The organism is Lactobacillus sp., from assembly GCF_014803895.1.
This window is the reverse complement of record NZ_JAAVAU010000002.1, coordinates 1-57,671: the sequence shown is the minus strand read 5'-3', so window position 1 is coordinate 57,671 and position 57,671 is coordinate 1. Positions and strand designations below refer to the sequence as shown.

At 33.2% G+C, this 57,671-nt stretch carries 52 protein-coding genes, 1 tRNA gene and 2 pseudogenes (1 of these 55 running past the window's edge); 37 read left to right on the top strand and 18 right to left on the bottom strand.

Annotated features, from left to right (window positions below):
- Together leuS and HDR40_RS00705 are read left to right on the top strand one after the other, a co-directional pair.
- On the top strand, window positions 1-609 hold the 3' portion of the coding sequence (gene leuS / locus HDR40_RS00710; protein ID WP_290625297.1) for a leucine--tRNA ligase. Its footprint begins 1,806 nt before the window's first position; 609 of the gene's 2,415 nt are visible here — the last part of the coding sequence; its start codon lies off the left edge, out of view; its stop codon occupies window positions 607-609.
- 107 nt (window positions 610-716) lie between these two features.
- Window positions 717-2,348 (top strand): polysaccharide biosynthesis protein, encoded by a 1,632-nt coding sequence (locus HDR40_RS00705; RefSeq protein WP_290625296.1) that lies wholly within the window; start codon window positions 717-719, stop codon window positions 2,346-2,348.
- Window positions 2,349-2,444: 96 nt separating this feature from the next.
- On the opposite strand, the gene HDR40_RS00700 is transcribed toward HDR40_RS00705, so the two are convergent.
- The gene (locus tag HDR40_RS00700; protein WP_290625295.1) at window positions 2,445-2,657 is read right to left on the bottom strand and encodes a YozE family protein; all 213 of its coding nucleotides are present in this window, start codon (window positions 2,655-2,657) and stop codon (window positions 2,445-2,447) included.
- A gap of 97 nt (window positions 2,658-2,754) precedes the next feature.
- Here HDR40_RS00700 and HDR40_RS00695 point away from each other — a divergent pair.
- Window positions 2,755-3,909: pseudogene (locus tag HDR40_RS00695) on the top strand (Mbeg1-like protein).
- A 61-nt stretch (window positions 3,910-3,970) separates the two neighbouring features.
- Window positions 3,971-4,717, top strand: coding sequence for a hypothetical protein (locus tag HDR40_RS00690; RefSeq protein ID WP_290625294.1), 747 nt, complete (start codon window positions 3,971-3,973; stop codon window positions 4,715-4,717).
- 39 nt (window positions 4,718-4,756) lie between these two features.
- Here the strand turns inward: HDR40_RS00690 and HDR40_RS00685 are convergent.
- Window positions 4,757-4,840 (bottom strand) — tRNA-Leu (locus HDR40_RS00685).
- A 70-nt stretch (window positions 4,841-4,910) separates the two neighbouring features.
- On the opposite strand from HDR40_RS00685, the gene HDR40_RS00680 reads away from it, so the two are divergent.
- The 5 genes from HDR40_RS00680 (at window position 4,911) to HDR40_RS00660 (ending at window position 10,917) form a co-directional block, all read left to right on the top strand.
- Window positions 4,911-5,762 carry an NAD(P)H-hydrate dehydratase gene (locus HDR40_RS00680; RefSeq protein WP_290625310.1) on the top strand — a complete coding sequence of 284 codons (852 nt, stop codon included), beginning with the start codon at window positions 4,911-4,913 and terminating at the stop codon, window positions 5,760-5,762.
- Window positions 5,763-5,901: 139 nt separating this feature from the next.
- Window positions 5,902-7,104, top strand: a complete 1,203-nt coding sequence (locus HDR40_RS00675; RefSeq protein ID WP_290625308.1) for a D-alanyl-D-alanine carboxypeptidase family protein — start codon at window positions 5,902-5,904, stop codon at window positions 7,102-7,104.
- Window positions 7,105-7,279: 175 nt separating this feature from the next.
- The gene (locus tag HDR40_RS00670) at window positions 7,280-7,966 is read left to right on the top strand and encodes a L,D-transpeptidase (RefSeq protein ID WP_290625293.1); all 687 of its coding nucleotides are present in this window, start codon (window positions 7,280-7,282) and stop codon (window positions 7,964-7,966) included.
- A 270-nt stretch (window positions 7,967-8,236) separates the two neighbouring features.
- Window positions 8,237-9,913, top strand: coding sequence for an arginine--tRNA ligase (argS, locus tag HDR40_RS00665; RefSeq protein ID WP_290625291.1), 1,677 nt, complete (start codon window positions 8,237-8,239; stop codon window positions 9,911-9,913).
- A 92-nt stretch (window positions 9,914-10,005) separates the two neighbouring features.
- Window positions 10,006-10,917: a ketose-bisphosphate aldolase gene (locus HDR40_RS00660; protein WP_290625289.1), complete on the top strand. Its 912-nt coding sequence runs from the start codon at window positions 10,006-10,008 to the stop codon at window positions 10,915-10,917.
- Between the two features lie 72 nt (window positions 10,918-10,989).
- On the opposite strand, the gene HDR40_RS00655 is transcribed toward HDR40_RS00660, so the two are convergent.
- Both HDR40_RS00655 and HDR40_RS00650 read right to left on the bottom strand, forming a co-directional pair.
- On the bottom strand, window positions 10,990-11,802 hold the full coding sequence (locus HDR40_RS00655) for a Cof-type HAD-IIB family hydrolase (RefSeq protein WP_290625287.1): 813 nt from the start codon (window positions 11,800-11,802) through the stop codon (window positions 10,990-10,992).
- A gap of 33 nt (window positions 11,803-11,835) precedes the next feature.
- On the bottom strand, window positions 11,836-12,678 hold the full coding sequence (locus HDR40_RS00650; RefSeq protein WP_290625285.1) for an RluA family pseudouridine synthase: 843 nt from the start codon (window positions 12,676-12,678) through the stop codon (window positions 11,836-11,838).
- A gap of 102 nt (window positions 12,679-12,780) precedes the next feature.
- Between HDR40_RS00650 and HDR40_RS00645 the strand changes: the two genes are divergently transcribed.
- From HDR40_RS00645 to HDR40_RS00625, 5 genes are all read left to right on the top strand, one after another.
- Window positions 12,781-14,838 (top strand): PBP1A family penicillin-binding protein, encoded by a 2,058-nt coding sequence (locus HDR40_RS00645; protein ID WP_290625283.1) that lies wholly within the window; start codon window positions 12,781-12,783, stop codon window positions 14,836-14,838.
- Between the two features lie 23 nt (window positions 14,839-14,861).
- Window positions 14,862-15,221, top strand: coding sequence for a YlbF family regulator (locus HDR40_RS00640; RefSeq protein WP_290625281.1), 360 nt, complete (start codon window positions 14,862-14,864; stop codon window positions 15,219-15,221).
- A gap of 2 nt (window positions 15,222-15,223) precedes the next feature.
- Entirely contained in the window at window positions 15,224-16,447 is a 1,224-nt protein-coding gene (locus tag HDR40_RS00635) for a DNA repair exonuclease (RefSeq protein ID WP_290625279.1), read from the top strand.
- On the top strand, window positions 16,428-18,863 hold the full coding sequence (locus HDR40_RS00630) for an AAA family ATPase (RefSeq protein WP_290625277.1): 2,436 nt from the start codon (window positions 16,428-16,430) through the stop codon (window positions 18,861-18,863). The genes HDR40_RS00635 and HDR40_RS00630 overlap by 20 nt, the downstream gene beginning before the upstream one ends.
- 5 nt (window positions 18,864-18,868) lie before the next feature.
- A complete protein-coding gene (locus tag HDR40_RS00625; protein ID WP_290625306.1) occupies window positions 18,869-19,846 on the top strand; it encodes an HD domain-containing protein in 978 nt (325 codons plus the stop codon).
- A 59-nt stretch (window positions 19,847-19,905) separates the two neighbouring features.
- Here the strand turns inward: HDR40_RS00625 and HDR40_RS00620 are convergent, their stop codons facing one another.
- The 4 genes from HDR40_RS00620 to HDR40_RS00605 all read right to left on the bottom strand — a co-directional run bounded on the left by HDR40_RS00620 (window position 19,906) and on the right by HDR40_RS00605 (window position 22,280).
- Window positions 19,906-20,823, bottom strand: a complete 918-nt coding sequence (locus tag HDR40_RS00620) for a peptidylprolyl isomerase PrsA (RefSeq protein WP_290625275.1) — start codon at window positions 20,821-20,823, stop codon at window positions 19,906-19,908.
- 101 nt (window positions 20,824-20,924) lie between these two features.
- On the bottom strand, window positions 20,925-21,266 hold the full coding sequence (locus HDR40_RS00615) for a hypothetical protein (RefSeq protein WP_290625273.1): 342 nt from the start codon (window positions 21,264-21,266) through the stop codon (window positions 20,925-20,927).
- 3 nt (window positions 21,267-21,269) lie between these two features.
- Complete coding sequence (locus tag HDR40_RS00610; RefSeq protein ID WP_290625270.1) at window positions 21,270-21,776, bottom strand: hypothetical protein; 507 nt, start codon at window positions 21,774-21,776, stop codon at window positions 21,270-21,272.
- Window positions 21,777-21,842: 66 nt separating this feature from the next.
- Window positions 21,843-22,280: an HIT family protein gene (locus tag HDR40_RS00605; RefSeq protein ID WP_290625268.1), complete on the bottom strand. Its 438-nt coding sequence runs from the start codon at window positions 22,278-22,280 to the stop codon at window positions 21,843-21,845.
- Between the two features lie 102 nt (window positions 22,281-22,382).
- On the opposite strand from HDR40_RS00605, the gene HDR40_RS00600 reads away from it, so the two are divergent.
- The 6 genes from HDR40_RS00600 (at window position 22,383) to murC (ending at window position 27,630) form a co-directional block, all read left to right on the top strand.
- Window positions 22,383-23,129, top strand: a complete 747-nt coding sequence (locus HDR40_RS00600; RefSeq protein ID WP_290625266.1) for an ABC transporter ATP-binding protein — start codon at window positions 22,383-22,385, stop codon at window positions 23,127-23,129.
- Window positions 23,122-24,324, top strand: coding sequence for an ABC transporter permease (locus tag HDR40_RS00595; RefSeq protein ID WP_290625264.1), 1,203 nt, complete (start codon window positions 23,122-23,124; stop codon window positions 24,322-24,324). Before HDR40_RS00600 ends, HDR40_RS00595 begins: the two co-directional genes overlap by 8 nt.
- Before the next feature lie 14 nt (window positions 24,325-24,338).
- Window positions 24,339-24,992 (top strand): tRNA (guanosine(46)-N7)-methyltransferase TrmB, encoded by a 654-nt coding sequence (trmB, locus tag HDR40_RS00590; RefSeq protein ID WP_290625262.1) that lies wholly within the window; start codon window positions 24,339-24,341, stop codon window positions 24,990-24,992.
- 178 nt (window positions 24,993-25,170) lie between these two features.
- Window positions 25,171-25,491: a thioredoxin family protein gene (locus HDR40_RS00585; protein WP_290625260.1), complete on the top strand. Its 321-nt coding sequence runs from the start codon at window positions 25,171-25,173 to the stop codon at window positions 25,489-25,491.
- 26 nt (window positions 25,492-25,517) lie between these two features.
- Window positions 25,518-26,165, top strand: coding sequence for a YtpR family tRNA-binding protein (ytpR, locus tag HDR40_RS00580; protein ID WP_290625258.1), 648 nt, complete (start codon window positions 25,518-25,520; stop codon window positions 26,163-26,165).
- Between the two features lie 148 nt (window positions 26,166-26,313).
- A complete protein-coding gene (murC, locus tag HDR40_RS00575; RefSeq protein WP_290625256.1) occupies window positions 26,314-27,630 on the top strand; it encodes a UDP-N-acetylmuramate--L-alanine ligase in 1,317 nt (438 codons plus the stop codon).
- 196 nt (window positions 27,631-27,826) lie between these two features.
- On the opposite strand, the gene HDR40_RS00570 is transcribed toward murC, so the two are convergent.
- Window positions 27,827-28,549: an SDR family oxidoreductase gene (locus HDR40_RS00570; RefSeq protein WP_290625254.1), complete on the bottom strand. Its 723-nt coding sequence runs from the start codon at window positions 28,547-28,549 to the stop codon at window positions 27,827-27,829.
- 90 nt (window positions 28,550-28,639) lie between these two features.
- On the opposite strand from HDR40_RS00570, the gene HDR40_RS00565 reads away from it, so the two are divergent.
- The 3 genes from HDR40_RS00565 (at window position 28,640) to HDR40_RS00555 (ending at window position 30,570) form a co-directional block, all read left to right on the top strand.
- On the top strand, window positions 28,640-29,065 hold the full coding sequence (locus tag HDR40_RS00565; RefSeq protein WP_290625252.1) for a MerR family transcriptional regulator: 426 nt from the start codon (window positions 28,640-28,642) through the stop codon (window positions 29,063-29,065).
- Between the two features lie 55 nt (window positions 29,066-29,120).
- A complete protein-coding gene (locus tag HDR40_RS00560) occupies window positions 29,121-29,639 on the top strand; it encodes a hypothetical protein (protein ID WP_290625251.1) in 519 nt (172 codons plus the stop codon).
- 82 nt (window positions 29,640-29,721) lie between these two features.
- A complete protein-coding gene (locus tag HDR40_RS00555; RefSeq protein WP_290625249.1) occupies window positions 29,722-30,570 on the top strand; it encodes an N-acyl homoserine lactonase family protein in 849 nt (282 codons plus the stop codon).
- A 122-nt stretch (window positions 30,571-30,692) separates the two neighbouring features.
- Here HDR40_RS00555 and HDR40_RS00550 read toward each other — a convergent pair whose 3' ends face one another.
- From HDR40_RS00550 to HDR40_RS00540, 3 genes are all read right to left on the bottom strand, one after another.
- Window positions 30,693-31,688 carry an alpha/beta hydrolase gene (locus HDR40_RS00550; RefSeq protein WP_290625247.1) on the bottom strand — a complete coding sequence of 332 codons (996 nt, stop codon included), beginning with the start codon at window positions 31,686-31,688 and terminating at the stop codon, window positions 30,693-30,695.
- A 309-nt stretch (window positions 31,689-31,997) separates the two neighbouring features.
- The gene (locus HDR40_RS00545) at window positions 31,998-32,474 is read right to left on the bottom strand and encodes an S-ribosylhomocysteine lyase (RefSeq protein ID WP_290625245.1); all 477 of its coding nucleotides are present in this window, start codon (window positions 32,472-32,474) and stop codon (window positions 31,998-32,000) included.
- A 19-nt stretch (window positions 32,475-32,493) separates the two neighbouring features.
- Window positions 32,494-33,606, bottom strand: coding sequence for a 5-methyltetrahydropteroyltriglutamate--homocysteine S-methyltransferase (locus HDR40_RS00540; protein WP_290625243.1), 1,113 nt, complete (start codon window positions 33,604-33,606; stop codon window positions 32,494-32,496).
- A 449-nt stretch (window positions 33,607-34,055) separates the two neighbouring features.
- Here HDR40_RS00540 and HDR40_RS00535 point away from each other — a divergent pair, with 449 nt between their 5' ends.
- Window positions 34,056-35,318, top strand: a complete 1,263-nt coding sequence (locus HDR40_RS00535) for a PTS sugar transporter subunit IIC (protein WP_290625242.1) — start codon at window positions 34,056-34,058, stop codon at window positions 35,316-35,318.
- Window positions 35,311-36,183, top strand: coding sequence for an alpha/beta hydrolase (locus HDR40_RS00530; RefSeq protein ID WP_290625239.1), 873 nt, complete (start codon window positions 35,311-35,313; stop codon window positions 36,181-36,183). Before HDR40_RS00535 ends, HDR40_RS00530 begins: the two co-directional genes overlap by 8 nt.
- Window positions 36,184-36,230: 47 nt before the next feature.
- Here HDR40_RS00530 and HDR40_RS00525 read toward each other — a convergent pair whose 3' ends face one another.
- From HDR40_RS00525 to HDR40_RS00515, 3 genes are all read right to left on the bottom strand, one after another.
- Window positions 36,231-36,596 carry a pyridoxamine 5'-phosphate oxidase family protein gene (locus HDR40_RS00525; protein ID WP_290625237.1) on the bottom strand — a complete coding sequence of 122 codons (366 nt, stop codon included), beginning with the start codon at window positions 36,594-36,596 and terminating at the stop codon, window positions 36,231-36,233.
- 238 nt (window positions 36,597-36,834) lie between these two features.
- The gene (locus HDR40_RS00520) at window positions 36,835-36,972 is read right to left on the bottom strand and encodes a hypothetical protein (protein WP_290625235.1); all 138 of its coding nucleotides are present in this window, start codon (window positions 36,970-36,972) and stop codon (window positions 36,835-36,837) included.
- Between the two features lie 74 nt (window positions 36,973-37,046).
- Window positions 37,047-37,451: an NUDIX domain-containing protein gene (locus HDR40_RS00515; RefSeq protein WP_290625233.1), complete on the bottom strand. Its 405-nt coding sequence runs from the start codon at window positions 37,449-37,451 to the stop codon at window positions 37,047-37,049.
- Window positions 37,452-37,568: 117 nt separating this feature from the next.
- Here HDR40_RS00515 and HDR40_RS00510 point away from each other — a divergent pair, with 117 nt between their 5' ends.
- The 3 genes from HDR40_RS00510 to HDR40_RS00500 all read left to right on the top strand — a co-directional run bounded on the left by HDR40_RS00510 (window position 37,569) and on the right by HDR40_RS00500 (window position 41,251).
- Window positions 37,569-38,000, top strand: coding sequence for a hypothetical protein (locus HDR40_RS00510; protein ID WP_290625231.1), 432 nt, complete (start codon window positions 37,569-37,571; stop codon window positions 37,998-38,000).
- Between the two features lie 369 nt (window positions 38,001-38,369).
- Complete coding sequence (locus HDR40_RS00505; RefSeq protein WP_290625229.1) at window positions 38,370-40,019, top strand: type I restriction-modification system subunit M; 1,650 nt, start codon at window positions 38,370-38,372, stop codon at window positions 40,017-40,019.
- The gene (locus HDR40_RS00500) at window positions 40,016-41,251 is read left to right on the top strand and encodes a restriction endonuclease subunit S (RefSeq protein WP_290625227.1); all 1,236 of its coding nucleotides are present in this window, start codon (window positions 40,016-40,018) and stop codon (window positions 41,249-41,251) included. The genes HDR40_RS00505 and HDR40_RS00500 overlap by 4 nt, the downstream gene beginning before the upstream one ends.
- A 33-nt stretch (window positions 41,252-41,284) precedes the next feature.
- Here the strand turns inward: HDR40_RS00500 and HDR40_RS00495 are convergent, their stop codons facing one another.
- Together HDR40_RS00495 and HDR40_RS00490 are read right to left on the bottom strand one after the other, a co-directional pair.
- Window positions 41,285-42,220 carry a site-specific integrase gene (locus HDR40_RS00495; protein WP_290625225.1) on the bottom strand — a complete coding sequence of 312 codons (936 nt, stop codon included), beginning with the start codon at window positions 42,218-42,220 and terminating at the stop codon, window positions 41,285-41,287.
- A 68-nt stretch (window positions 42,221-42,288) separates the two neighbouring features.
- A complete protein-coding gene (locus HDR40_RS00490; protein WP_290625222.1) occupies window positions 42,289-43,197 on the bottom strand; it encodes a restriction endonuclease subunit S in 909 nt (302 codons plus the stop codon).
- 272 nt (window positions 43,198-43,469) lie between these two features.
- Here HDR40_RS00490 and HDR40_RS00485 point away from each other — a divergent pair, with 272 nt between their 5' ends.
- The gene (locus tag HDR40_RS00485) at window positions 43,470-46,463 is read left to right on the top strand and encodes an HsdR family type I site-specific deoxyribonuclease (protein ID WP_290625221.1); all 2,994 of its coding nucleotides are present in this window, start codon (window positions 43,470-43,472) and stop codon (window positions 46,461-46,463) included.
- A gap of 62 nt (window positions 46,464-46,525) precedes the next feature.
- On the opposite strand, the pseudogene HDR40_RS09870 reads toward HDR40_RS00485, so the two are convergent.
- Window positions 46,526-46,788: pseudogene (locus HDR40_RS09870) on the bottom strand (pyridoxamine 5'-phosphate oxidase family protein).
- Window positions 46,789-46,983: 195 nt separating this feature from the next.
- Here HDR40_RS09870 and HDR40_RS00475 point away from each other — a divergent pair.
- The 8 genes from HDR40_RS00475 to thrS all read left to right on the top strand — a co-directional run bounded on the left by HDR40_RS00475 (window position 46,984) and on the right by thrS (window position 57,636).
- A complete protein-coding gene (locus HDR40_RS00475; RefSeq protein WP_290625217.1) occupies window positions 46,984-48,438 on the top strand; it encodes an amino acid permease in 1,455 nt (484 codons plus the stop codon).
- A gap of 99 nt (window positions 48,439-48,537) precedes the next feature.
- The gene (polA, locus tag HDR40_RS00470; RefSeq protein ID WP_290625215.1) at window positions 48,538-51,204 is read left to right on the top strand and encodes a DNA polymerase I; all 2,667 of its coding nucleotides are present in this window, start codon (window positions 48,538-48,540) and stop codon (window positions 51,202-51,204) included.
- Window positions 51,205-51,220: 16 nt separating this feature from the next.
- On the top strand, window positions 51,221-52,051 hold the full coding sequence (gene mutM / locus HDR40_RS00465) for a DNA-formamidopyrimidine glycosylase (protein ID WP_290625213.1): 831 nt from the start codon (window positions 51,221-51,223) through the stop codon (window positions 52,049-52,051).
- Window positions 52,048-52,644: a dephospho-CoA kinase gene (gene coaE, locus HDR40_RS00460; protein ID WP_290625211.1), complete on the top strand. Its 597-nt coding sequence runs from the start codon at window positions 52,048-52,050 to the stop codon at window positions 52,642-52,644. The genes mutM and coaE overlap by 4 nt, the downstream gene beginning before the upstream one ends.
- Window positions 52,645-52,649: 5 nt before the next feature.
- Window positions 52,650-53,117 (top strand): transcriptional regulator NrdR, encoded by a 468-nt coding sequence (gene nrdR, locus HDR40_RS00455; protein WP_290625209.1) that lies wholly within the window; start codon window positions 52,650-52,652, stop codon window positions 53,115-53,117.
- Window positions 53,118-53,121: 4 nt separating this feature from the next.
- The gene (locus tag HDR40_RS00450; RefSeq protein WP_290625207.1) at window positions 53,122-54,504 is read left to right on the top strand and encodes a DnaD domain protein; all 1,383 of its coding nucleotides are present in this window, start codon (window positions 53,122-53,124) and stop codon (window positions 54,502-54,504) included.
- A 12-nt stretch (window positions 54,505-54,516) separates the two neighbouring features.
- Window positions 54,517-55,419, top strand: coding sequence for a primosomal protein DnaI (dnaI, locus tag HDR40_RS00445; RefSeq protein WP_290625205.1), 903 nt, complete (start codon window positions 54,517-54,519; stop codon window positions 55,417-55,419).
- Between the two features lie 285 nt (window positions 55,420-55,704).
- The gene (gene thrS / locus HDR40_RS00440) at window positions 55,705-57,636 is read left to right on the top strand and encodes a threonine--tRNA ligase (RefSeq protein ID WP_290625203.1); all 1,932 of its coding nucleotides are present in this window, start codon (window positions 55,705-55,707) and stop codon (window positions 57,634-57,636) included.
- Window positions 57,637-57,671: the final 35 nt, after the last annotated feature.

Here is a 57,671-nt window from a genome sequence, read left to right as displayed (position 1 = left end):
ATGGGCCCATTGGATGCTTCAATTGACTGGGATGATAATGGCCCAGCTTCCACTAAGAAATTCTTAGATCGTGTATGGCGCTTAATGGTCAATGATCTTGATTTGGAGGCAATTCCAAGCGAGAATATTGTTGATGAAAATGATGGTACTTTGGATAAGGTTTACAACCAAACAGTTAAGAAAGTTACCGAAGACTTTGAAGCCCTTCACTTTAATACTGCTATCAGTCAAATGATGGTCTTTATGAATGAAGCTCAAAAGGCTAAAAAGATTCCACGTGAATATGCAGAAGGTTTTGTTCAATTGTTAGCTCCAGTTGCTCCACATATGATGGAAGAAATTTGGTCAATTTTAGGTCATGATGAATCTATTACTTATGCTCAATGGCCAACTTATGATGAAAGTAAGTTAGTTGAATCGACAGTTGAAATTATGGTTCAAGTAAATGGTAAACTACGTGGTAAGTTTGAAACTGCCAAAGATGCTGCTAAAGATGATTTAGAAAAGCAAGCTCTTGCATTACCGCATGTTCAAAAATTCTTAGAAGGAAAAGACGTTAAGAAGGTAATCGTAATTCCTAATAAGATCGTTAATATTGTTGCGAAGTAAGTTAAGTTTTTCCTAAAAAACAAAACAAATTTATAAATTTTGTTAAAAAGTGAGTAATATAAGTTTTGGACTCTTATATCTATCTAGAAATTAGGGAAAATTAATTTATGAAAAAAAATAATACGCAAGGGAGTAATTCACATGAGACCATGATTAAAGGGTCTGCGTGGATGACCTTTGGGTCAATCGTTTCACGTATTTTAGGAGCGATTTACATTATTCCGTGGTATGCCTGGATGGGCACTCATGGGAACTTAGCTAATGCACTAACTGCAAAAAGTTATACTATTTATAGTGTTTTTTTAATCGTATCAACCGCAGGTATTCCCGGAGCTGTAGCTAAGCAGGTAGCTAAGTATAATGCTTTAAATGAATATGGAATTGGACGAAAGCTATTTAGGCGTGGTCTGTTCTTGATGGTGATTTTTGGTATTATTTCCGCTGGAATTATGTATTTTACATCACCATTATTAGCTGGGGGAGATAGTCGGCAAATTCCAATTTTGCATAGTTTGTCCTACGCAGTTTTAATTATTCCTATTCTTAGCATTATGCGAGGTTATTTCCAAGGTTATGCAGATATGATGCCAAGTGCAATGTCTCAGTTTATTGAACAGCTTGCTCGTGTTGGTTGGATGCTTTTAACAGCTTATCTAATTATGCAAGTTGAACATGGTTCTTATTTGAAGGCTGTTATTCAATCTAACTTAGCAGCAGCGATTGGGGCTGTATTTGGTATCTTACTTTTAATGTGGTTCCTCTTTACACGTCGCAAAAAATTAAATGCTTTGGTAGAAAATTCTAATAATGAAGTCGATGTGTCAACTGGAAGTTTATTCAAAGAAATTATTGCTCAATCGATTCCATTTATTATTATTGATTCAGGCATTACTTTCTTTCAATTGATTGACCAATATACTTTTCACCCTATATTAGCAACTTTTGTTCATGCAAGTGGTGATCAAATTGAAAGTTGGTTCGCTTTATTTGCTTTAAATGCAAATAAACTTATTATGATCATTGTCTCAGTGGCAACTGCAATGGCTGTCACTGCAATTCCACTACTTTCAACTGCTCATGCACGGAAGGATTATAAAGATATTGCTAGTCAAATTGAGAATACGTTGGAATTATTCTTCTTTGTAATGATTCCCGCCTCATTAGGGATGGCTGCAATCAGTAAACCCGTATACACCATCTTTTATGGTTATGATCCTTTGGGATCTAGTGTACTTTATCTTTCGGCTTTTACAGCAATTAGTTTGGGTTCATTTACCGTTTTAATGGCAATTTTACAAGGTTTATCTGAAAATGGATTAGCTATTAAGTATTTGATTATTGGATTAATTATAAAATTAATTGTGCAATTACCAATGATTAGATTGTTTAAAGTCTATGGACCATTAATTGCAACAAATATTGGTTTAGCCTTTACAATTTGGCTTGCCATGGAACATTTAAGAGTAAAGTATAATTATGATAGCGGACGGACTGCTAGAAGATTTGTTGGGATTTCCTGCTTTTCAATTTTAATGTTTGTTATCGTAACTGGGGTGGTTTACTTTGGTGGAATGATTTTCAGTCCAGAAAATCGTTTCTCAGCAGCTATTTTGGTTGTACTTGGTGTTGCAGTTGGTGGTATCTTCTATGTTTTAGTAACTTTGAAGACGTCCTTAGCTCAAAAAGTACTCGGTAGCAAGGTTGAATCTATTGCCCGTAAATTACATATTAGAACTTAATAAAAAAGAAAAAGCCTTTCGATTAATTTCGAAAGACTTTTTTTATTCCTCAAATGTGAGAAATGCCCCTGCCAAGGAACTTTAGTATATCATATCTTAATGTTCTAAAGTTTCTTTCTTGTAGTAGTCTAAGGCGCGTTGGGCAGAACTGTACATAGGATTTGGCATTTCAGAAAGCATATAAGTGTCTAATTCTTTATAATCATCACTTTCCTTAGGGAAACTTTCATCATGTTTAACATGTTTAGCAACCTTACCAATTGGTAAATCAACATCTTCAAATTTTAGTAACCATTTGTAAAATGACATATTTAACAACCTTTCTAATTCTTTTTTATTAATTATGAGCTTTTTTAGTTTTAAAATAAAGGAGGAGAGTCCAAGAAAATTATTGTAGGTGAATAAAATGAAAAATATGATTGACTATGCTAGAAAATATCGTCTTAGTTTTGTCGAAGAACCTTTTAATGAAATTGATAGTATGATTTTAGCAGAATTAGTATATTGTCATTTTGATAGAGTTACTATTTCAAACAGACTGGGCGATGTTCCACTAGATGATGATTTTCTTGAAAAATTAACAGCTGGTGTTTGGGGTGCTGATGAGTTGAAGAAATTGTGGCGTGAGCTAGTTAAAAATCCTCGGTACCAAGATATTCGGTGGGAATCAGTAGTTAATAAAATTGATGCCAAAACTGAAATGCAATTTGGAGCAATTACTTTTGAATTTAAAACAAATCATTACTATATAGCGTATCGTGGTACAACAGCAACGACTATTGGCTGGAAAGAAAATTTTAATATGTCTTTTGAAGATATTGTGCCAGCCTAATTTTTTGCTAGAAAGTATTTTAGAAAACGATTAAATTATTGGTCAGGAAAATATTATCTTGGAGGACACTCCAAAGGTGGAAATTTAGCATTTTTTGTAGCTGTTACTGCTAATGAGCGGGAACGACAGTTTATTAAGCGAGTAGATAGTTTTGATGGGCCTGGTTTTCATCGACAACATCAGAGATATGATAAGAAAATCTTAGCCTTAAAAGGGATTTTACATAAATATATTCCCCAAGGTTCGATTGTAGGTACTTTGATGGATGATTTAGTAAGTAATAAAAATATTTGTCAGATTATTAATTCTCGAGGTCTAGGACCTCTCCAACATAACATGTTTAATTGGGAAGTAGTTGATAATCACTTCGTAGTAGTAGATAAACTGGTTTCTCCATCAGAAATGGCTAAAAAGACTGTTGATAAGCTTTTAGAGGAGACTGATGATGAAGAACGAAGAGAATTTATTACCACCTTATATAATGCAATTAATGTTTATGACGGTATCTATTTAAAGAGTATGTTTAAACCAAAAGCTTTTCGTGAAGTAGCTAATAGTCTGCTAAATTCTCGTAAAAATGATGCATCAGTTTGGCAACCGGTAATAAGTAAATTGGTTGATGCTTCCTTTATAAGTGGTAAAAGGATAATAAATTCTAGAAAAAATGACTATTTAACCTCACTCCATAATCTTTTGGATAATTTTTCAAATAAACATTTTTTTGAATAATATTTTTTCTTCTGAGAAAATAAGTGTAAAATAAATTTGAAATTTAGAGAGGATATAAAATATGAAAAAAGATACATATAAAACTTTGTTGGGTTTTCGTGATATTTGTTACAATGACTTCAATTTTGAAGTAGATGTTAAGAATCCATTTTTAGGAACTGATTCTTATAAAAAAATTGAAGCTATTCTAGAAAAAATCCAAGAAGATGATAGTCAATTGCTAACAGAATTTGAAGCTGGTTCTGATATTTATCAAGACTATACTCCAGAATTTTTAAGCAATACTACTAAGCATGAAATTCAACATGATATTAATAGTGCACGTGAATTTTTAGATAATTACTCAGGCGATAAAGATAAAAAGAAGGAAAATTATAAGGCCTTTTTAGATGATAAGTCATTAAGTTATTCCTTTGGTCCTGATGATAATTTAGCTCAAGTTCAAGAAAATTTAAATAATATTGAGACTGAGGAAGTTATTGTTTGGCAAAGAAGAGATAATGAATATATTTTGTTACCTCATACTGTCCAAAGTTTAAAGAAAATTAAGAGTAGAATTACTGAAGCACGTGATATTAAAGATACGCAATTACGTCATTCAATGGAAAGATTATTCAATAATTTGAATAATTTCTTGAAGCCATTTAGTGAACGGGAATTAGGCAAGTATGAAGATAATATTTCTGAAGAATTAAGAGATCAGTTGATGCATTTTGCTTTAGGCGTTCAAAATGATGCGCGTGAAGTTGGTGCAGAGAAAGTAGCTAATTTTGCTTTAGAAACTGCTAAAAAGGTAAATAATGACTAAAACAAAAAGAGCATCCCTCACAGGGATGCTCTTTAATTATGCCCCAAGCAAGATTCGAACTTGTACTCACTTGCGTGAACAGCGACCTGAACGCTGCGCGTCTGCCAATTCCGCCATTGGGGCAATTCAATAATAATTATACCTAAAAATTGTTAAAATGGAAATAATAATTAATTTAAGAAGGTGTTGAATGATGGAAGAAATTAAATTATCAATTTTACCTCAAGTAATTAAGCAGCGGCCCAGTAATTCTCATAAAGGAACGTTTGGACGAATTCTTTTAATTGGTGGAAGTAAAAATTATGGTGGAGCAATTATGATGGCTACCGAAGGGGCATTAAATAGTGGTGCAGGATTGCTTTTTGTGGCAACTGATCCATTTAATGCCACAGCTCTACATACTAGAAATCCTGAAGCAATGTTCATTGATTGGAATGATCAAAAAAAGCTGGCTGAAATTATATCAACTGTAGATATAATTATTTGTGGTATGGGATTGGATACTAATGATTTTGCTCGAAAAATTTTGGTAACCCTAAAAGATAATATTACAAATAAACAGACGGTAGTTTTAGATGCCAGTGCCTTAGATTTACTGAGTCAAGACCATAATTTATTACCCAAAAAAGCTAATAATATTATTTTTACACCTCATCAAATGGAATGGCAACGGTTGAGTGGAATTAAGATTGCTGAACAGAATGATGCTAATAACATTGAAGCTTTAAAGGAATTGGTTGCTAAAGAAAAGGCATATTTAGTCTTAAAGTCTAACCACACTAAAATTTATGATAGGGAAGGCAGTATCTTACTGAATCCTCTTGGAAATCCAGGAATGGCTACTGGGGGTATGGGAGATACACTTGCTGGAATAATCGGCAGTTTTTGTGGACAGTTTGGCATTAATTTAAAAATAATTGGGGCAGCCGTTTATTTGCATTCATTAGCAGGAGATGAAATTTATCAAAATAATTATTTTGTTCGTCCAACTAATCTTAGTGCACTTTTACCAAAATTAATGAAAAAATACGGTGAAAAAAACTAATCGCAATTACAAAATTTTGCTAGAATTGAGATGTTACTGATATTTGAAAGGAAAGTATTATCTAATGAATATTGCAAAAGATAGGTTGCAAAAATATATTGCGGTCTTTATGTTGTTACTCTCTTTCTTTATTTTAGGAATGAATAGTCAACAAGTTAGTGCTGCTACAGTTGATAATTATAATGCGAGTCAGGTAGATTTAGACGTTAAAAGTGCAATTGCGGTGGATGCAAAGAGTGGGCAGGTTCTCTATGCTAAAAATGCAGATAAAAAAATGCCTGTTGCTTCGATGTCCAAATTGATTACCATTTATTTAACCCTGCAAGCAATTAAAGATAAAAAGCTTTCTTGGAATCAAAAGGTTAAACCCACTAAACAAATTGTTAAAGTGAGTCAAAATCCTGATTACTCTGGCGTACCTTTGTACATGGGACATAGCTATACAATTCGTCAATTGTATCAATCTACTTTAATTCAATCTGCTAATGGTAGTGCAATGCTTTTAGCTCAAGCTGTAGCTGGTTCTCAACAAGGATTTGTTAGTCAAATGCGTGCCTTGGTTAAGAAGTGGGGAATTAAAGATGCTAAGCTTTATACTCCTGATGGCTTACCTAATTATACTCAGGGTAAAGATGCTTACACTAATGTAAGTAAAAATGCAGAAAATGAATTATCTGCGTCCGATATGGCGATTGTTGTTGATAAATTATTGAGTGACTTCCCAGAAGTAACACAGACTACTAAGATTGCTCATATGAATTTTAATGATCAGGGCAAGATTACTAAAATGGAAAATTGGAATTGGATGCTTAAAGGTTTATCTCAATATGATTCTAATTACCAATTAGATGGACTTAAGACTGGGACAACTGATGCAGCTGGTGCATGTTTTGCCGGTACAATGACAAAAAATGGTCGTCGAATTATCACGGTTGTAATGGGAGCCCAGCATAAAGATGGTACTGATCCCTCAAGATTTACTCAGACTAAAAAATTGCTAAAATATGTTTTTGATAACTATCAACTTTATATTATGAAAAAAAATCAAAAAGTTGATGGAGCTAAGACAGTAGCCGTTCCTGATGGTAAGAATGAAACTGCCGAGCTTGTGATGCAAAAAGATACTGGTATTTGGATTCAAAATGGTAAAAGTATTAGTGCTAAATTTTCTAAGAAAGAATTGAGCGCACCACTTACTGTAGGGCAAAAAGTTGGTAATTTTGAAGTCACAAAGATTCCATCTATCAAGTCTGATAAAGGGGTAGAATTACCAGCAACTGTTAAGCAAGATGTAGCAAAAGCCAATATTTTTGTTAGAATTTGGCGTGCAATCTTCCATTAAAAGATAAATAATAATTTAAGAATCAAATTTTTGAATTTGATTCTTTTTTTTGTTTAAAAAAAGACAGTATAATAAATATACATCGTAATTTTGATAATTGAGAAAATTAATAAACTCACATATAATAGTTTTATCTATGATAAAAAATACTAAATATTAAAAAGAAGAATTACCAGTGAAATCAACTAAAAGTAAAATATTAGCTATTATTGCAGTTGTGGCAATCGTTTGTGCCGGAGTTATTTTCTTTCCAAAAATAAATATTCCGGATAGTGCTGCGCAGGATAAATCCACAAAAGTTGCAACTAGTACTAAAAAAGTAGAAGAAAAAAAAGACACCACTAAAAAGTCAACTGATCCGAATGCTAAATATCGTCCCTATGCGGATCCAAAAGATTTAGCTAAGGAAGGCAGTTGGAAGGTAAAGAGTGAAAAAAAGGCTCATCCCAACTTGAAAAAAGTTAAAGATTTATGGATTCGAGTTTCTTTAAAGGGAAATAGAACTTACATAATGAGCGGTAATAAGCCAGTTTATACCATGCTATCGACTGGTGGAATATATAAAAATGGTAAGTCAGCTACACCAACGGGTACTTATTATGTTCAACCGGAACGGGGAGCAGAATTCTTTAATCAAGAATTAAATGAAGGTGCACGTTATTATGTTAGTTGGAAAGATCATGGGATTTATTTGTTCCATTCGGTGCCAACTAAAGCTAATAAAAAAATCAATGTTAAAGAAGCAAATAAGCTAGGTAAAACTCAGGGTTCACATGGATGTGTACGTTTAAGTTTACCTGATGCAAAGTGGCTTTGTTATAATCTTCCAATTGGAACTAAAGTTGTAATAAAAGATGAGTAATTTTTAGTTTGGCTAAACTGACCAGACCTGTTATAATCGTTATGCAACAAAGTCAAAAGTAGTAATAAAATAATTCTTTTCAGCGAACTTGTGATGGTGAAAGACAGGTAGTATTTTTTATGAAGGCGTGTTTGACTTAATAATCTAAAGTTAATCAATTAAAGCGGATACTATATTTGTATCAATTAGAGTGGTACCGCGGGTAAGTCCCGTCTCTTTCTAGCATTGACTAGGAAGAGACTTTTTTATTTCCGAAAATGAGGTGCAGACATGGATTTTAAACAAAAAGTAGTTGACTTGGTAGGTGAACAAGTTGATCTACCTAAAGAAAAAGTAGCAATGTTAATCGAACGTCCAAAGAATGCTAAAATGGGTGATTATGCTTTTCCAGCATTTGCTTTAGCAAAAATTGAACATAAAAATCCAGCAATTATTGCTCAAGAAATTGCTGAAAAGATTAGTGATGATAGCTTTTCTAGTATTCAAGCTGTAGGTCCTTATGTGAACTTTGCTATTAATCATGAAAAATTAGTTAAAGCAACTCTAAGCGATGTATTGACTGAAAAAGAACATTATGGTGATCAAGAATTAGGACATGGTAATGTGCCAATTGATATGTCAAGTCCTAATATTGCTAAGCCTATGTCCATGGGACACTTACGTTCAACTGTAATTGGTAATTCAATTGCTAAAACAATGAAAAAAGTTGGCTATACTCCAATTAAGATTAATTATTTAGGTGACTATGGTACTCAATTTGGTAAGTTAATTGCTGCTTATAAACATTGGGGTAGTGAAGAAGAAGTTAAAAATGATCCAATTATGAATCTCTTCCATTACTACGTCCGTTTCCATAAAGAAGCTGAAGAAAATCCGGAACTTGAAGAAGAGGGCCGCGGTTGGTTTAAGAAACTTGAAGAAGGAGACCCTGAAGCAACTAAGCTTTGGAAATGGTTCCGTGAAGTTTCATTAGCGGACTTTAACCGTATTTATAAAGAATTAGGTGTTGAATTTGATTCTTACAATGGGGAGGCTTTCTTCAATGATAAGATGCAACCTGTTATTGATGAATTAAAAGATAAGAATCTTTTACATGAATCCCAAGGTGCCCAAGTTGTTGATATGGGTGAAGATGAAAATCCAGCTATCATTGTTAAGTCTGACGGTACTTCAATTTATTTAACTCGTGATTTAGCTGCTGCTGAATGGAGAATGAAGGAATACGATTTCGTTAAAATGCTCTATGTAGTTGGTAACGAACAAGCCCAACACTTTGTTGAACTTAAGACTGTGCTTAATAAGATGGGATACGATTGGTCAGATGAAATTCACCATGTTCCGTTTGGTTTAATTACCCAAGGTGGTAAAAAACTTTCTACTAGAAAAGGGAATGTTGTTTTCCTTGATCAAGTATTGAAAGATGCAGTAAACCTTGCTCAACAACAAATTGAGGAAAAGAACCCAACTCTTGAAAATAAAGACCAAGTAGCTCATGATGTTGGTGTTGGAGCGGTTATCTTCCATGACTTAAAGAATGATCGTTTAGATAACTTTGACTTTGACTTACAAGAAGTTGTACGTTTTGAAGGTGATACCGGTCCTTACGTTCAATATACTAATGCTCGTGCTCAAAGTATCTTGCGTAAGGCTGGTAAAGAAATTTCGATGGATAATTTGGCTCTTGATGACGATTGGGCATTTGCCGTGGCTAAAGATTTAGCTGATTTTCCAGAAATTGTTGCTAAAGCTTCTGAAAAATTTGAACCATCTGTAATTGCTAAGTATGCTTTGAATTTGAGTAAGAAATTTAACAAGTATTATGCAAATGTACGTATTTTAGAGGATAACGATCAACTAAATGCACGTTTGGCTTTAGTACAAGCTACTTCAATTGTTTTGACTGAAGCTTTACGCTTATTAGGTGTTAACGCTCCAAAAGAAATGTAATAGAAAATAAAATTTTCTAAGCAGAAGTATGTTAACTTTTGAACAATTGAGTTACAATATGAATGTGTTAAAAATTTAGGAGGTATTTTTTAATGGCTTATTTTGACAATGGTAACCAAATCTTTAAAGATGCTCGTAAGAACCACTACGCTGTAGGTGCTTACAACACTAATAACTTGGAATGGACTCGTGCTATTTTAAGAGGTGCTGAAGAAACTAGAACTCCATTATTGATTCAAGTTTCTACTGGTGCTGCTAAGTACATGGGTGGTTACAAGTTCGTTAAGGACATGGTTGCTGACCAAGTTGACGCTATGGGTATCTCAGTTCCTGTTATCTTGAACTTAGACCACGGTGACTACGATTCAGCAATTGAATGTATTAAGCTTGGTTACTCATCAGTTATGTTTGATGGTCACGCACTTCCAGTTGAAGAAAACTTAGCTAAGACTAAGGAAATCATCAAGCTTGCTCACGAACGTGGTATTTCAGTTGAAGCTGAAATTGGTAAGATTGGTGAAAACCAAGGTGGTGGTGAATTAGCATCTGTTGAAGATGCTAAGGCATTCGTTGCTGCTGGTGTTGACAAGCTTGCTTGTGGTATCGGTAACATCCACGGTGTATACCCAGCTGACTGGAAGGGTCTTAACTTTGATCGTTTGAAGGAAATTGCTGAAGCTGTTCCTGATACTCCACTTGTTCTTCACGGTGGTTCAGGTATTCCTGAAGACCAAATTAAGAAGGCTATCCAACTTGGTATTGCTAAGATCAACATCAACACTGAATTCCAACTTGCATTCCAAGAAGCTACTCGTAAGTACATTGAAGAAGGTAAGGACGAAGATAAGGCTAACAAGGGTTACGATCCTCGTAAGTTGTTATTACCTGGTACTGAAGCAATCACTGCCAAGATGAAGGAAATGATTGCTTGGATGGGTACTGAAACTATTGATAATGAACTTAAGGATGCTTCATTCGATCGTTCATCATTAAACGAAGAATAATCTAAGCTTATTAAAAAATAAGTATTAAAAAAGACTCTAGGTTTTCCTAGAGTCTTTTTATTATGATGACTTTTAGTTATTTAAATACTCTTCAAGAACTTGTAATACTCCATTTTCATTATTAGTAGGAGCTTCATATTTAGCGATTTGTTTAAGCTCATCTTCTCCATTTTTCATTGCATAACTGTAGCCAGCAAGATTAAGCATTTCTAGATCATTCATTCCATCTCCAAAGGCAATTAGTTCATCTGGAGATATTTTAAAGTATTTTAGGAAATATTCTAAGCTACTTGCTTTGTTGACTCCCTCAGGAATAATATCGGTACAGTTAAAACCACTTGAAGTTGCATGAATTTTTTCAGTAGAGTTACTATTATAATTTTTTTCAATAATAGCAGGCTTAGTAGGATCCCAAATAGTTAATTTATCAAATTTTTCATCTTGGGGAATATCATCGATTTGACTAACATTAATAGCATCTGGATAGTAGAATTTCATAAAGTTTCTAAATTCAGGAGAAGCATTGTCAAAAATATAACTATTATTTAAACCACAGGCAATAATATTAGCGTGGGGATAGTTTTTTTGAATAAATTTCAATAGGTCTATGCTAGTTTTATGTGAAAAAGTAATGGTACGAATTATTTGGTTATCTTTGACCAAAATACCACCATTATCACAAATTAAATCGATCTCATCTAAAAATTCATTAAAATCTTTTTTTAGACGATCTAATGGACGTCCACTCGCAACAATAAAATGAATACCATTTTTATGTAGTTGAGTTAATACTTTTCTAAATCGTTTATGGTCATAAGTATTTTTTGAATTGACGAAAGTGCCGTCCATATCTACGGCAACTGCTTTAAACGGAATATTTTTCATATGTAATCCCTTTCATAAAATCAACTAAACCAATTATACTCTTAATTGAATTGTTTGTCTGGTAAATGAAAAAGGGGAAAGAAACGACATTTGATATGCTGTAAGATGAAGTTGTTCACCATTAAAATTTGGATTATATAGAGGATCACCAAGAATAGGAGATCCAATACTTGCTAAATGAACGCGAATTTGATGGGTGCGTCCGGTTTCTAAGGTCAATTTAACTAGGGCGGTTTTAGAATTTCGTTTTAAAAGTTGATAATGAGTAATGGATTTCAAACCAGTAGAACAAATCATTCGTTTTCTTTGATCGTTAGGATCTTGGCCTATAGGAGCAGATATTGTGCCACTCGCATGTAGATTTTCGGGATTGTTTACCGTTGCAAAGTAATTACGATGAAAAGTTTTAGTAGTTAATTGGCGATTTAAAATTGGTACTACCGCAGGATTTTTCGCTACTAAAAGTAACCCACTTGTAAGCATATCAAGGCGATGAACAATATAAGGACTAGTACCTAGATAAGTAGCGCAATCGTTAAGCGCTGTATCTTTTTCATTTAGATTAGGGTGAGTTTTTTGTCCGGCAGGTTTATTGATTACTAGAACATTATCGTCTTCATAAACAATATTGGGCAAATGACCACTAGGTTGATAAGTTTGTTGTAGGCTTTCTACGTGGGTAAGATTTATTTGAATTTTGTCCCCAGAATTAACTAAGAAGTTGAGTGGTAGATATTTTCCATTAATTAAAATTTGCTTTTCGCTACGTAAATAGTGTCGCCATTTACGAGGAATAAGCAATTGACGCATTACCTGGTCTACAGAAATAGGAGAGTTATTGTCTGGATATATTAATTCAAAACTATATTTAGTCATATTTACCTTTCTTATCTGAAACTTAAAATATTAAGAAGCTTATTTAGGTAGGGATGTGATAAAATTACTATCATGATGTTTATTTAGAAGGAAGTTTAACGAATGCATCCCCAAAATCAAGATTTTAGGCGGCGAGTAATTGCTGCTATTAAACACTTTAATCATCGTTTTCAAATTTGGCGCTGGTTAATTTTGGCTATTTTGAGTGTGTTTTTATTTGTTTGTACTTATTATACCGTGAAGGTAAAAACTTCAAATATCGGTAATTTAAAAGCGTCGCTAGCAACTACTACAGTAATCTATGATAACAAAGGTAAAAAGGCTGGAACGCTTTATTCTCAAAAAGGAAGTTTTGTAGAATTAAATAAAATTTCTCCCTATGTTCAAAATGCGGTTATTTCAACTGAAGACCGGACTTTCTATAAAAATCCTGGCTTTAGTATTAAAGGAATGGCACGAGCCGCTGTACTGGGAATTGTTCATCGTGGAATTGTCGGCGGTGGATCAACTCTAACTCAACAACTTGCCAAGAATGCTTTGCTCACACAACAACAAACTTTTTCTAGAAAATTAGAAGAACTATTTTTTGCCATTGAAATTAACCATGTTTATTCTAAAAAAGATATCTTAACTATGTATCTGAACAATGCCTATTTTGGTAATGGGGTTTGGGGCGTCCAAGATGCTTCCAAACGTTATTTTGGTAAAAATGCTTCAGATCTTAGTTTAGGAGAAGCTGCTACTCTAGCAGGTATGCTAAAAAATCCGAGTGCTTATAATCCGGCTGATCATCTTAAAAATGCTACAGCAAGAAGAAATGTAGTGTTAGGATTAATGGTTGAGAATAAAAAAATAACCCAATCACAGGCTAATGCAGCTAAAGCAACGCAATTAGTGGTTACTAACACTTATACGGCGACAGATGGCTATCGCTACCCATATTTCTTTGATGCTGTTGTTAACGAAGCAATTAATCGTTATGGCATTAAAGAAGAAGATGTGATGAACAAGGGGTTAAAGATTTACACTACCCTGGATCAAAATTATCAAACTGCTATGCAAAATAGTTTTAATGAAGATTGGAATTTCCCAGCTGATAGTTCAGATGGTACTAAAACTCAAGGGGCGAGTGTAGCGATGGATCCCAAAACAGGAGCTGTAACAGCGATAGTTGGTGGACGTGGTGAGCATGTCTTTAGAGGATATAATCGTGCTACACAGATGAAACGCCAACCAGGTTCTACTATGAAACCTTTAGCTGTGTATGCACCGGCTTTGCAAAATGGCTATACTTATGATTCTGAACTTTCTAATAAGTTACAAAAATTCGGTAAAAATAACTATGAGCCCCATAATGTTGATAACCAATATTCAAATAAAATTCGAATGTATACAGCCTTGGCCGAGAGTAAAAATGTTCCAGCTGTTTGGCTTTTAGATAAAATAGGGGTTAACAAAGGGGTTGAGTCCGTAGAAAATTTTGGTATCAAAGTTCCGAAAAGTGATCGCAATTTAGCTTTAGCTTTGGGTGGACTATCAAGTGGTGTTTCACCACTTCAAATGGCCCGTGCGTACTCAGCTTTTGCTAATGATGGTAATTTACCAAATCAATCTTATTTTATTACTAAAATTACCGATGCTAGTGGCAAGGTAATTGCTGAAAATAAAAATACTGGCAATCATAGGATTATTTCTTCTAACACAGCTAAGGAAATGACTTCAATGTTGTTAGGTGTCTTTACTAATGGTACAGCTACAAGTGCGCAACCATCAGGTTATAGCGTTGCTGGTAAAACAGGTTCAACTGAAGTACCGGATAGCTACGGCTTTGGTACTAAGGATCAATGGATTGTTGGGTATACACCTGATATTGTAGTCGCTACCTGGGTAGGATTCGACAAGACTGATAGTCAGCACTTTATGCCTGGTATTTCTGAAACAGGAATTACGCATTTATATAAGTCGGAAATGGAAGGTATTTTACCATATACATCGAAAACTCAATTTACCGTTAAAAGTGCACAGCAAATTTCAAGTGAAACCGGTGCTAACTCTAGTTGGCTAGATAATGTTGAAGAAAATGTTCAAAAAGGGTTCAGCAATGCCGGTAGTAAGATTAATGAATGGTATAATAGTATTAAAGGTCTTTTTGGACAATAATTTAATTTTTAAGGAGAATATTTATGGTAAATATTTATGACACTGCTAACCAATTAGCTGATGACTTAAAGCAAACTGATCAATTTAAGGCTCTTGAAAAGTCAATTGCAGACTTGAAACAAGATCCAGCAAGCTTAAAGCTTTACCATCGCATGGATGAATTACAAAAGAAGATTATGACTGCTCAACAAAGTGGCCAACCTCTTGCTCCAGAATTCCAAAAGGAATACCAAGAAATTAATAAAGAAGTCGAAGCTAACGATCATTTGAAAGATATGATTACTAAGGAACAAGCTGTTTTCCAAATGATCAATGAAGTACAACAAGCATTTACCAAACCACTTGGTGAATTATATGAAAGTTTAAGATCAGAAGATAAGTAACTATGAAATTTATTCATCTTTCTGATGCGCATTTAGATAGTCCTTTTTTAGGGCTATCTTTTTTGCCATCTAATCAATTTAATCAAATAAAACAAACAACTGAAGTTTCTTTTAAGCGTAGTGTTGATTTTGCAATTACTGATAATGTAGATCTATTTTTAATTGCTGGAGACACCTTTGATTCAATTCATCCTAGTCCAAAAAGCCAAGTCTTTTTAGCTGAACAAATTCGGCGGTTGGTTGATCATAAAATTCAAGTAGTAATGATTTTAGGAAATCACGATTATCTAAATCCTGAAGATATGATTTTAGTAGATAGTCCTTACTTTAAACTTTTAGGAAAAGACCAAAAAGTTGAATCAGCTAGTTTTAAGACTAAGGATAATTTTGAATATGTAATTCATGGCTTTTCTTACCGCGAAAACCATATTGAGGAAGATATGATATCAGAATTTCCTGTTAAGGTTCCTGGTAAGTATAACATTGGCTTAATGCATGCTAATGAAAAAATGCCATCTGGTAATAATGTTTACGCGCCGTTTTCGTTGAATGAATTAAAGAGTCTTAATTATGATTACTTTGCTCTTGGTCATATTCATCACCGTCAAGTGGTGAGTGAGCAACCTTTAGTTGCTTATAGTGGTAATCTTCAAGGTAGGCATATTAATGAACAAGGCCCTAAAGGAGTTAGTTTGATAGAGGTTGATGAAAATACCAAGCAAAGTAAAATTACCTTTATTGAAACAGCTCCTGTTCAGTGGCAGGCAGTAACTTTTAGTTTGAAGAAACGCTTATCGTTAGGTGAATTATTAGAAAAAATTGCTGAAAAGTTAAATTCTAACAATGATAGCCGGCAACTTTTTGGTATTAATGTTTTAGGTAGTAATTTTTTAACTGAAAAAGAAATTGATTTTTTACAAGAACCAGAAGCATTGGGGGAAATTTCGCGTAAATTAAAGCACCAATCGCTTTTAGTGAGAATAAAATTATATACTAATCAAAAATTATCGTTAAATGACAGTGATCAGATAGCTTTTGAAAAAGCAAAAGATAAAGTTTTAACTCGAGAAAAAATTTTATCTTTAGGCCAGAGTCTTGCTAAAAAAGATGATTGGATTGCAGAAATGATGCAAGATTCTAGTTTTATTGAAGATGTAAAGAATTTAACGCAGGTTAAAGTGGGACAAAAATTGAAGGATTTTGATAATGAAACTAACGAAGATTGAGATAGTTCATTTTGGGAAGTTAAGTAATGTTAGCTTTGATTTAAAGAATAATCTTGATGTTTTTCAAGGTGCTAATGAAGCGGGTAAAAGTACGGTTGTTGCCTTTATTAAGCAGGTAATATTTGGCTTTTATTTAAAAAATACTAAAACTGCACCATTTTTTGAAGACTACAGTCCATTAGCTCGGGTAAGTCCAGTAGGTGGTAGTCTAACTTTTGAAGATGGAGAAGATAAGTACATTTTGACACGTTTATATGTTAAAGGTGACCCAAAAAAAGGCGTGTTAGCTGTTACTTTAAATGGTGAGTCCATTTCAGGAGAAGTATTTTTTAAAAAGATTCAAAATATTAGTCCTCAATTTTATACGGACAGCTTTATTTTTAATCAAGATACTTTACGGACAGTTACAGGTTTGAGTCAAGCAGAACTAATGGAACGTATTTACTTTTTAGGGGCTGCAGAAAGTAATAAATTAATCGACGTGCGTGATGATTTTGAAAAACAAGCTGGAGACCTTTTTAAAAAAACTGGACGTAAACCAGAAATTAATGCCTTGTTGACAAAAATTAAAGCTCAAAATGAAAAAGTTAGTGCCACTAGTCAAGAATTTGCTCAGTATCGGAGTTTGGAGTTGGAGTTAAATAAACTAACTGAGCAAAAAAATAATGCCCAAGCTGAACTAAAGCAAGTTGAAAAGCAAGTTCAACAATTGAATGACTTGAAACGGCAGCTACTTAACTATAATGAATATCAAAAATTAAAGTCACAAGTTAAGCCTGTCAGTTTTTCTCAAAAAGACTTTGATAAGGCACAAAGCTTAGAAATTGAAATTAAAAGTTTAAATACCTCCCTTCAGAAATTAGAAGATCAGGCTAAGAAAATTTCTCAAGGATTAAGTGATCCTTCGAATAACCTACAAGATTTGGTTGATCAAAAAGCTCAAATTTTACAATGGGAGTCTGAATTAAAGCAAACAAAGCAAAAAATTGAAAGTCTTAAAAATGAATTGNACCAATTACAAACTTATCAGCCTAATGCTTTTAAATTGCTGAAGATGTCTGATAAGCAGCGACAAGAATTAAAAACAGATTATCAAAATGTACAAGAACAAGTAAAAAAGCACTCTTCTAATCAAGGTACGTATGTAAAAATTATTGGGATAGCCTTGATTGTAATTGGCTTGATTTTGTGCTTTATTGTAAATCCTATTTGTGTGTTGCTTAGTGCTATTGGAGCATTTTTAATTTGGAGGAGTGCGCATAATTCTAATTCAGAAACAAACCAGGCTGAAGTTTTTGAGAAAAAATATCAGATTAATCCTAATGACTTTGACTATAATACGACTATCAACCAAATGTTGCAGCTGCAAAGTAAAGAGCAGACTTTAGACAATGATCAAAAAAATGGATTGGAATTGAAAAGTAATTTACAAGGGTTTATTGAACAGTTGAAAGCAGTAGGTTATTCACTTTCTAATTTTGAGGAAATAATTCCAACTCTTAATCAAATTCAAAATAAAATTAATGAGGCTAGTCAAAATCAACGTCATTTGCAAGATCTTAGTCTCCAAGAAAAAGATATCCGGAATGAAATTAATACTTGCCAAAATGAATTAAATCAAATTTATGCTAAAAGTAAGATTACGTCATTAGCGGAATTCAAAAAAGTATCTCTGCAGGCTCATGAGCAAGAAAAGTTAAATTTACACTTGCAAGCCTTACAAAAGAGTATGAAGGATGATTTAAGTCAATTAGAAAAAATAGCTCCTGATGAGTCAGATTTCACCAAAAAATTAAACCAAGCAAATTCTGAATTAACTCATCTTCAAGAAAATTTCAATAATTTGCAAGAGCAAGTGGCTCAAGTTAAGGCCGAGATGTCTCAGTTAGCAGATTCAACTGCTATTTTTGATGAAAAACAAACTTTATCTAATTTAAAATCACAATTACGGGAGAAGAGTATACAATATCTTGCCGACTTGACCGCCGCTAAATGGATTGCTATAAGTCTTGATTTAGCTTCAAATGGTCGTTTTCCGAAGATGCTTAAGAGTGCCAAGGAATACTTTAAATTACTTACTGGCGGTCGATACGTCGATTTAGAAATTGGTAAAAAAATCAAAGTAGTTTCTAACAAAGGGAAAAAATATGATGTACAATATCTTTCTCGTGGAACTAGTGAGCAACTATATTTTGCTTTAAAATTGGCCTTTGTTGAGCAAATTTCTGATAAAATTGATTTACCAATTTTAATTGATGATGCGTTTGTTAACTTTGACAATCAACGTACAGGATATATTGTGCAATTATTAGAAAAATTAAGTCAAAAATCACAGGTTTTGATTTTTACTCAAAAATTGGAATTGGCTAAGCTATTAAAACTTGAACCTTTAAAATTAACTAGGGAAGAAGCATAGAGATGATAAATAAAAAACTACTTGATTATAATGATGGTGAAGAGATGGATATTGTGGTAATGCTAAAAGAATCACAATTGCGTCCAAGTAAGAATGGTAAACAATATTTGATGCTTAATTTTTCTGATAGTAGTGGCGTAATTCGAGGAAACTATTGGAATGCTAGTCAGAGGGATGCAGAATTATTTAGTCCCGGAACCTTAGTGGAGTTAAATGGTAAGCGGGAAGAGTATCAAGATCATCCCCAAATTAGAATATATAGTATGCGCGTTGTAGGGCCTGAAGAAGGTTATGATATGAGTGAATATGTCACTACTGCACCTGTGCCCCTGATGGAATTAAGACAAGAAATTATGGGTAAAGTGGCTCAAATTTCTAATCCAAATTGGAAAAAGATTATTGAATACTTACTAAAAAAGTTTGATAAACAATTTTTCTCATTTCCTGCAGGTAAATCAAATCACCATGCAGTAAGAAATGGCTTAGCATTTCATACCGCTACAATGTTAAAAGATGCGGAAGGGATTGCTAATAACTATCCGCAGGTTAATCGTGAGCTTCTTTATGCAGGTTGTATTTTACATGATATGGGAAAAGTTTATGAAATGACTGGTCCAGTCGCGACTAAGTATACTGTGGAAGGTAATTTGATTGGGCATTTAGTTTTAATTGATGAAGAAATTATCTTGGCAGCTAATGAATTAAATTTAGATGCTCATAGTGAGGATATTTTACTTTTACGTCATATGGTTATTTCTCATCATGGCTTACCAGAATATGGTGCTGCTCGACGACCAGCTATCCTTGAAGCAGAATTACTTCATAAAATTGATGATTTAGATGCAACTGTTTATGCGATTACAAATGCATTGCAACACACTGAACCAGGTAATTTTACTGATATGATTAGGTCACAAGATGATCGTCGTTTTTATCGTCCAAAGCATGATTCCTCTCTCACTAATGCCAAAAATCTTGAATGAAAATTTGTGAAAAAAAGCCCCAACATTGATAGTTGGAGCTTTTTTTCGTCTAAAAATTATTAGTTAGAACTAGATGATGAAGAGCTTGAGGAAGTTGATACGTATGATGACAATACGTTCTTCAAGTCATCGTCCTTAATTGAAACATCTGCACGCTTCAATACAGTAGCAATAACACTCTTCATAGTATTTTGATCTTGAGCCATTTCGTTGTAAATTTGGTTATCAATTTCTTTCTTGTGTTCCTTGAAAGTACCCTTAGCTGGGTGTTTAATCATCTTAATGATGTGGTAACCGTATTGAGTTTTAACTGGAGTAGTAGTGTATTCACCAGTCTTCAACTTGAAGGCTGCTTTCTTGAATGTTGAATCTAAACTAGTATCAGTTGAATCAAATGCTGGTAACTTACCGGCATTGTTCTTAGTAGCAGTATCAGTTGAATATTTCTTAGCTAATGACTTGAAGCTCTTACCAGCCTTTAATTCTTGGATAACTTTTTCAGCAGTACTCTTCTTAGAAACTAAGATTTGTTGTACTTCAACTTTAGGTTGGTAACTCTTCCAAGCTTTCTTTTCTTGAGCTGAGGTAATCTTCTTAATGTGCTTTAAGGCAGCTTCAGTTAAAAGATTAGTCTTCAAGTTTTTCTTAAAGCTAGAAGTAGTTAAACCATTTTGTTCAAGAATTGAGCTAAATGATGAACCGTATTGCTTCTTGTACTTGTTGTATTCTTTAGTAACTTCTTTATCAGAAACATATTTACCATATTGGTTCTCTAAAGCATCATAAATAATCATGTTAGCCAAAGTAGATTGACCAGCTTGAGATTTCTTCATTTCATCGTAATATTGTTGTTGAGTAATTTTACCACCCTTGTAGCTAACAACGGTCTTACCATTGCTTGAGCACGCAGTGGCACTAAGAGCGATACTTGCTAATGCTAATACAGCAGCAGCTTTTTTCCATACATTCTTTTTCATAAGAATAAATCTACCATCCTTTGCTTAAATACAGCTTCAAATATAACATAAAAACTCCTAATGCCCAAAGAAAGCACCAAGAGTTTTTTAATTTTTAAGAGTTACTTTAAATTTTCTGCTTCAGAACTCATTTTATTTACGGTATTTTTAATAGTCTTAAGATTAGGTTGAATAGAATATTGGAATTCTTTTACTGACCGTTGAAGACTCTTGATATCACGTTTCACTAAAGGGATTTCTTTATCTTTAATTAAAGAAATATCACTTTTAGCTCTTTGCGTACTAGTAGTGATATCTTTCACGTCTACTCCTGTAGCATCTACAAAATTTTTTACTTCTCTTTTGATAGGTTGACCAGTTTTTTGGTCAGTCATAAATGATGCGATTGTTCCAAGAACTGTACCTAATCCAAGTCCAGTTGCGAAAGATTTTATTTTAATCATAAATTAGTCCTTATCAGCATTATCGATGATAAAGTCATTTTGAGCAGCTAAATCAGATTCTTCCTTATCTTCATCTGCTAAATGCTTGTATTGGTCAACTTTATTTTTAAAATCAGTTACTTTGTCGGTAACTTTATCTTCAACTTCGTCTTTTGTAATTTCAGCAGTATCTTTTAAATCTTGAACACGATCTGCTAAATCATTTAATTCATCATTTTTGTGAGCAACACTCTTAACTGCAGTGACTAAGTCAGCAGCTTTATCTTTGATAGAACTTTGACTTAGTTGAACTTCATCAGTATTTTCAGGATTAGAGTTCTCTAAATCAGCTTTACGTTCTGCTTGAAGGGAAGAGTAAGTAGCTCTAACATCATCGCAAGAATCGCTTAAATTGTTTGCAGCATCTTGGATATCTTCTTTGATAGTTTTATCAGTTAATGGATTTTTAGCAAAAGCTGCTACACCACCAACGATAGCTCCAGAAAGAAATCCGAGTAAAAATTTATTCATAATATTACCTCCAATTTTTTATATTTAATAAAAAATAATTTTCCTAATTACATCTTCTATTATAAGCTATTGGAGGTTATTTTTGATAGCATCAGCTACTGCTTGGTAGTCTTTTTCTGAATATTTGCTAGAATTATCAACATGTGGAACTACCATATCATCGTCTTGACCATATCGAGGAATCAGGTGGATATGAGAGTGCATTACAGCTTGACCGGCAATTTCACCATTGTTAACTGCCAAATTCATCCCTTTAATTGTAGGGTCTGAGTCTTTGATAGCATTGGCGACAACTGGAATGTATTGTAAATATTTTGCGGCGTCTTCTTGGTTGTAATCAAAGATGTTTTCTAAGTGTTTTTTGGGAATTAAAAGAGTGTGGCCCTTAGTTACTTGAGAAATATCTAAAAAGGCCTTAACATCATCATTTTCGAAAACAGTGTAGGATGGAATTTCACCACGGATAATTTTACAAAATAAACAGTCTTTTTCTAATTCTGCCATAGAAAAACCTCTTTCTACATATAGTTAATATATAATTCAGTTTGAATTAATTTCATGCTAACATAAAGTAGCAGTCTTTTCAGTAATAGGGGGACACAAATTTTGAGTTTAAAAATAAATAAATTAACCGGTGGTTATACTGGTATCACCGTTATTAAAGACGTAAATTTAACTATTGAACCGGGTCAAGCCATTGGTTTGATTGGACTTAACGGTGCTGGTAAATCGACAACAATTAAGCACTTATTGGGTTTACTTAGAATGCAAAAGGGAACTATTGAGTTAAATGGTGTAAATTTAGCTCAACAACCTTCTAAATTTAAAAAAATGGTTGCCTATATTCCTGAAACGCCAATTCTTTACCCAGAGCTTACTTTAAAAGAGCATTTAGAGCTAACTATGCTTACTTATGGTTTAACTGATACTGATAAAGCTTGGAAAAGAGCACATGAGTTATGTAAAATGTTTAGACTAGATAATAAGCTTGATTGGTTGCCAATTAACTTTTCAAAGGGGATGCAACAAAAGGTCATGTTAGTAGCCGCTTTCTTAGCTAATCCTGACCTTTATGTGATTGATGAACCTTTTACTGGGCTAGATCCTTTGGCTGTAGCAAATTTTATTGATTTAATTAAGGAAGCTGTTAGCCAAAATAAGATGGTGCTAATGACGACGCATGTTTTGGCTGAAGCTCAAGAGGCGGTTCAGAAGTTTGCAGTGCTTAATAATGGAACCATTGAAATTGTCGGTAGTTTAGAAGAAATTAGAAACTTCTACGGTCTTAAACCAACTGATTCATTTGACCGCTTATACAAGATTTTGAACCAGGAGCAGACTAAGAATGAATAATATAGTAAAAAAAAGACTGCAAGCTAATTTAAAAAAGCAAATGCACTATTTGACTTTAGTGTTTAATGATTTCTTTATTTTGGCTTTGATTTTTATGTTTGGGGCGTTGATGTTCTGGTATGCTCAAAATATAAAGACTTGGCCAAATAATTTGTGGTTTTATAAACCAATAATTGCCTTGATTTTAACAGTGACCATGAGTGTTGGTCATCTAGCCACTTTATTTCAAAAGGCTGATATTCAATTTATGTTTAATCAAGATAATCAGATGGATTTATATTTGAAGCCAATGATTAGACATAGTATGTATTTGCCGATTCTATTAATTGCTCTTGTTGCTGGGATTTTATTTCCCTTTGCAGTAACGCGAGCCGGAATTCCTGGTCACTCATATTTTTTCATGGCTGTAGGATTAATTTTGACGAAGTTTATTCAACTAAAATTGATTGCAAGAAGCTTTTATTTTAATGATCGTACCCTATACAATCCAATTTTATTTTTTCTAATAGTTTTAATTGTATTGTGGCTAAGTTTAATCTATGTACCATATCTTTATTTTTTCTTGGCTTTAATAGGTGCAATTGTGATCAATTACTTACCTCAAGGAAAAGTATTTAACTGGAATTATGCAGTGGAATATGAAGAACGTCGCCGTGATATGGTAGATAATTTTTATAGCATGTTTACTGATGTACCAGATAAAAAGATTAAAATTTCTAGGAGAAAGTACTTAGATTTTTTGATCAATCATCAAAAACAAACACCAAATACTTTCTTATATCAAAGAGCATTATTGCGTGATCCAGAATATAGTAATTTAGTGATTAGAATGACTTTATTTTCCTTGCTTTTATCCTGGGCTTTACAAAGTTATCTATGGAGTGCAGCTTTTAGCGCTTTAGTTATCTTTTTGACAATGTATCAATTGATTCCTTTGGGGACAGTATATGAGCATAATATGATGTATCATGTTCAACCAATTTCTCAAGAAAAGCGTGGACAAGATTTAGCAAGAGTTTTGCAAAAGGGAATGCTTTTACAGTGGGTAGTAATTAGTATTGGATTAGTTGCCTTTTCACCAGAAAAAATTTATGCTCTTTTAGCCGTTATTGCTTTGCTAGCATTCACGTTTATCTTGCTCTACGCTTATTTACCAGTTAGAATTAAAAAGTTGTTTAGTAAAATTAGATATTAATTTAGGAGTTTTTTATGAGATTACGTAATAAAACTTGGGCACAAAAGTTGGTTAAAGAGCACCCTGAAGCAATCTTAAATGAACCTGCCCCAGAAGTAAAAATTAATTGGGAAGAGAGATTTGAAGATTTTTCTAAACCTCTAGCAATTGAAATTGGATCAGGTAAAGGCCAATTTATTACTACTTTGGCTAAACAACATCCTGAAATGAATTTTATTGCGGTTGAATTGCAAACTACCGCAGCAGGGATGATATTAAGAACTAAGCTTAATGAAGGTATTGATAATTTACAAATAATGTGTGCAGATGCTGCTAATATTGCTATATATTTACCTAAAGATAGTGTCGATACTCTTTATCTCAACTTCTCTGATCCTTGGCCTAAAACTCGCCATGAAAAACGTCGTTTGACTTATAAGAGTTTTTTGGATAAGTATAAAGAAGTACTTAAGCCTGAAGGTCATCTAGAATTTAAGACAGATAATCGAGGTTTATTTGAATATAGCTTAGTCAGTTTAAATAATTATGGAATGAAGTTTGATCATGTTAGTGTTGATTTACACCATGATGAAGATGAAATCGCAGAACGTAATGTTGAAACTGAATATGAACATAAATTTGTAGCAAAGGGCAATCCAATCTATTGCTTGCACGCACATTTTGAATAAGGTTAAGAGATTAGGCTTTTTAGCTTAATCTTTTTTTATAGAAATTATGAACATATCGGAAATGAATTACTAAGTTTTTGCTCGTGTGTAATAATATGAATAATTTGCTGGAAATTTTTGTGGAATATGAGTACAATATATGTAACTTATAAAAAGTAAGAAAGAGAGATGCATTATTATGGAAGAAATCAAAGAATTAACTAAAGAAAAACTTGATGAAATTACCGCTCATGGTCGTGTAGTATTACTTTTTAGTGCAAATTGGTGCCCAGATTGCCGTTTCCTAGATCCATTTTTACCAGAAATTGAAAAAGATTTCTCTGATACAAAATTCTATAAAATTGACCGTGATGGCTCAATTGATATCGCAAAAGAATTAAATATCTTTGGAATTCCTAGCTTTGTTGTCTACCAAGATGGCAAAGAAATTGGTAGACTAGTAAATAAGGACAGAAAGACAAAAGAAGAAGTAGAAAACTTCCTCAATTCTCTTAAGTAAGTCTAAGAAAGGAAAAATTTACTAGAATGATTGTTTCTACTAATAAAACTAGTTATCCAGATACATTAATTGTTATTACTGACCAAGATAAGGGACGTAGTCAATTTGAAGAAAGTGATAACGTTACGGTTGTTAAGGATGAAGATGGTAAGGTTATTGGTTATAACTTTTTTAAAGTTAGTGACTTTTTAGATTATGATAAGTTGCCTAATGGTGAAGTTCACCCAACTCAAGAATTGGTTGATACTTTAAACAAGAAAATTTCTGAAGCTGGTTTTGAAGCTAACTTAGAAATTGGCAAGCCAACTTTAGTTTATGGTTATGTCGAAACTTGTGAACCTCATCCTGATTCTGATCACTTACACGTAACTACTGTTGATGTTGGTGGTGACAAGCATCAAATAGTTTGTGGTGCACCTAACATTGCTCAAGGCCAAAAGGTTGTTGTAGCTCTTCCAGGTACTTTGATGCCAAATGGTCAACAAATCTGGCCAGGTGAATTACGTGGTGTAGATTCATATGGTATGATTTGTTCAGCTCGTGAACTTGGTTTACCACATGCTCCACAAAAGCGTGGTATTATGGTAGTTCCAGATAGCTTCAAGGCTGGCGATGAATTTGAACCAACTAAATGTGATGAATTACTGGCTAGTGGTGAAATTACTTTAGACTAGTATAAAAGATCCTATCTTCTTTATGAGGATAGGATTTTTTTGTAGAAGAAATTAATATCTTTTTTGGCTAGATTTAATCAATATTCTGGTAAAAATGTTAAAATTAAAGACGTATAATTTTGACATAAAATTTATGGAGACGACTTAAATGTTAGATAAGACAAAACAAATTTGGTTTATTGGTATTAAGGGTACCGGTATGGCATCTTTAGCATTACTTTTACATGATTTGGGCTACAATGTCGCTGGTTCAGATATTGAAAAGTACACGTTTACTCAAGTTCCTTTGGAAGAAGCTGGTATTGAAGTAAAGAATTTTGATCCAGAAAATATTAAAGGCGAAGGTCAAGTAATTGTTAAGGGTAATGCTTTTAAGGAAGATAACCCTGAAGTTGCTGCTTGTCTGGATAAGAATGTGAAGTGGCAATCCTACCCAGATACTGTTGAAGAAATTGTTCAAGCACATACTTCAATTGGTGTTTCTGGTACGCATGGTAAGACATCAACTACTAGTCTTTTAGCACATGTATTGGGTGAAGTAGAACCTACTTCTTACTTGATCGGTGATGGTCGTGGTAAGGGTGTAGCAGATTCTCGCTTCTTTGTTTATGAAGCTGATGAATATCGTCGTCACTTCTTGGCATATCACCCAGATTACCAAATTATGACTAACATTGACTTTGACCACCCAGATTATTTCAAAGATCAAGCTGATTATACTTCTGCCTTTCAAACTGCTGCTGAACAAACTAAAAAGGCACTCTTTGTTTGGGGTGATGATCAAAGATTACAATCTTTGAAGACTGATATTCCTAAGTATACTTATGGTTTCAAGGATACTGATGACTTCCAAGCTGTTAATATTGAAAAGACTACTGCAGGTTCTAAGTTCAATGTTTTGGCACATGGTAAAGATTTGGGTCGTTTTGAGATTCATTTGTTTGGCGACCACAGCATCTTGAATGCGACTGCTGTAATTGCTGTTGCTTATACTGAAAATGTGCCAATGGAAGATATCAAGGAAGGGATGCTCACTTTCAAAGGGGCTAAGAGAAGATTTTCTGAAAAAGACTTTGGTGATATTGCCGTGATCGATGATTATGCTCATCACCCAACTGAAATGCGTGCAACTATCCAAGCTGCTCGTCAAAAGTTCCCAGATAAGGAATTAGTTGTAGTCTTCCAACCACATACTTTCTCAAGAACTAAGAAATATCAAAAAGATTTTGAAGAAATTTTACGTGATGTAGATAAAGCTTATATAACTCCAATTTATGCTTCAGCGCGTGAAGCAAGTGGGGATATTTCTAGTGAAGATTTAACTGCAAATATTCCAGGTTCTGAAGTGATTGATTTAGATAATATTAGTGATTTAACTCGTCACGAAAATGCATGTGTAGTCTTTATGGGCGCAGGCGATATTCCTAAATATGAAGATGCTTATGAGGAATTCCTTGTGAAATAGAGGAGCTTTAGTGACAATAACTGAGAATGTTCTAGGAAAAGAATATTAAATTGTGGGTGAAATTTCTAATTTTGGAGCAGTACTTAAAAATAATGATTGTTTATGGAACAGCAATGAAGTTTGTGGAAGTTTAAATAACCTTTAAAGATATAAAAGCACGATAATTTTCTTAATGAATTTTATCGTGCTTTTATTTTTAAGAATCTTGGCGTGTATCAGAAATTTGGATTTCTCTTAAATTTACACTTTGTGGCATTTCATAAGCAAAACGAACTGTTCTTGCAATATCTTCTGGAGTAATGCTACCTACCCCAGTTTCTTCTAGCCACGCATTATAATTCTTTTTAATTTTAGAGTCAGTAGTATGACTTAATAATTCAGTATTAACAGCACCTGGGGCAATACGCATTACTCTGACATTGTAAGGTGCTAGTTCTTCACGAGCTGTTTCTGATAAACCTTCTATACCAAATTTTGTGGCACAATATACAGCGTGATTTACAAATGTTTTGACTCCAGCTAATGAAGAAAAGTTAACAATGGTTCCATGTTGGCGTTTTTTCATTTCATTTATTACTGCTTGCATTCCATTAAGTGTCCCCATAACATTAATATCAAGCATATCTTGCCATTCTTGGCTATTTTGAGTTTCAATATTTCCTAAAAGCATAATACCAGCGTTATTAATCAATAAATCGGCTGCGCCATATTGTTTAGTTGCTTCATCAATAGCTTGTTGAAAAGCTTCTTTATCACGAACATCAACTTTTTTACATATTGTATTAGGTAAGTCCATCTGTTCTAATAATTCAACTCGACGAGCAATTAATAATAATGGATAACCAGCTTTACTAAATTCTTTAGCCATAGCTTTTCCAAATCCTGAACTAGCACCAGTGATTACAACTAAATTTTTCATTTATTTTCTTCTTTCTTTTTATTAATATTGACAATTATTATCTTAACCCTTAGGGTAAGCTCTAAGACAAGCAGAAAAGAGAAATTTTTTATGAATTATTCAATTAAAGAATGTAGTCAAAGAACAAATCTTAGCCCTTATACACTTCGTTATTACGAAAAAGAGGGTTTAATTATAAATATTAAAAGAGATAAATTAGGACAACGTATTTATAATGATCAAGATATTGAACTTATTAAATCGATTGATTGTCTAAAAAAAGCGGGAATGAGTATTAAAAAAATAAAATCATACATGAAAATTTTTCAAACTGATAATAATGAGGAAGCACGTATAAAATTATTTAAGCAACAAAAAGAAATTCTAAGTAGAAGAATGACAGAACTTCAGGAAGAAATGTGGTGGGCTGATTATAAAATTTGGTACTATCAAAATATAGATAAGTTTGTTTCTAAAAATGATCCGCTTCATTGTGAAAAAATGGAAAAAATCTATCGTGTGCAATATGAAAAGTAAACAATTGAGTTTATTGTTTACTTTAAAATCTGTTTAAATATTTGAGAATAAAAATATGACAAAAGCACAAGGATCGTTAAAAAAAGCGCTAATTGAATTACTAATTAAAGAAAATCTTACACAAATTTCTGTTAAAAAGTTGTGCCAACAAGCTCAGATTGGTAGAAGTACATTTTATACTTACTACAATAATATTGATGAAGTTTTAGAAGAAATTGAAAATAATTTGGTTGAGCAGCTAAGTACAAAGGATAAAAAAATTACGGATAGTCATCGAAATAAACCAGCAGATTTTGCGTATTTTACTGACGTAGTTGATTTTGTTAGTGAACATAAGAATGAAATTTTAGTTTTAACAAAATATAATCCTAATGCGAGATTTATTGAAAAATGGAAAAACGCCATTAAAGATAATTTACGTAGACGTGGTTTGCCACAGAAGGAATTGATTTATGAAATGGTGGCTTCAGAAGTAATTGCTGCATTTGATTACTATCTACTTAATTCTGAACAATTTAGTCAACAACAAATTCAAGAAATTGTGGTCAAAGCACTAAAAATTTTAGAAAATTAGACACATTCTTAAATTATGTTCTGTTTTTTAATATCTGCTCATTTAGAATAAATCTATCAAATTAAGAAAGCAGGTATTACAAATGTCTCAATATAAAATTCATGTTTTGCATACAGGAAAAGTAAGAATTGCTCCAGAATTAGCTTTTGGTGGTGATCATTGTTCTTTGTTTAAAGCTGCTGGTATATTAGAAAGTGCTAAACGAGAAATTTGGTTGCCTGTAGCGGTATTTTTAGTTGAGACTCCTAAAGGATTATTGCTTTTAGATACAGGCTGGGATAAGTCGATGAGTCCTGATGGTGTATATGATAAAAAAGCTCAAATAGAGTCTTTAGGTTCTTATATTCTCTATCGTGTAAATAAAGGAATGGTACCAAAAGGCATGACAGCTAGTGAACAATTAGCGCGCATGGGTATTAAGCCTTCTGATATTGATTATGTAGTAATTTCGCATTTAGATTGTGATCATGCTAATGGTCTAAGACAATTTAAAGCAGCTAAACAGATCATGGTTGCAAGAACAGAGTATGAATATGCACAAAAACATTCTACTTTCCGCTTCAAGAAAAAATGGTGGGAAGGTGTAGATTTGGATTTGTACGACTGGAATGATAATGAAGGACCTTTTAAAAGATCATATGATTTATTTGGCGATAAAACTGTTGAATTAATTAACATTCCTGGCCATACTGATGGTTTAGTAGCGACAAAGATTACTAATCCAGATACAGGGAAGTTTTTCTTATATTATGGCGATGGTGGATATGGTGAAAAGTCATGGAAAGAAATGATTACTTCGGGAATTTCTACCGATAAACCTGCTCAAAAGAAATCTTTAGAATGGATTAGAAAAGAGAGCTTAAATAAGAATTGTGTCGAATCTCTTGCATGTCATGGTGAGGAAGTTTCTCCACATGTAATTACATTTTAGAAGTATGTAGCGTGACGGATTATACAGATTGAGTTGAGTAGAAAAAGTGTTTGCGTGAACTAGAAAAAAATTTACTATACAAAAAAACATTGAGATTAGCCTCAATGTTTTTTTCTTGCTGATTAATTATTCATATTTTTATTAAGGAAATCAGTTATTTTATCAAATGGAATGACGTTGTCTTTACCACCATCGTATAAATCAGTATGAACGGCATCTGGAATTGATAAAAATTCCTTGTTTTCTGGATTAGGATTATTTTTCATCATATTTTTGTAAGCATCTTTACCCATGTAGTATGAGTGTGCCTGATCACCATGCATGATTAAAACGGCACTTCTAATTTCGTTACTATATTGTAAAATAGGTTGATTAAGGAAGGACATGGTACCAATTACGTTCCAACCATTGTTAGAATTTAATGAACGCTTATGGTAACCACGTTTAGTTTTGTAGTAGTCGTAGTAATCTTTAACAAAGAATGGTGCATCATCTGGAAGTGGGTCAACGACACCACCGGCAAGGGTGTAATCCCCAGTCTTATAATCTCTAGTTCTTTGCTCATTTAAAGCAACTTTCTTGTTATAACGATTCTGTTCGGAATCCTCATTGTCAAAGTAGCCATTGGCATTAATTCTTGACATATCATACATTGTTGAAACAACAGTTGCCTTAATTCGAGTATCTAAAGCAGCAGTATTAAGGGCTAAGCCACCCCAGCCACAAATACCAATAATACCAATTTTTTCGGGATCGATGTTATCTTGAGTAGAAAGAAAGTCTACCGCAGCTTGAAAGTCTTCGGTATTAATATCTGGTGACGCCATGTAACGAGGCTGACCACCACTTTCACCAGTATAAGATGGGTCAAAAGCAATAGTTATAAAACCACGTTCAGCCATTTTTTGAGCATAAAGTCCCGACGCCTGCTCTTTAACAGCACCAAATGGTCCACTTACTGCTAGGGCAGGCATCTTGTCAATTATATCCGTAGGTGTGTACATATCAGCAGCTAGAGTAATCCCGTAGCGATTATGAAAGGTGACTTTTTGATGGTTCACTTTATTACTTTTAGGAAAGGTTTTGTCCCACTCAGTTGTTAAGTTTAATTTTTTCATAGTAATCTGCCTTTCTTTTCATTGGTATATTAATTATAGAGGTTAGGCAGAACAATTAAAAATATTTAATATCTATAATTAATTATTCGAATAATGAATAATTAGCAGTAAAAAAACATGTCTAATAGAGACATATTTTTTTAGTTAAAGATGTTTTTTTATATAAAGATTATTAAGGGGAGAGGGAACATTTTTGTTAGAATTCACTCCAGAAAATAACCACTGATAAAGGTTATTAAGAATAGAGAAACGAGTTAGGAAATAGAGATGGCTGGTTTTTTCTGGCATAGGAATTCTTCTTTCTAAAAATTATTCAACAACGTGTCTTTCAAAAGGTTTATCAGAAATACCTTCCTCTAAAATTTTCTTAGACCATTCTTTAGCAGAAAAGAGAGAGTGATCGCGATAATTACCACAGCTTTCGATAGTGGTACCTTGTACATCTTCCCATTGAGTTTTATAAGCAATTTCTTCAAGAGAAGATTTAAGAGCTTGCGCTACCTCAGTAGTTGAGTGTTCACCCCAAGTAATTAAATGAAATCCAGTTCGACAACCAAATGGAGAACAGTCAATGACCCCATCTAATCGGTCACGAAGCAATCCGGCTAAAAGATGTTCAATAGTGTGGAGTCCAGCGGTAGGAATAGCATTTTCATTTGGTTGGACTAAGCGTAAGTCATAATTACTAATCTTGTCGCCTTTAGGACCAGTTTCAACAGTAATTAAACGAACATAAGGTGCCTTAACTTTGGTGTGATCTAATGTAAAACTTTCAACTTTTGCCATAATAAATTATTCCTTTCAATTAATTCCAAATTTCATTAGCAGTATTTAATACTAAGTTTATCTTGTCCCATTGTTCTTTGTCAGTTAATTTGTTTCCTTCTTCTGTAGAAGAGAAACCACATTGGGTAGAAAGAGCAAGCTTGTCTAAATTATGAAATGCCGTCGCCTCCTTAATGCGTTCTTTTAACTTTGTAGGATCTTCTAATTCTGGCTTTTTACTGGTGACAATACCAAGAACCACTTCTTTGTCAGCAGGAATTTTTGCAATTGGATCAAAGTGACCACTTCTTTCGTCGTCAAACTCTAAGTAGAAAGCATCGACATTTTCTTTTGCAAAAACGTAATCTGCCACGGCATCATAGCCACCACTTGTTGCCCAAGTAGAATGATAGTTTCCTCGGCAGATATGAGTTGAAATCCGTAAGTCATCTGGTAAATTATCGATAGCATCGTTATTGAGTTTCAAAAATATTTTACAGAGTTGGTTTTGAGTAAAACCAAGTGATTCGTAAATAGCTAGTAAATTTTGATCAACAAGTACACCCCAAGTACAGTCATCTAACTTTAAATCGCGACAACCAGCTTCATAGAGAGCAAGAATTAAATTACGATAAGCGGTAGAAATATCAGTAAATAAATCTTCTTCATTTGGATAATATTTTTTAACTGCCGTGATATTATCTTGATCCCGGATTAATTCTGAATAAAATTGAGCGGGGGAAGGGATACTTTGACGAGGAATTACATTCTTATCTTTAGTAATGTTTCTCAAAAATTTGAAGGCTTCTAAATCTGGATGATCACCACTAAAACTAATTTTGCCATTTACGATAGCGGAATCTTTCCTAGTTTCTTCATCATGGAAAAGATAACCATGTTTCTTTTGAATATGAGCAATACCATTAAAGCCCCAGAAGGTATCAAGATGCCAGTAACTTCTACGGAATTCTCCATCAGTTACAATTTTTAAGCCAGCTGCAATTTCTTGATCAACTAACTTTTTAATATTTTTATTTTCCACCTCAACTAGTTCATATTTAGAAATCTTGCCATCTTCAAAATCAGCTCGAGCATTTTTTAAGTCTTTTGGTCTTAAAAAACTACCAACAATGTCATAATGTAATTTACTCATTTTAATTCTCCTTAAAAATAAATAAAAAAGCGCCTCTAAAGACAAGTTTGTAGACTCATCTTTAGGGACGCTTTTGCGTGTTACCACCCTGAAATTTAGTCTTATTTCACAATAAGACCCTTACTAAGTGCTCCTCAAAAGGAATACTCGGATGCTTTATCGGGCATCAATCGTGTCCTGCTAACCTTATTGGCTCGCATTTCATTTAAGCTCTAAGACCATATTCACTTATTAATGCAATCACTGGCTCTCATCATTCCAGTTTTCTGTAGAAAGATTAAAAAGTTACTCATCTTTTCTCTGCTTTTTGTAATTTTGTTGTCATTATAATAAAACTTTTACTTTGATAATGTCAATACTTTTTTAATAAAAAATGAAAATTATTAGAATGTATTGGTTTTGTAATTCTATAAAAGTATAATTAAAACAAAAAAGGAAGATGACGGAATGTGACTGATAAATTAGTTAACTGGACAGTCCGGTTCAGAAAAATAGAATTTATTCGTATCTTGCAACGGACAATGTTGATTTTATTTCCAATTGTTTTAATTGGGAGTTTTGCTCAGCTATTGAGTGAAAGTTTATTCTCTACTAATGGGTATTTAGGAAGTTTAATAAAGATTAACAACCTTCCTAACTATAGATTTTATCGCATGATATTTAGTGATATAGTCAATGTTTCTACTGGATGGCTAGCACCTTATTCAGCATTAGTTAGTGCCTATTTAGTAACTAAGCGCCATGGATATGAAGGAATCTTAGGTTCTTTAGTAGCAGTAGGAAGTTATGTATTATTATTTTATCGTAATGGTGTCAATAATGAACAATACTACGGTGTTAGTTGGTTTTTAATTGGCGTTATCCTAGGCTATATAGTGGGTAAGGTATTTGTAAAATTTGGACATGACTTATGGAAAAGTGATAACCAAAACCGTGAAAGTATTTTACAAATAGTTTTATATAATTTAAAACCGATTCTATTAGTAATTATTCCCACTTTAATTTTTCATATTGTTTTTAGAATATTTGGGTTCTTTGGAATTGATAATACTGTTTCTCAAGGTATAACTTCATTTATCAGCCAACGCAGTAACTATATGTTAAATATTATTATTTCTTTATTAGTAACAATTGTTACTTGGTTTGGTTTTCCTGATTTAATGTCAGTTTCTAGTAAAATATACGATAGTGAGACAATGGCTAATTTGAATTATGCTTTAACTCATAAAACTAGCTGGGGAATACCTTATCCTTTTACGCCCTCCGCTTTATATAGTGGTTTTGCACAATTTGGTAGTTTGGCACTATTGATTGCAATTTTATGGGTAAGTAGACGTAAATATATGCGAAGAATGGCTGATATAGCTGCTGCGCCTGCATTTTTTAATATTCCAGGAGCATTAGATTTTGGAATTGGCTTACCTTTTAATCCTATTTATATAATTCCCTTTGTCTTTGTACCAATTATAAATATAGTCTTGGCAAGTGTAGTTATCTACTTTAGAGTGATGCCACCATTGGTTTATCCTGTTCCTACTGTAACACCAAGTATATTGATTCCTTTAATTGGTTCAGGTGGTAATATTTATGCCTTTATCTTTTCAATTTTATTATTAATTATAGATGTGCTGATATATATACCATTTGTTAAATTAGCGGATGTAGTTGATGATCGTTTGATTGCAGATGAAAAGGGTGACCAACATGCGTAAAAGTCAAAAAATTTTAATTTTAGTTATGACTCTTGTGATTGGTATCTTTGCAGTTGCATCATATTGTTGGACTAAAAATAGCGTAACTACCTTAAAAAATCGACAAAACTCTGAATTATCACCAGTTATTCTTATTCCAGGTAGTAGTGCATCAATTAATCGGTTTGATACTTTAGTAAAAAATATTAATAAAAAAGAAAAACATCAACATAGTTTACTTAAGGTTAAAGTTTTTAATAATGGCAAAATTTCTTATTACGGACATATAAAAAAAGGTGATAAAGAACCATTTATCGTTGTTGGCTTTGAAAATAATAAAGATGGCTATAGCAATATTAAAAAGCAAGCGAAGATGTTTAGTAAAGCTTTCAATCTACTGAAGCAGACTTATAATTTTAATAATTTTAAGGGAATCGGTCACTCAAATGGTGGTTTGATTTATACTTATTATCTTGAACACTATTTTAATGAACGACAAATTAAGATTAAGCGATTGATGACAATTGGTACGCCATATAACTTTGCAGAACCAACATCTCGTAAAACAGAAATGTTAAAAGACTTTATTAAATATCGAAAAAATTTGCCAAGTAATTTAATTATGTATTCTATTGCCGGATCTGAGAATTATGTTGAGGATGGGTTAGTGCCTGTAAGTAGTGTCTTAGCAGGTAAGTATATATACCAAGATGTGGTAAAGAGATATACTCAAATTACTGTTACAGGTAAATTAGCTCAGCACTCAGCTTTACCACAAAATAGTGAAGTTTTAGATTTGATTCAAAAGTATATTTTACATCCTGAAATGAATAATAATCAGGGTAGAAATAACCAAGATAAGGCAAATAATAAACAAAACAACTAAAAAAACAACTTCCTTGCGAGGAAGTTGTTTTTTTGTGGATTAATTAATTATTCGTCGATTTCTTCAATTTCAATATCAACAACGTAAGCTTGAGGAGCACCAGCTTCTGTAGCAATCTTCTTTTGGTAATCGTCATCTTCATGGATGGTAGCAGTACCGATAATACGTACGTTAGTATGACTTGGTTCATCTGCAACTACTACAGCAGCTTTTGAACCATTCTTCAAGTTTTCGTATGCGTGAGCCTTAGTTTTTTCTAAGTATTGTAAATGATTGTCATCAAGCACGTGCATAGATTGCTTAGGACCAACTTGAGGATTACCATTGGCATCTACAGTTGATAAGTAAGCCAAGTGAGTCTTGAAGAATTCCTTTTGCTTGTCAGTAAGTGTAGTTGAGTCTAATTTTTTCATAATATTACCTCTTTTTTTATTAATATAGTACTTTCAATTAATAAGTATACACCATATTTTTAAGTTTAAAAAAACATTGACCTTGAAAAATATAGATATTTTAAGTATGAGTAATAAAAAGGAGAGACGCTAATACTGATAAATAAAGAAAAATAAAATAACTAAATTTTAGAAAAATAGCAAAAAAATTTAAAATTATTTTTTGATTAAAAAAACATCGAGAAAATCTCGATGTAAATTATCTAAATAATGGAATATGGGAAAGTGCATTTTGAATTGCAGGAATATGATAACTAATAGTTGACCAATTGATACCATAACTTGCAAGACTGAGGATAGCAATTGTTCCGATAAATAGTAATGTACTTTTCTTCATAAAATCCCTCGCAGTATTTTAGATGTTAAGGTATTTTATCATGAGATAAACTGAAAGGAAATAGTTATACTAATTTACTTCTTTAAAAAATGATCAGCTTTTTTGAGACAATCAACTAAGGCTGGGCGAGAGAGCATCTTTTCTGCTACTTCTAAATTTACCCACTTTCCATCGACAATTTCTTCAGGTTGCCAATTAGGAGTCTGATTTTCGTTAAATTGAGCTAAGAATAAAGTAACTGTTTTGTCTTGCCCAGAAGCAACCGGATAGATTAGACTAGTTTTAAATTTTGAAAGAAAGTCTGGCTTAAGACCGGTTTCTTCAAATACTTCACGATGAGCAGCTTGTAAATTAGTTTCATTGTCTTTCAGATGTCCTTTAGGAAAACCCCAAGTTTTATGCCAGAGACTTTGAACAATTAAAAATTCATGTTTATTATTTATTTTGCGGTAGATAATTGCACCAGCTGAATATTCCATACGCATCCCCTATAAAATAATTTGTAGCTATAACTTTTTAGAATAAAACTATTTTAGCACTTAATTTTGGTTATAATAGGATAAAAGTAAAAGAAATTTTGTTATTTGGAGGATTTTGTGAAGAAAATCGACGCAGATCAGTTGCTAAAAAGATTAGAAATGTTAGGAACTTTATTCCAATTGATGTTTGGTATTAGTTTTATGTACTTAGGCTTAAGTCAAGATGAGAACTTTATGGCTAAGATGTGTATGGTAAGTTTGTTTATCATACTGATTATTGCTAAGCACTTAATTAATAATTGGCAGAAAGAATGGTTTCCTAATCATGATGATGAAGTGTTAGAAGAAGCAATGAGTGGTGGTAATAAAAAAGTTACAATAATCGCTGTCTTATTGTCGATAATAATTATTGGGGCTGCAATTGTATTCTTATACCTTAAGTTCCATATATCATTAATTTTGATGGGTGGTATTGTAATTGTGGCTATCACAATTTTTCAGATATTTTTAGAAATTTTAATTGGTATTTTAGAAAGATTTATTGGTTAGTAGGGTAGTCGCCTGGTTGGGCGGCTTTTTTGAGCAATAAAAAAGATAAGTAAACAAAAAACCGCTTTAGCCGGGCAGACTAGCGGTTACTATTAACAAAATTAAGAGTCAATTGCTTATAAGCAATTCTACTATGAAGGAAGTCAGTTGGCAGCTGGCTTCTTTTTCTTTACTCTTATTTTATTATTTGCTGGTTTTTTGTCAAAAAATTCTGCATATCAAGAAGATTGTCCAGCTTAAATTAACTTTTTAATTTGCAATAATATTTGAAGAGTGATAAAGGCATTATGTTAAACTGTATAGCGTAATAATTTTCGTTTTCTACACAACGAAAAATTAACTTAAATTAGATTAGATGGATTGATTAAAATGGTTGAAACTACTAAAAATTCTAAATCAAAATTATTTAATTCGCTCTTTAGTGCGGCAGACTCTTTAAGAGGAAAGATGGATGCTAATGAATATAAAAATTATTTGTTAGGTTTGATTTTCTATAAATATTTGTCAGATAAATTATTGTATCAAGCGGTTGAAGAATATTCTTGGGGTGAAGATAGTGATGTTTCTTTGGAAGAAGCACAAACAATTTATACTGAAAATTACCAAGATTTAAAGGATGAGTTAAAAGGTTCTTTGCGCTACACAATTGAGCCAGAACATACTTTTACTTATTTGATGCAAGAGATTGATGGTACTGCTCGAACTAAAGATGGTAATGTTAAAACTTTCCAAAATTCTGATTTAGGTGATGCTTTTAATGATATTGAAAGTACTGGAAAAGAATTTGAAGGCTTATTTGATGATGTAGACTTGTATTCTCGTCGCTTAGGTTCAAATGCACAAAAGCAAACTGATACTATCATGGATGTGATGAAGGCATTACGTGACATTCAGTTAGTTAATAGAGACAAGGATAGTAAATCAGACTCTCTCGGGGATGCATATGAATACTTAATTGGAGAATTTGCTTCTGAAAGTGGTAAAAAAGCTGGCGAGTTCTATACTCCTCAAGAAGTTTCTAAGATTTTAACCCGTTTAACTTTAGCTGGTGAAGAAAAGCCTTCAGAATTAACAGTTTATGACCCTGCAATGGGGTCAGGCTCTTTACTTTTGAACTTTAGAGATTTAGTGAAAAATCCTAATCGTATTGTTTACTATGGTCAAGAAATTAATGTTTCAACTTATAACTTGGCCAGAATGAATATGATCTTGCACGGGGTTAGTCCAGAAAATCAACACTTAAGATTAGGTGATACATTAGATGCAGACTGGCCACCAATTGGTGAGACGATGTTTGATGCGGTAGTAATGAACCCACCATATTCATTAAAATGGTCAGCTGATAAGGGATTTTTAGATGATCCACGCTTCAGTAAGTATGGCGTCCTTCCACCTAAGTCCAAGGCAGATTATGCATTTTTATTGCATGGCTTTTATCATTTGAAGAATACAGGAACTATGGCAATTGTTTTACCGCATGGTGTCTTATTCCGTGGTTCTGGTGAAGGGAAGATTCGTCAGAAGCTTCTTGAAGATGGTTCAATTGATGCAGTTATTGGGTTACCACCAAATATCTTTGTTAACACGCCAATTCCTACTACAATTGTCGTATTGAAGAAGAATAAGACTGATCGTAGTGTGTTCTTTATTGATGCTTCAAGAGAATTTGAAAAGCAAAAGAAACAAAATAAATTAAGAAAAGAAGATATTGATAAAGTCATTTCAACTTATGAAAAGCGTGAAGATGTCGAAAGATATGCTCATTTGGCTGATTATAAGGAAATTAAAGAGAACGACTTCAACCTTAACATCACTAGATATATTGATTCTTACGTTCCAGAGCCTCCGGTTGACTTGGAAAAGGTAGCAGCTAACTTGACTGAAACTCAAGCTCAAATTGATGAGAATGAGAAGAAGTTGGTAGGGATGCTCAAAGAATTAACTTCAGATGATGAAAAAATCATGACTGGGTTAAACGATATTATTAAGTTTTTTGAAAGCAATACGGAGGATAAATGATGAATCAAGATTCTAAAAAAGCCCCTGTACTGCGCTTTAAGGGCTTTTCTGACGATTGGGAGCAACGTAAGCTTGGGGAAGTAGCTACTTTTCATAATGGTGATAGAGGCCGGAATTATCCGCAAGAAAGTGAATTAGTAAAAATAGGGATTCCATTTATTAATGCTGGAGATTTGATTAACGGAAAAATTGATACAAATAATTGTAAGAAAATAACTCCTGATAAATTTAATTCACTTCGTGGTGCTAAGTTAAAAATCGGAGATATAGTATATTGCTTAAGAGGTACTTTAGGAAAAAACGCTATAAATCTCGATGTTTCAATCGGTACCATCGCATCTTCTTTAGTCCTTATTCGACCAGTTAAAATAAATAATCATTATTTATTTCAAATTTTAAATTCTGATGTAGGAAACAAACAAATTTTAAAATTTGATGAAGGTGCAGTTCAACCTAATTTATCAGTTAAAAATTTAAGAAAATTTGTAATTCCATATGCTTCTAAATTAGAACAAGACAAAATTGCTAAATTAATGTCTTTAATTTCAGAAAATTTAACCCTTCAACAACGAAAATTGAAACAGCTAAAGTCTTTTAAAAAAGGTATTACTCAACAACTTATTAATTCTAAATCCGATGATTGGATAGAATATAATTTTTTAGATCTTATAGAAAAAATTATAGATTTTCGTGGAAAAACGCCTAAAAAATTAAAATCCACATGGTCAACTAAGGGACATATAGCATTGTCAGCACTTAATGTTAAACAAGGCTATGTAGATAAAAATGCCTCAGTACATTTTGGTAATGATGATTTATATAAAATATGGATGACGGGTAATGAGTTATATCAAGGTCAAGTATTGCTAACAACCGAAGCTCCGGTAGGAAATGTTGCTCAAGTGCCTGACAATGAAAAGTATATTTTAAGTCAAAGAGTTATAGCTCTTGTTCCAAATGAGAAGCTAATAACAAATGATTTTTTAGCATTTATTTTATCAACACCAAGAGTTCAAAATGATTTACAGAGATTAGCTACGGGAGGCACAGCACAAGGAATTAGTCAACGTTCATTAAAACATTTAAAAATCACTATTCCTAAAAATTTGGAAAACCAAATTCGCATAACCAATATAGTTAATAACATTAATGAAAATTTAATGGATTTAGATTTACAAATTAATAACTGTAAAAAAATCAAGAAATTCTTACTCCAAAATATGTTTATATAGCACAAAGACGCCCATTAAGAGCGTCTTTTTTAATTACATTAATTGAGATAAGTGATGGAGAATTTTATCATTATCTTTATTTTCAAGTTCGCGAATAATATGAATATAAGTTTCTTGAGTAGTAGTTGTATTAGTATGGCCTAATCTCTTAGCTACGCTGGCAATTGATACTCCTTCATAAAGTAAGAGAGATGCATGAGTATGTCGAAGACCATGGATTGAAATTTTTGGTATTTTTAGATTTTCGCAGTATCCAGCCAATTTTTTATTTAAGCTAGAATTATAAACTCGTTGGCCTTTGTCGAAAAATATTGGTAATTTTTTATCTCTATCTTCAATTAAGATTTTAAATTGTTGCATTAAATGCCAATCAATCATCACTTTCCGATTAGATGCCTTATTTTTAGTTGGTTGGAAGCCACCATTTTTATCTTTGTAATTCCAAGACTTATTAATAATCAAAACTTGATTTTCAAAATCGAAATCTTCTGGTGTCAAAGCTAATGCTTCGGCAAAACGTAAGCCACTTTTTGCGACTAGTAAAAAGAACCAATCCCAACTTAATTCTTCTTTCAAATTAAGAGAGCGAATTAGTCTTTGTAAATCAAATAAGTTTAAAAACTTTGGTTTCTTTTCTGAAGGAGTTCGTCCTTTAATGATAGCTCTACGTGTTGGATAATTTTTTAGTAAGCCATCATCAACTGCATCAAAGATACTTGCCTTTAAGTGATGATGAAAATCTAATACAGTTGCTTTTTCATGGGTTTGAGCATAAAGGTTTAAAATTTTTTGGTAGCTTTGACGAGTTAACTCATTCATGTGCAAATCTGGGGCTAACTCTTTTAAGCGACGTTGCACTAAATAATATTTATCTAGTGTAACTGAACGAACGGCATCATCCTTGTAAAGATGAATCCATTCTAAGTAATACTTGTAGAACAACTTGGTACTATAATTTTTTCGTGACATTTAAAAACCTCCTTGAATTAATTAAGTCACGTGCTTAATTGTTCAAAGAGGTTTTGTTTTTATCAAGTTTAAATAAACATGTTTTGAAGAAGAAAGTTTTTAGTCTGTTTTAAATTTTGAATATTTTTATTCAGATTATAAATATATGAATCTATTTTAGTAACTATATTTTTAATTTCTATTTGTTCTGCTAATGAGGGCAAATATATTGGCATTTTTGAAACTTGCGTTTTGTTAATACTTGCTTGATTTACAGCAGGATTAGCAAATCTTTGTGACCAAGCTAAAGTTTCTGGAAGATTAAGAAAAGTAAATAAGTAAGTAGGGTCTACTTTTTGTATGTTAGGCCTAATTCTTAATAAATTCATACCTTGGTATATGTCTTCACATGAAGTCGCTAAAGCAGTTTTACCTATATGTTTTAAGGAATTAATATTACTAAACAAAATATCCCCTTTTTTTAGAAGATATTTGTTATCTATTTTTTCGTTGGTATATCCAAGTTTTTCCTCGTTTAATACTCCTGAAGAAATTGTCTCGATTCTAGTTATTTTGAATGATCCTTTAGAGTGCCTAGAATCTACATTAGCGCCACTTGAAATTTCACTAATATCTTTTAAATTAACTTTTGACCATGTTTTTTTATTTTCAAACAATGTTGCAACTACAGTATTTTTTAAAGAATCAATTTGCTCTAATTTTCGTTGTTGAAGAGTATTTTCATAATCTAATGCATTTATTAAAAGTCCAATTTTGTTTTGTTCATTCATTCCAGGCACTTTAAATTTGGAGTTTGAAACTAAATTCCAATCTGAACGTGGCATTTTAGATCCAGAAGATAAATTACTAATATATTTAAACCGAGAAGTTTGGATTAAAGAAAAAAGAAAATTGGAATCGGAATTTTCCTTTACTTCAAATACCCAAAAGTCCCCTACAGCAGATCCTTCAAAATTAGCTAATAGTCTATTATCCAAGTATGGACGTAATTTGCCAAAAAGAATGTTTGTAGGATAAAAATGAGTACCTTGCTTTCCTGATGAAAGTTTTTTGAAAGGAGTTAATAATTTACCTTCACCAGCTTTAATATCATCAAAAGTTACATTTAGTAAATTATTATCTTGGACCTGTTTAGTTACTCTTCTAATAAGCTGTAAGAAAGTTCGTTGCTCCCAAAAGAAAATCAGCAGAAAAATTCAAAAAGTGATAATTTAAAAGTAAGATGTTTTGTGCAAGTAAGGAGTAAGCTATGGAAGAAGAAAAAGTATTAGAAGACAATCTTATTCAGCAATTAATTCATGGAGAATCTCAATGGACGCTGCGAGAAGATTTAAAAAATGAAGATGATCTATGGGATAATTTCTTCAAAATTTTGTCTCAAAATAATAAAAATGTTCTAAAAGATGTGCCGTTGACTGAAAATGAAAAGGCAATGATTAAGTCGAAAGTCGTGCATCCCACATTCTACCGTAGTGCTGAATGGCTAGCAGGTGCCAATAGGATGGTAAAATTACCAATTCCAAGAGATAAGAGTGAATTAGGAATTGCTGACTTAACAATTTTAGATAATACCAATATTACTGGTGGTAGTTCTGTCTATGAAGTAGTTCACCAAATTCAGTTCAAAAGAAGAGAGGATATTGACCGTAATCGTCGCACAGATGTAACTCTTTTAATCAATGGTTTGCCAATGATTCATATTGAATTGAAGAATCGTAATCATGGTATTAATGATGCCTTCAACCAAATTCAAAAATATATCGATGAACAAATATTTAATGGGATTTTCTCAACTATTCAAATGTTCGTTGTAACCAATGGCACTGAGTCCAAATATATTGCCGCTGGTCAGCAATTACGTAAGAAGTTTATGACTAATTGGGTCGATAAGAATAATAAGCCAGTTCATGATTATTTGGCTTTTGCTAAGGATGTATTATCTATTCCAGCAGCCCACCATATGATTGCAGACTATGTTGTTTTAGATAATGACCAAAAGAATATTATTTTGCTTCGTCCTTACCAAATTCATGCCATTCAAGCCATTGAACAAGCTTCAATAGGCGATAATCCCCAATCTGGTTTTATTTGGCATACAACTGGTTCTGGAAAGACTTTGACTTCTTACAAAGTTGCTCATAATTTGTTATCTATTCCATCGGTTCAAAAGACGATTTTCTTAATTGACCGTAATGATTTAGACACTCAGACAAGTTCTGCGTTTAAGACTTATGCTCAAACGGACACGATTGAAGTAAGCGATACTGACAATAGTTTTGATCTAGCTAGAAAGTTGGCTAGTCCTAACAAGCAGGTGATTGTTGCTACACGTCAGAAAATGCAGGCTCTTTTTAAGCATATTAAGAAAGACGAAAAAGAAAAGAAAATCTATCAAAAAATTAGAAACATGCGGATGACTTTCATTGTTGATGAGTGTCACCGTGCCGTGAGTCCTGATCAAAAGAACGAAATTGATGCATTTTTTGCTAAAAAACCATTATGGTATGGATTTACAGGTACGCCAATTTTTGAAGAGAATGCTCGACAAGAGAAAGGCTCTAACGCTAGAACCACCGAGCAACAGTATGGTCATTGCTTGCATCGTTACACTATTAAAGATGCAATTAGAGATAATTCTGTCTTAGGTTTTCAAGTAGAAGAACGTGGTAGTGATGATAATGAAACTGATGATGAAGATGATACAAAAAAATTAAATCAAATCTATTTATCAGAAAGTCATATGCGTCAAGTTGTAAAAAATTTCTTTAAGACAGCATACAGAAAGCTTGGGATTTATAATAAACAAAATCGTGGCTATACTTATTCTGCCTTGTTTACTACTAGTTCAATTAAGCAAGCACAAAGATACTATAAATTATTTAGAAAAGTAATTAATGGTGAAGATGAAGAACTTAAGATTCCTGAAAGAATTAAGAAGTTTTTGCCAGATTTTCCTAGGATGGCAATTACATATTCAGTAGGCGAAAATGGTGATGAAGATGAGGCTAATCAAAATGAGATGAAGCAGTCACTTGAAGATTACAATCACTTATTTGGCACTCATTATAGTATGGATTTGCTTAAAGCTTATAACACTAACGTAACTGAAAGATTGGCTCGTAAAAAGAAACAGTATCAAGCTCGTGATCAACAATTGGACTTCGTTATTGTTGTAGATAGATTGCTTACAGGATTTGACTCACCAAGCTTGTCAACGCTTTATATTGATCGTCGCCCAATGCCTTATAAAGATTTGATTCAAGCATTTTCGAGAACGAATCGTATTTTTGATAAAGATAAAAAATATGGCCAGATTATTACTTTCCAATATCCTAAGAAGTACAAGGAAGATATTAATAATGCTCTGACTCTATACTCAGAAGGCGGAAACAATGAAATTGTAAGACCTGAGTGGAAAGTTTCTAAGAATAAATTTGAAAAAGCAGAACACCAGATTATTAAATATAAGAATAATTCTGGAATCTCAATTCTTGATGCATCTGATGAAGATCAAAAGCAATTCTTAAAAGAATATCAACATTTTGACAAGGCCTATGGGGCACTTCAAACTTATAGTGAGTTCGATCAGATTGATCCAAGTAAAGATTATGGCTTAGATGATAATTTCTTAGAAGACTTACGTGGAAAATATGAAATTATTCGTGAAAAGTTCAAATCTGGTGATGACGGAGAAGATGTGTCGGATATCGATTTTGATTATGAATTAGAAGTAGTTGATAAGCAGACAGTTGATTACAGTTACATCGTAAAACTTATTCAATCTTATATTCCGAGTGATGATGAAGAAGATAGTCATAAGACTGAGGCTGAAGTTAAAGAAATTGACGAATATATCAAGAATCTGGCTATCACTAATCCAACCGTAGCTCATATTATGATGGAATTATGGAATAAGATTAAAGCTGATCCTAAGAAGTTTAGAAACAAGCAAGTAAATGAAATCTTGCAAAGTATGATTGATGACGCAAAGAATAATTTTTTAAAGAAATTTGCTGAAGAATATAAAGTTCAGCTTGATGCTCTTAAATATGTGATGAGACATTATAATTTGGAGAAAAATGAATTCGATCAGTTAGGGATGCGGGATTTGTTAGCAAAGGAAAGTTTCTTAGAGTATAAAAAAGAACATGCTATTATTCCTCTAAAGTGGAAAAAGATGGTTCGAGAAGCTGTAAGAGAACTTTATCGAAAACAAATCAGTCCGTTGATTCATTTATCTTAAAAAAACAAAAAATCTCGACGCCTAAATGGAATCGAGATTTTATTTTGCTTAAGATTAAAAACTTATTCAAAAATCTTATCAATATCAAGTACAAACTACATAAGCATTTGGAGTATCAGTACCTTCAACAACGCTCTTAGCATAGTCGTCATTTTCGTGAATATGTGGAGTAGCAATAATCTTCATTGCCTTATGAGTTGGCACGTCAGCAACCACGATTGTAGCCTTAGAGCCGTTCTTTAAGTTGTTGTAAAAGATATTGTAAGTGCCTGTTGAAGAATTATTGTTGGTCCTTTGTTAATTTGTTTGAATCCAATTGTTTCATGCTTTCTTATCTACTTTGATTTGTTTTTCAAGAAAAATTATCACGCAAATTAGTAGTATTTTAATTATTATAAAAAAAGTAAAAAAATCTGATATTTTTACTTTTTTTCATTTTATTTTTATGATAACTCGTGTAATATGTGTGTATGTAGTTTTTAAGCAATTTTCTTGCAAAAATAAGTATTGGAGGGATTAGATGAGTTTTTGGCAAAGATTAACTCATAAACAGGATCCAAAAGTATATGCAGATAAGGATAAAAAATTGGTTCCTTCATTGACAACGATTGACTTATTAGCCTTAGGAATTGGTATCGTTGTTGGAACTGGTATTTTTACCTTGCCAGGAATTGTAGCAGCTAATCATGCCGGTCCTGCAGTAACGATTTCATTTATTTTAGGTGCGATTGGGGCAGGAATGGCAGCTTTGGCATATGCCGAGACTTCGTCTGTTTTACCATTTGCAGGGTCAGCCTTCTCGTGGATTAATGTCTTATTTGGAGAATTTTTAGGTTGGGTCTGTGGTTGGGCCTTATTAGCAGAGTACTTTATTGCTGTTTCTTTTGTGGCTTCTGGTTGGTCAGCTTATATGCAAGGATTTTTAAAACAATTCAATATTGTTCTCCCAGAATTTTTAGCTAAAGGAACTGATTTTCAAGGACATGGTGGTGTTGACATTTTAACTGTCTTTATCATTATGCTTACCGGTTTTTTGCTTTCTCGTGGTCTAAAAAAAGTTAGCCGAGTAGAGAACGCTTTAGTTATTTTGAAGGTTATTGTAATTATTTTATTTATTGCAGTAGGTTTAACCGCAATTCATCCTAATAACTATGCCCCATTTATTCCACCCCATAAATCAGGAACTAATTTTGGTGGCTGGCAAGGTATTTTAGCCGGTACTTCACAGCTTTTCTTGGTCTATATTGGATTTGATGCCATTGCAGCCAATACTGCTGAAGCTAAGAATCCTGAAAAGACAATGCCACGTGGAATTATTGGTACTCTAGTAATTGGAACTGCTTTGTTTGTGACTGTTTCCTTAGTATTAGTAGGGATGTTTAATTACAAAATTTATGCTGGAAATGCTGAACCTGCAGCTTTTGCTTTAAGAAAAGCTGGGCATGCTTTTACAGCTAACTTACTTTCAATTGTGGCAATTTTTGGGATGTTAACTGGTATGATTGGGATGCAGATGGCTTCGTCACGTTTAATCTATGCTTTTGGTCGGGATGGCTTTTTACCTAAGTCATTAGGTCATCTGGATAAAAATAAAACACCACAAAGATCACTTTGGATTGTCACCTTTACGGCTGCGATTGTAGGTGGTGTATTACCATTTACTTTCTTATCTAATCTAGTTTCAGCTGGAACTTTAATTGCCTTTATCATGGTATCGCTTGGTATCTATCGTTTAAGAAAACGTGAAGGTGTAGATTTACCTCAACCAACTTTTAAAATGCCACTTTATCCTGTCTTACCAGCATTATCTGCCATTGTTTCTGCGATTATTTTTTGGCAATTAAGTGTTGATGCTAAATTATTAATGGTAGGTTGGTTGATTTTAGGAATAATTGTTTACTTTATTTACGGTTACCGGCATGTCCACCAGGATAAACCTGATGAAGTAAGTGAGAATATCGAAGATCAAATATAAGATGTTGTTCTAATAAACGTTATTAACAAAAAACTGTTAAAATATAATACGAGAGAAAACCGTATTAATTTTGACAGTTTTTTTATTTAGGGAGGATTTATGGCTGATAAAAAATTACTTTTAATCGACGGAAATTCTGTAGCTTTCCGTGCTTTTTATGCTTTATATCGCCAGCTCGATAACTTTACCAGTCCCGATGGTTTACATACAAATGCTATTTATGCATTTAAAAATATGTTGGATGTAGTTTTGCGTGATACTGATCCATCTAATGTCTTAGTAGCTTTTGATGCAGGAAAAGTCACTTTTAGAAATAAAATGTATGACGAATATAAGGGCGGTCGGGCAAAGACTCCGAGTGAACTTTCTGAACAATTACCAGTTATTAAGGAATTGTTAGAGGATATGGGTATCAAAAGTTATGAATTAGCTAATTATGAAGCTGATGATATTATTGGTACTATGGCTAAAATGGGTGCAGAAAAGGACTTCAAAGTTACGGTTGTGACAGGAGATCGTGACTTAACACAACTTGCTTCTGATCATACTACAGTTATGGTAACCAAGAAGGGTGTGGGTGAACTGGAAGCTTTTACCCCGGAGCATATGAAGGAAGTTAATGGGGTTACACCAACTGAATTCATTGATATGAAAGCTCTGATGGGGGACAGTTCAGATAACTACCCTGGAGTAGAGAAGATTGGTCCCAAAACTGCTGCTAAGCTTATTCAAAAATATGGTAGTGTAGAAAACTTATATGACCATATTGATGAAATGAAAAAGTCTAAAATGAAGGAGAATTTAATTAAGGATAAGGATAAGGCACTCTTAGGTAAGAAGTTAGCTACCATTAATTGTGATTCTCCAGTTGACCTAAATTTAGAAGATACTAGTCGCCAGCCTGTTAATTATGAAAAATTACGTCAACTTTATGAACGTTTGAATTTTAGAAAGTTTTTAGCCCAACTTGATCAAAGCGAAGCAGGTAGCGGTGAATCTTCTAGTCCCGCAGAAAGTTATGAATACGAAGTATTGACTCAAAGTAATTTAGGCAAAATAGCTAATCTGAAAGATCAATCTGTAAGCTTTTATTTAGCAATGTTGGGTGAAAATTATCACTTGGCTCCCTTTAATGGCTTTGCTTTAAAAGTTGGCGATAAAAACTATGTTTCTAAAGATACTAGTTTACTTGAAGAAGATATTCTAAAAGATATTTTAGAAAATAAAAATATAAAGAAGAATGTTTTTGATATCAAAAGGACTTATGTTGGCTTACATCGCTTGGGAATTAAAGCAGAAGGTTTAGATTATGATATGTTGTTGGCCTCATATTTGGTCAATAATGAAAATAATTCTAATGACTTAGGTGAAATAGCTCACCTTTATGATGAATATAGTGTGAAGACTGACTTAGAAGTTTACGGCAAAGGTAAAAAAGCAGCTATTCCAGAAGATGAGGTATTTTTCAAACACTTAGCTGCAAAAGTCTCTATTATTGATAAATTAAAGCAACCACTCTTAGACAAGCTAAAAGAACATGAGCAAGATGATTTATACGAGACTATCGAAATTCCCGTTGCTTTTGTCTTAGCTAAAATGGAAATCGTTGGTATCAAGGTGGAAGCCTCTGTTTTAGTTCAAATGGGAAATGAATTAGCTATTAAGATTGCTGAATTAGAAAAGAAAATTTATGCCCAAGCTGGTGAAGAGTTTAATTTAAATTCGCCTAAGCAACTCGGTCATATTCTTTTTGAAAAACTTAACTTACCACCAATTAAAAAGACAAAAACAGGTTATTCAACTTCTGTTGAAGTTTTAGAGCAATTAAAACAAAAGAGTCCAATTGTTTCGGCAATCTTAGATTACCGCCAATTGAGTAAATTACAATCGACCTATATTAAGGGGCTACTAGACTGCATTCAGCCTGATAGTAGGATTCATACCCGTTACTTACAGACCTTAACTGCAACTGGACGTCTTTCTTCAGTAGATCCTAATTTACAAAATATTCCTACTCGGACAGATGAAGGTAAACAAATTAGAAGGGCGTTTGTACCAAGCACTAAAGATGGATATATTTTTTCTTGTGACTATTCGCAGGTGGAATTACGTGTGTTAGCCCATGTTTCGGGGGATGCAGCAATGCAGGAAGCCTTTAAGTCTGGTTATGATATCCATGCTCATACAGCTATGAAAATCTTTGGCCTGACTTCTACAGATGAAGTAACACCATTAATGCGGCGACATGCTAAGGCAGTTAACTTCGGAATTGTCTATGGTATTTCTGATTATGGCTTGTCCAAAAATATTGGTATTTCAAGAAAACAGGCTAAGCAATTCATTGATAATTATTTTGAACAGTATCCTCAAGTTCATGAATACATGGATAAGGCGGTTCAAGTTGCGCGAGAAAAAGGTTATGCTGAAACAATTATGCATCGTCGCAGATACTTACCTGATATTCATGCCAAGAACTTTAATGTACGAAGTTTTGCGGAAAGAACAGCTATTAATTCACCGATTCAAGGATCAGCTGCCGATATTATCAAAATCGCTATGATTAACATGCAAAATAAACTTGATGAATTACACTTAAAGACTAAGATGGTCTTACAGGTACATGATGAATTAATATTTGATGTACCAAAAGATGAATTAGAGACTATTAAAGAAATCGTTCCACAAGTAATGCAATCAGCGGTTCAACTTGATGTGCCTTTGATTGCTGACTCTAATTGGGGTCATAATTGGTATGATGCTAAATAAAAGAAGGTGATTTCTTATGCCGGAAATGCCAGAAGTTGAGACGGTTAGAAGAACTTTAGATCCCTTAATGAAGGGAAAAACAATTCAAGAGATGACGGTCTGGTATCCTAAAATTATTGTTGGTAATAGTGAGTCTGTTGCTCAAAAATTAGTGGGTAAAAAAGTCCTTGGTGTTGATCGTTATGGGAAGTACTTATTAATTCGCTTGAGTGATAATTTAACTTTGGTCTCCCACTTAAGGATGGAAGGTAAGTATAGAATTACTAGTCCTGATGCTCCCAAGGAAAAACATGAACACATTCAGTTTATTTTTACTGATGGTAGTGCAATTCGTTATGATGATGTAAGAAAATTCGGACGGATGCACTTAGTGGAGACTGGAACTGAAAGACAAACAACAGGGATTAGCAAATTAGGTCCTGAGCCGAATACAGATGAATTTAATATTGAGTACTTCTCTAAAAAACTTTCTAAAAAGAAGAAAAATATCAAAAATACTTTGCTGGATCAAACGATTGTATGTGGTTTAGGAAATATCTATGTTGACGAGGTATTGTGGCAAAGTAAGATTCATCCCTTAAGTAGCGCCCAAAAAATTCCTACTGAAGTTGTGGGAAAATTACATGATAATATCAATACTACGATTGCTGAAGCAACTGCAGAAAAGGGAACTACGGTTCATAGTTTTTTAAATGCAGCCGGCGAAACTGGTGGTTATCAAAATAAATTAAAAGTTTATGGTCATGTAGGTGAAAAATGTGAGCGTTGTGGGACAATTTTAGAAAAAATCAAAGTTAGTGGAAGAGGGACAACATTTTGTCCTCATTGTCAGGTGCTATATAAATGACATATTTTTTAGGATTAACCGGGGGAATTGCAACCGGTAAAAGTACTGCAGATCATTTTTTTCTTAAAAAAAATATTCCTATCATTGACACTGATCAGATTGCTCATGCCCTGATGGCCAAGAATCAGGCAAGTTATCAAGCCATTATTAGGCATTTTGGTAAGGGTATTTTAGCTGAAGATGGTGAAATTGATCGTAAGAAGCTTAGTGCAATTGTTTTTAACGATAAAAATCAATTAAATCGCTTAAATGAATTGACGCATCCACTTATTTTAAATAATATGAAAGAAAAAATGATCCAATATCAAGCTCAGGATATACCCTTTGTAATTTTAGATATTCCCTTGCTTTTTGAAGGAAATTTAACTAGTTACTGTACTGCCACTTTATTGATTACTGCGCCCTTTCAGCTAGAATTGAGCCGCTTAATGGCAAGAAATAATCTAAACGAAGTTGATGCTAGAAAACGTATTGCCAGTCAGATGCCACTTGCTAAAAAAGAAAAGCTAGCTGATTATGTGATTGAGAATAGTGGAACAATTAATGATTTAGAAAATAAATTATCTAGTTTATTAGAAGAAATAGGCAGGTAAGAGATATGGAATGTCCAAATTGTCATCAAAATTCTTCACGTGTAATTGATTCTCGTCCTAGTGATGAAAATCGTGCGATTAGAAGAAGAAGAGAATGTGAAAATTGTGGTTTTCGTTTTACTACCTTTGAAAGAGTGGAAAAAGCACCCTTATTAGTAGTTAAAAATGATGGGACTCGTGAACCCTTTAACCGAGAAAAAATTTTACATGGAGTGGTAATGTCTGCTCAAAAACGTCCGGTCTCTAGTGAACAATTAAATACGCTAGTTGATCATGTTGATAATGCTATTCGAAAACAGGGCGTTAGTGAAATTTCATCTAAGGATATTGGTGAATATGTAATGAAGGAACTAGCAGATATTGACGATGTAGCTTATATCCGTTTTGCAAGTATCTATCGTCAATTTAAGGATGTTTCTGGATTTATGGAGGCCATGGAAGATATGATGGCCAAACATGATAAGGAGAAGTAGCTAAATGTTTGCAAGTACAGACCCCAAGGAGCCTTTTTATGTTGCAAATAAAGTAGAAATTGATAATGAAAAAGAAAGAGTTTTGACCCGTCTTTATCAGCCTTTAGTTGGAATATTAGGTGTCGGTCTGTATATAACGTTAATCAGTGAATTTGATAGTGTTCCTATTGCAGGTGATTATAAAACTCTCTATCAATTACAAGATCAGACTAACAGTAGTTTAAAAGACCTCTTTAATAGTCTTCATCGCTTAGAAGCAACTGGCTTAGTAAAGACTTTTATTGGTGAAAATCCTATTTTAGGAGAAGTAATTATTTTTAAGCTCCAGTCTATTCCAACAGCTCAAGAATTTTTTAGAACATTTTTACTTTCAAGTCTTCTATTAGAAAAAGTAGGTTCTACAGCCTATCAACGATTAGTTAATGATTTTACTCCCCGTTCTTTTAAAGGTTTAGAGAATGCTCAAGAAGTGACGAGTAGCTTTTTTGATGTGTTTCATTTAAATAAAGAAAAGGCAATCGACCCTGAGCAAGAAGTAAAAGTAGCTGCCCAAAAAGTTGGTGATAAACCCAAGCGTCTGCTCAAGGTAGGAAATAATTTAATCAAGGTTGATTGGCAATTTTTGATTGATAGTTTTGAAACTTATCATATTGATAGGAACGAAATTAATCTCCATAAAAGTGAGATTAGTCAAATCATTAATTTTTATAAATTAACGGAAATGGATTTTATTAATGTAACTTTGCCTACATTATCTGCCGCTGATAATAAGCTTGATATGCGGGCAATCCAACTCTCAGCTAATGATAAGTTTGGTAGTCGAACGAATAGTAAGATTATTAGCGAACAAATTAAAAAGGCTAACGAAGAGAAAATAAAAAATAATATCGAAGCACCTGTTTTATCTGAAGAAGAAAAAGCCCTTGAAAGAGATATGAAAACTATTAAACCGGTAGACTTTTTGCAGGATTTGAAGTCAGCTAAGAGGCAAATTGCTACTTCTTCTGAACGAGTAGTTGCTTTTAAAGTGGAAAATAATTACGGGATTAGTAGAGAATTAGCTAATGCGGTGATTTATGGATGCCTACAGTCGAACTTTTCTTTATATCTTCGAAGTGCAGAAACCATCATCAATGATTGGACAGCTCATGAAATAACGACGGCTGCCGAAGCAATTGTTTATATGAAAGAACGTGCACAAGCAAAACAAGAGCGTAAACAGACTCAGACTACTAATAATTCCAAGCGTTATTATTCTAAGGCTTCAAAATCTACCCAACGAATCGATTGGAATAATTATCATCCTGAATCTGAAGATGATACCCCGGATTTATCACAAGATGAAATTAATAAAATCTTTCGTAAATATGGGAAAGATAGTGAATAAGGTGGTGAAGTAATGGAATCAATTGGAGACATATTAAAAAATATCATTGATGGAAAACATTTGAATCAAGATCAAACACAAATTAGGGAAACTGCTTTACAAAATCAAGATGTTCAAAAATTTCTTTCAGAAAATAAAATAGACCAAGCAACTCTTGAACGTTCGATGGATAATCTAGTTTTTTACGTTCAGCAATTAAATTCTGCAAGTAATCAACGGGTTATGGCGGGTTATCGTCCAAAATTGTTTTTAAATGGTAATGTGATTGATATAACTTATGCACCTACTGAGCAAAAGCAAAAAGAGGATGAAAATTCTGCGGCAGCAAAAAGAATAGAATTAATTGATTTACCCGAAAAGTTGCGTCATGTAGAATTAGAAGAAGTAGACCAAAATCCTGATAGGATGAAGGCTATTTCTGAAATAGCTAGGTTCTTAATAGAATTTGATAATAATAAGCATGCACGTGGCCTTTATTTAGAAGGAGATTTTGGAGTAGGAAAGACCTACTTATTGGCTGCTTTAGCTAATTCAGTGGCGAGAAAAGGTGTCAAGGTAATCTTTTTACATGTACCATCTTTTATTGCCAGTTTAAGTAGTCATTTTGGCGATAATAGCCTAAATGATGAAATAGAGCGGATTGCTAATGCACCTGTTGTAATTTTTGATGATATTGGAGCAGAAACACTTAGTGAGTGGTCTCGTGATGATGTATTAGGTGTAATTTTGCAAAAACGGATGGATAATGAATTACCTACATTTTTCAGCTCTAATTTAAATTTAACTATGCTAAATGAGCATTTTGCTCAAGTAAAAAATAGTAATAATAGTTTAAAGGCTGAGCGTTTAATGGAAAGAATTAATTTTGTAAGTAAAGAAGTTCGTGTTCTTGGTAAAAATCGACGTTATCGTTAAAAAATTGATTTTTTCCCTTGCATCTAATTGCGTAGCTAGTATAATGAGAAAAGATGAGAGACATGACTGTTTTCACCACAGAGACAAGAGCCGAGTTCTGGAAGCTCTTGATAGAAGGCAGCCCCAACTTTCTTCAGCCCAATTTTATTATATTTTGGTTAGGTACCATTAACGACCTTAGAGGAACTAGTAGGATTACTAGTTCGAATTTTGGGTGGAACCACGTAATTAACGTCCCAGCACTTTTTATTAGTGCTGGGATTTTTTATTTGGAGGTAAATATATATGAGTTTTGCTGTAACTTTGCCAGATGGCTCAAAGAAAGAATTTGACAAACCAGTATCAGTTAAGGATTTAGCTTCATCAATTGCAACTTCTCTTGGAAAAGCAGCTGTTGGTGCCAAAATTAATGGTGTAATGAAGCCATTAGAATACGTAGTTGATGGTGACGTAGAAGCTGCAATTATTACTGATAAAGACGAAGAAGGCTTAGATATTTTACGTGCTACTACTGCATTCTTATTTGAAGCGGTTGTCAAGCGTGAATACGGCGATGTTCGTTTAGGTGAACATGTTGCTGATGAAGGTGGTTTCTTTGTTGATACTGATAAAGAAAACCAAATCAAGGTTACTGAATTACCAAAGCTTGAAAAGGCAATGCAAAAAGCTATCAAGAATGGTGAAAAGATTGAATACACTACTATGAAGAAGAGTGAACTTGAAGAAATCTTTAAAGATGATCCATTCAAGCTAGACTTACTCAAAAAAGAAGCTGACGAAGTTGCAGTTTACAAGTTAGGTGACTTTGTAGACTTTGGTTTTGAAGCATTATTACCAAACACTGGAAAAATTAAGCAATTTAAGTTATTGTCAGTTGCCGGTGCTTATTGGATGGGTAAGTCTTCTAATCCAATGCTTCAAAGAATCTTTGGTACTGCATTCTTTAAGAAGGCCGATTTGGATGCTGATATCAAACGCCGTGAAGAGATTAAAGAAAGAGACCACAGAACTATTGGTAGAGACTTAGACTTATTCTTTGTTGATCCTAAGGTTGGTGCAGGTCTTCCTTACTGGATGCCAAATGGTGCAACTATTCGTCGTGTAATTGAACGTTATATCATCGATAAAGAAGTTGGAGATGGCTATAAACACGTTTATACACCAGTTTTGATGAATTTGGATGCTTATAAGACATCTGGTCACTGGGCACACTATCGTGAAGATATGTTCCCACCAATGGATATGGGTGATGGCGAAATGCTTGAATTACGTCCAATGAACTGCCCAAGTCACATTCAAATCTACAAGCACCACATTCGTTCATACCGTGATTTACCACTTCGTATTGCGGAATTAGGTATGATGCATAGATATGAAAAGTCTGGTGCTTTATCAGGTCTTCAACGTGTACGTGAAATGACTTTAAATGATGGTCATACTTTTGTTGAATTAGATCAAGTTCAAGAAGAATTTGCTAAAGTTTTGAAGTTAATTATGGATGTTTACAAGGACTTTGATATCACTGATTACTACTTCAGACTTTCTTACCGTGATCCTAAGAATACTGATAAGTACTACGCAAATGATGAAATGTGGGAAAGAAGTCAAACTATGCTTAAGGCAGCTATGGATGACCTTGGCCTTGACTATGTTGAAGCAGAAGGTGAAGCCGCATTCTACGGTCCTAAGCTTGATATTCAAACTAAGACTGCTTTGGGTAATGATGAAACTATGTCAACTATCCAATTAGACTTCATGCTTCCAGAAAGATTTGGCTTAACTTACGTAGGTAAAGATGGTGAAGAACACCGTCCAGTTATGATTCACCGTGGTATTGTTGGTACGATGGAAAGATTCATTGCTTACCTTATTGAAATTTACAAGGGTGCATTCCCAACTTGGCTTGCCCCAGTTCAAGCAAGAATTATTCCTGTTAACCTTGATGCTCATAACGACTATGCTAAGAAGGTAGAAGAAGAACTTACTAAGCGTGGATTTAGAGCAGAAGTAGATACTCGTAATGAAAAATTAGGTTACAAGATCCGTGAATCTCAAACCCAAAAGTTACCTTATACTTTAGTTTTAGGGGATGAAGAAATGAACGCGGGTAACGTAAATGTTCGTCCTTATGGTACTGAAGAACAAAATACAATGAGTTTAGACGAATTCCTCAAGATGATTGATGAAGATGTTAAGTCATACTCACGTGAAAATTAATAATTTATAAAAAAATAAATCATGTTCTGATTTTT

Excerpts from the sequence above, each read along its gene's own strand:
- dnaI (WP_290625205.1), top strand. The coding sequence starts at position 54,517 with ATGGAATCAATTGGAGACATATTAAAAAATATCATTGATGGAAAACAT.
- HDR40_RS00645 (WP_290625283.1), top strand. The coding sequence starts at position 12,781 with ATGCATCCCCAAAATCAAGATTTTAGGCGGCGAGTAATTGCTGCTATT.
- HDR40_RS00515 (WP_290625233.1), bottom strand. The coding sequence starts at position 37,451 with ATGGAATATTCAGCTGGTGCAATTATCTACCGCAAAATAAATAATAAA.
- HDR40_RS00505 (WP_290625229.1), top strand. The coding sequence starts at position 38,370 with ATGGTTGAAACTACTAAAAATTCTAAATCAAAATTATTTAATTCGCTC.
- HDR40_RS00475 (WP_290625217.1), top strand. The coding sequence starts at position 46,984 with ATGAGTTTTTGGCAAAGATTAACTCATAAACAGGATCCAAAAGTATAT.
- ytpR (WP_290625258.1), top strand. The coding sequence starts at position 25,518 with ATGATTGTTTCTACTAATAAAACTAGTTATCCAGATACATTAATTGTT.
- nrdR (WP_290625209.1), top strand. The coding sequence starts at position 52,650 with ATGGAATGTCCAAATTGTCATCAAAATTCTTCACGTGTAATTGATTCT.
- HDR40_RS00520 (WP_290625235.1), bottom strand. The coding sequence starts at position 36,972 with ATGAAGAAAAGTACATTACTATTTATCGGAACAATTGCTATCCTCAGT.
- HDR40_RS00485 (WP_290625221.1), top strand. The coding sequence starts at position 43,470 with ATGGAAGAAGAAAAAGTATTAGAAGACAATCTTATTCAGCAATTAATT.
- HDR40_RS00640 (WP_290625281.1), top strand. The coding sequence starts at position 14,862 with ATGGTAAATATTTATGACACTGCTAACCAATTAGCTGATGACTTAAAG.
- coaE (WP_290625211.1), top strand. The coding sequence starts at position 52,048 with ATGACATATTTTTTAGGATTAACCGGGGGAATTGCAACCGGTAAAAGT.
- HDR40_RS00500 (WP_290625227.1), top strand. The coding sequence starts at position 40,016 with ATGATGAATCAAGATTCTAAAAAAGCCCCTGTACTGCGCTTTAAGGGC.
- HDR40_RS00650 (WP_290625285.1), bottom strand. The coding sequence starts at position 12,678 with ATGACTAAATATAGTTTTGAATTAATATATCCAGACAATAACTCTCCT.
- murC (WP_290625256.1), top strand. The coding sequence starts at position 26,314 with ATGTTAGATAAGACAAAACAAATTTGGTTTATTGGTATTAAGGGTACC.
- HDR40_RS00635 (WP_290625279.1), top strand. The coding sequence starts at position 15,224 with ATGAAATTTATTCATCTTTCTGATGCGCATTTAGATAGTCCTTTTTTA.
- argS (WP_290625291.1), top strand. The coding sequence starts at position 8,237 with ATGGATTTTAAACAAAAAGTAGTTGACTTGGTAGGTGAACAAGTTGAT.
- HDR40_RS00525 (WP_290625237.1), bottom strand. The coding sequence starts at position 36,596 with ATGAAAAAATTAGACTCAACTACACTTACTGACAAGCAAAAGGAATTC.
- HDR40_RS00540 (WP_290625243.1), bottom strand. The coding sequence starts at position 33,606 with ATGAGTAAATTACATTATGACATTGTTGGTAGTTTTTTAAGACCAAAA.
- HDR40_RS00595 (WP_290625264.1), top strand. The coding sequence starts at position 23,122 with ATGAATAATATAGTAAAAAAAAGACTGCAAGCTAATTTAAAAAAGCAA.
- HDR40_RS00550 (WP_290625247.1), bottom strand. The coding sequence starts at position 31,688 with ATGAAAAAATTAAACTTAACAACTGAGTGGGACAAAACCTTTCCTAAA.
- HDR40_RS00570 (WP_290625254.1), bottom strand. The coding sequence starts at position 28,549 with ATGAAAAATTTAGTTGTAATCACTGGTGCTAGTTCAGGATTTGGAAAA.
- HDR40_RS00555 (WP_290625249.1), top strand. The coding sequence starts at position 29,722 with ATGTCTCAATATAAAATTCATGTTTTGCATACAGGAAAAGTAAGAATT.
- trmB (WP_290625262.1), top strand. The coding sequence starts at position 24,339 with ATGAGATTACGTAATAAAACTTGGGCACAAAAGTTGGTTAAAGAGCAC.
- HDR40_RS00705 (WP_290625296.1), top strand. The coding sequence starts at position 717 with ATGAAAAAAAATAATACGCAAGGGAGTAATTCACATGAGACCATGATT.
- HDR40_RS00605 (WP_290625268.1), bottom strand. The coding sequence starts at position 22,280 with ATGGCAGAATTAGAAAAAGACTGTTTATTTTGTAAAATTATCCGTGGT.
- mutM (WP_290625213.1), top strand. The coding sequence starts at position 51,221 with ATGCCGGAAATGCCAGAAGTTGAGACGGTTAGAAGAACTTTAGATCCC.
- HDR40_RS00545 (WP_290625245.1), bottom strand. The coding sequence starts at position 32,474 with ATGGCAAAAGTTGAAAGTTTTACATTAGATCACACCAAAGTTAAGGCA.
- HDR40_RS00530 (WP_290625239.1), top strand. The coding sequence starts at position 35,311 with ATGCGTAAAAGTCAAAAAATTTTAATTTTAGTTATGACTCTTGTGATT.
- HDR40_RS00565 (WP_290625252.1), top strand. The coding sequence starts at position 28,640 with ATGAATTATTCAATTAAAGAATGTAGTCAAAGAACAAATCTTAGCCCT.
- HDR40_RS00620 (WP_290625275.1), bottom strand. The coding sequence starts at position 20,823 with ATGAAAAAGAATGTATGGAAAAAAGCTGCTGCTGTATTAGCATTAGCA.
- HDR40_RS00675 (WP_290625308.1), top strand. The coding sequence starts at position 5,902 with ATGAATAGTCAACAAGTTAGTGCTGCTACAGTTGATAATTATAATGCG.
- HDR40_RS00660 (WP_290625289.1), top strand. The coding sequence starts at position 10,006 with ATGGCTTATTTTGACAATGGTAACCAAATCTTTAAAGATGCTCGTAAG.
- HDR40_RS00610 (WP_290625270.1), bottom strand. The coding sequence starts at position 21,776 with ATGAATAAATTTTTACTCGGATTTCTTTCTGGAGCTATCGTTGGTGGT.
- HDR40_RS00690 (WP_290625294.1), top strand. The coding sequence starts at position 3,971 with ATGAAAAAAGATACATATAAAACTTTGTTGGGTTTTCGTGATATTTGT.
- HDR40_RS00585 (WP_290625260.1), top strand. The coding sequence starts at position 25,171 with ATGGAAGAAATCAAAGAATTAACTAAAGAAAAACTTGATGAAATTACC.
- polA (WP_290625215.1), top strand. The coding sequence starts at position 48,538 with ATGGCTGATAAAAAATTACTTTTAATCGACGGAAATTCTGTAGCTTTC.
- HDR40_RS00680 (WP_290625310.1), top strand. The coding sequence starts at position 4,911 with ATGGAAGAAATTAAATTATCAATTTTACCTCAAGTAATTAAGCAGCGG.
- HDR40_RS00655 (WP_290625287.1), bottom strand. The coding sequence starts at position 11,802 with ATGAAAAATATTCCGTTTAAAGCAGTTGCCGTAGATATGGACGGCACT.
- HDR40_RS00495 (WP_290625225.1), bottom strand. The coding sequence starts at position 42,220 with ATGTCACGAAAAAATTATAGTACCAAGTTGTTCTACAAGTATTACTTA.
- HDR40_RS00560 (WP_290625251.1), top strand. The coding sequence starts at position 29,121 with ATGACAAAAGCACAAGGATCGTTAAAAAAAGCGCTAATTGAATTACTA.
- HDR40_RS00615 (WP_290625273.1), bottom strand. The coding sequence starts at position 21,266 with ATGATTAAAATAAAATCTTTCGCAACTGGACTTGGATTAGGTACAGTT.
- HDR40_RS00450 (WP_290625207.1), top strand. The coding sequence starts at position 53,122 with ATGTTTGCAAGTACAGACCCCAAGGAGCCTTTTTATGTTGCAAATAAA.
- HDR40_RS00700 (WP_290625295.1), bottom strand. The coding sequence starts at position 2,657 with ATGTCATTTTACAAATGGTTACTAAAATTTGAAGATGTTGATTTACCA.
- thrS (WP_290625203.1), top strand. The coding sequence starts at position 55,705 with ATGAGTTTTGCTGTAACTTTGCCAGATGGCTCAAAGAAAGAATTTGAC.